The sequence below is a fragment of the Streptomyces sp. NPDC037301 genome (genome assembly GCF_055602785.1).
On the sequence record NZ_JBVJWD010000003.1, the window covers coordinates 25,173 to 81,676 of the forward strand.

Annotated in this window: 53 protein-coding genes and 1 pseudogene (1 of these 54 only partly in view); 29 read left to right on the forward strand and 25 right to left on the reverse strand. The window is 68.8% G+C overall.

Annotation, left to right across the window (positions count from 1 at the left end):
- Positions 1-116: 116 nt before the first annotated feature.
- Complete coding sequence (locus ACZ7IB_RS06090) at positions 117-290, reverse strand: hypothetical protein (protein ID WP_470909598.1); 174 nt, start codon at positions 288-290, stop codon at positions 117-119.
- A gap of 203 nt (positions 291-493) precedes the next feature.
- Positions 494-3,463 carry an SARP-family global regulator AfsR gene (gene afsR, locus ACZ7IB_RS06095; protein ID WP_470909600.1) on the reverse strand — a complete coding sequence of 990 codons (2,970 nt, stop codon included), beginning with the start codon at positions 3,461-3,463 and terminating at the stop codon, positions 494-496.
- Between the two features lie 266 nt (positions 3,464-3,729).
- Here afsR and ACZ7IB_RS06100 point away from each other — a divergent pair, with 266 nt between their 5' ends.
- Complete coding sequence (locus ACZ7IB_RS06100; protein WP_470909602.1) at positions 3,730-4,959, forward strand: amidohydrolase family protein; 1,230 nt, start codon at positions 3,730-3,732, stop codon at positions 4,957-4,959.
- A gap of 69 nt (positions 4,960-5,028) precedes the next feature.
- Here the strand turns inward: ACZ7IB_RS06100 and ACZ7IB_RS06105 are convergent, their stop codons facing one another.
- Both ACZ7IB_RS06105 and ACZ7IB_RS06110 read right to left on the reverse strand, forming a co-directional pair.
- A complete protein-coding gene (locus tag ACZ7IB_RS06105; protein ID WP_470909604.1) occupies positions 5,029-5,856 on the reverse strand; it encodes a MerR family transcriptional regulator in 828 nt (275 codons plus the stop codon).
- A gap of 174 nt (positions 5,857-6,030) precedes the next feature.
- On the reverse strand, positions 6,031-6,234 hold the full coding sequence (locus ACZ7IB_RS06110; RefSeq protein ID WP_003967102.1) for a cold-shock protein: 204 nt from the start codon (positions 6,232-6,234) through the stop codon (positions 6,031-6,033).
- A gap of 378 nt (positions 6,235-6,612) precedes the next feature.
- Here ACZ7IB_RS06110 and ACZ7IB_RS06115 point away from each other — a divergent pair, with 378 nt between their 5' ends.
- Both ACZ7IB_RS06115 and ACZ7IB_RS06120 read left to right on the forward strand, forming a co-directional pair.
- Positions 6,613-7,491, forward strand: coding sequence for a menaquinone biosynthetic enzyme MqnA/MqnD family protein (locus tag ACZ7IB_RS06115; protein WP_266358853.1), 879 nt, complete (start codon positions 6,613-6,615; stop codon positions 7,489-7,491).
- 1,016 nt (positions 7,492-8,507) lie between these two features.
- Positions 8,508-8,792, forward strand: a complete 285-nt coding sequence (locus ACZ7IB_RS06120) for a WXG100 family type VII secretion target (RefSeq protein WP_266747845.1) — start codon at positions 8,508-8,510, stop codon at positions 8,790-8,792.
- Between the two features lie 82 nt (positions 8,793-8,874).
- Here ACZ7IB_RS06120 and ACZ7IB_RS06125 read toward each other — a convergent pair whose 3' ends face one another.
- The 13 genes from ACZ7IB_RS06125 to ACZ7IB_RS06185 all read right to left on the reverse strand — a co-directional run bounded on the left by ACZ7IB_RS06125 (position 8,875) and on the right by ACZ7IB_RS06185 (position 21,994).
- On the reverse strand, positions 8,875-13,341 hold the full coding sequence (locus tag ACZ7IB_RS06125; RefSeq protein WP_470909606.1) for an FtsK/SpoIIIE domain-containing protein: 4,467 nt from the start codon (positions 13,339-13,341) through the stop codon (positions 8,875-8,877).
- 50 nt (positions 13,342-13,391) lie between these two features.
- Positions 13,392-13,652 carry a hypothetical protein gene (locus ACZ7IB_RS06130; protein ID WP_470909607.1) on the reverse strand — a complete coding sequence of 87 codons (261 nt, stop codon included), beginning with the start codon at positions 13,650-13,652 and terminating at the stop codon, positions 13,392-13,394.
- Between the two features lie 45 nt (positions 13,653-13,697).
- Positions 13,698-14,285, reverse strand: a complete 588-nt coding sequence (locus ACZ7IB_RS06135) for a hypothetical protein (protein WP_470909608.1) — start codon at positions 14,283-14,285, stop codon at positions 13,698-13,700.
- A 42-nt stretch (positions 14,286-14,327) separates the two neighbouring features.
- Complete coding sequence (locus tag ACZ7IB_RS06140; RefSeq protein WP_470909609.1) at positions 14,328-14,930, reverse strand: hypothetical protein; 603 nt, start codon at positions 14,928-14,930, stop codon at positions 14,328-14,330.
- Positions 14,931-14,952: 22 nt separating this feature from the next.
- Entirely contained in the window at positions 14,953-16,230 is a 1,278-nt protein-coding gene (locus tag ACZ7IB_RS06145) for a PE-PGRS family protein (RefSeq protein WP_470909610.1), read from the reverse strand.
- Between the two features lie 27 nt (positions 16,231-16,257).
- Positions 16,258-17,088 carry a hypothetical protein gene (locus ACZ7IB_RS06150; protein ID WP_470909612.1) on the reverse strand — a complete coding sequence of 277 codons (831 nt, stop codon included), beginning with the start codon at positions 17,086-17,088 and terminating at the stop codon, positions 16,258-16,260.
- 24 nt (positions 17,089-17,112) lie between these two features.
- Positions 17,113-17,643: a hypothetical protein gene (locus ACZ7IB_RS06155; RefSeq protein ID WP_470909613.1), complete on the reverse strand. Its 531-nt coding sequence runs from the start codon at positions 17,641-17,643 to the stop codon at positions 17,113-17,115.
- A 10-nt stretch (positions 17,644-17,653) separates the two neighbouring features.
- Entirely contained in the window at positions 17,654-18,613 is a 960-nt protein-coding gene (locus ACZ7IB_RS06160) for a hypothetical protein (RefSeq protein WP_470909614.1), read from the reverse strand.
- A gap of 68 nt (positions 18,614-18,681) precedes the next feature.
- Positions 18,682-19,335 (reverse strand): hypothetical protein, encoded by a 654-nt coding sequence (locus ACZ7IB_RS06165; protein WP_470909616.1) that lies wholly within the window; start codon positions 19,333-19,335, stop codon positions 18,682-18,684.
- A 125-nt stretch (positions 19,336-19,460) separates the two neighbouring features.
- Entirely contained in the window at positions 19,461-19,742 is a 282-nt protein-coding gene (locus ACZ7IB_RS06170) for a hypothetical protein (RefSeq protein WP_470909618.1), read from the reverse strand.
- Between the two features lie 129 nt (positions 19,743-19,871).
- Positions 19,872-20,315, reverse strand: coding sequence for an RDD family protein (locus ACZ7IB_RS06175; protein WP_470909620.1), 444 nt, complete (start codon positions 20,313-20,315; stop codon positions 19,872-19,874).
- A 30-nt stretch (positions 20,316-20,345) separates the two neighbouring features.
- Positions 20,346-20,750: a hypothetical protein gene (locus tag ACZ7IB_RS06180; protein WP_470909622.1), complete on the reverse strand. Its 405-nt coding sequence runs from the start codon at positions 20,748-20,750 to the stop codon at positions 20,346-20,348.
- A 593-nt stretch (positions 20,751-21,343) separates the two neighbouring features.
- A complete protein-coding gene (locus tag ACZ7IB_RS06185; RefSeq protein WP_470909624.1) occupies positions 21,344-21,994 on the reverse strand; it encodes a hypothetical protein in 651 nt (216 codons plus the stop codon).
- A gap of 406 nt (positions 21,995-22,400) precedes the next feature.
- Between ACZ7IB_RS06185 and ACZ7IB_RS06190 the strand changes: the two genes are divergently transcribed.
- The 14 genes from ACZ7IB_RS06190 to ACZ7IB_RS06255 all read left to right on the forward strand — a co-directional run bounded on the left by ACZ7IB_RS06190 (position 22,401) and on the right by ACZ7IB_RS06255 (position 36,880).
- Positions 22,401-23,099 carry a hypothetical protein gene (locus ACZ7IB_RS06190; RefSeq protein ID WP_470909626.1) on the forward strand — a complete coding sequence of 233 codons (699 nt, stop codon included), beginning with the start codon at positions 22,401-22,403 and terminating at the stop codon, positions 23,097-23,099.
- Positions 23,100-23,127: 28 nt separating this feature from the next.
- Positions 23,128-24,027, forward strand: a complete 900-nt coding sequence (locus ACZ7IB_RS06195) for a hypothetical protein (protein ID WP_470909629.1) — start codon at positions 23,128-23,130, stop codon at positions 24,025-24,027.
- Positions 24,024-25,331, forward strand: a complete 1,308-nt coding sequence (locus ACZ7IB_RS06200; RefSeq protein ID WP_470909631.1) for a CpaF family protein — start codon at positions 24,024-24,026, stop codon at positions 25,329-25,331. The genes ACZ7IB_RS06195 and ACZ7IB_RS06200 overlap by 4 nt, the downstream gene beginning before the upstream one ends.
- 10 nt (positions 25,332-25,341) lie before the next feature.
- Positions 25,342-26,301 (forward strand): type II secretion system F family protein, encoded by a 960-nt coding sequence (locus ACZ7IB_RS06205; RefSeq protein ID WP_470909632.1) that lies wholly within the window; start codon positions 25,342-25,344, stop codon positions 26,299-26,301.
- The gene (locus tag ACZ7IB_RS06210) at positions 26,298-27,230 is read left to right on the forward strand and encodes a type II secretion system F family protein (RefSeq protein WP_470909634.1); all 933 of its coding nucleotides are present in this window, start codon (positions 26,298-26,300) and stop codon (positions 27,228-27,230) included. Before ACZ7IB_RS06205 ends, ACZ7IB_RS06210 begins: the two co-directional genes overlap by 4 nt.
- 44 nt (positions 27,231-27,274) lie before the next feature.
- On the forward strand, positions 27,275-27,520 hold the full coding sequence (locus tag ACZ7IB_RS06215; protein ID WP_406013683.1) for a hypothetical protein: 246 nt from the start codon (positions 27,275-27,277) through the stop codon (positions 27,518-27,520).
- Positions 27,521-27,561: 41 nt separating this feature from the next.
- Positions 27,562-28,017, forward strand: coding sequence for a TadE family protein (locus ACZ7IB_RS06220; RefSeq protein ID WP_470909636.1), 456 nt, complete (start codon positions 27,562-27,564; stop codon positions 28,015-28,017).
- 8 nt (positions 28,018-28,025) lie between these two features.
- Positions 28,026-28,454 (forward strand): TadE/TadG family type IV pilus assembly protein, encoded by a 429-nt coding sequence (locus tag ACZ7IB_RS06225; protein ID WP_470910427.1) that lies wholly within the window; start codon positions 28,026-28,028, stop codon positions 28,452-28,454.
- Entirely contained in the window at positions 28,451-28,918 is a 468-nt protein-coding gene (locus tag ACZ7IB_RS06230; protein ID WP_470909638.1) for a TadE/TadG family type IV pilus assembly protein, read from the forward strand. Before ACZ7IB_RS06225 ends, ACZ7IB_RS06230 begins: the two co-directional genes overlap by 4 nt.
- A 72-nt stretch (positions 28,919-28,990) precedes the next feature.
- Positions 28,991-31,924 (forward strand): BTAD domain-containing putative transcriptional regulator, encoded by a 2,934-nt coding sequence (locus ACZ7IB_RS06235; RefSeq protein ID WP_470909640.1) that lies wholly within the window; start codon positions 28,991-28,993, stop codon positions 31,922-31,924.
- A 3-nt stretch (positions 31,925-31,927) separates the two neighbouring features.
- Positions 31,928-32,914, forward strand: a complete 987-nt coding sequence (locus ACZ7IB_RS06240; protein WP_470909642.1) for a prepilin peptidase — start codon at positions 31,928-31,930, stop codon at positions 32,912-32,914.
- Between the two features lie 245 nt (positions 32,915-33,159).
- Complete coding sequence (locus tag ACZ7IB_RS06245; protein WP_470909645.1) at positions 33,160-34,947, forward strand: serine/threonine-protein kinase; 1,788 nt, start codon at positions 33,160-33,162, stop codon at positions 34,945-34,947.
- Positions 34,948-35,019: 72 nt separating this feature from the next.
- A complete protein-coding gene (gene mqnC, locus ACZ7IB_RS06250; protein WP_470909647.1) occupies positions 35,020-36,219 on the forward strand; it encodes a cyclic dehypoxanthinyl futalosine synthase in 1,200 nt (399 codons plus the stop codon).
- A 7-nt stretch (positions 36,220-36,226) separates the two neighbouring features.
- A complete protein-coding gene (locus tag ACZ7IB_RS06255; RefSeq protein ID WP_470909649.1) occupies positions 36,227-36,880 on the forward strand; it encodes an imidazolonepropionase-like domain-containing protein in 654 nt (217 codons plus the stop codon).
- Positions 36,881-37,038: 158 nt separating this feature from the next.
- On the opposite strand, the pseudogene ACZ7IB_RS06260 reads toward ACZ7IB_RS06255, so the two are convergent.
- A pseudogene (locus ACZ7IB_RS06260) lies at positions 37,039-37,137 on the reverse strand (IS5 family transposase); the annotation flags it as partial.
- 184 nt (positions 37,138-37,321) lie between these two features.
- Between ACZ7IB_RS06260 and ACZ7IB_RS06265 the strand changes: the two are divergent.
- The 3 genes from ACZ7IB_RS06265 to ACZ7IB_RS06275 all read left to right on the forward strand — a co-directional run bounded on the left by ACZ7IB_RS06265 (position 37,322) and on the right by ACZ7IB_RS06275 (position 38,670).
- Complete coding sequence (locus ACZ7IB_RS06265) at positions 37,322-37,639, forward strand: hypothetical protein (protein ID WP_470909651.1); 318 nt, start codon at positions 37,322-37,324, stop codon at positions 37,637-37,639.
- Positions 37,640-37,714: 75 nt separating this feature from the next.
- The gene (locus tag ACZ7IB_RS06270) at positions 37,715-38,329 is read left to right on the forward strand and encodes an RNA polymerase sigma factor (RefSeq protein ID WP_470909653.1); all 615 of its coding nucleotides are present in this window, start codon (positions 37,715-37,717) and stop codon (positions 38,327-38,329) included.
- A complete protein-coding gene (locus ACZ7IB_RS06275; RefSeq protein ID WP_470909655.1) occupies positions 38,326-38,670 on the forward strand; it encodes a hypothetical protein in 345 nt (114 codons plus the stop codon). The genes ACZ7IB_RS06270 and ACZ7IB_RS06275 overlap by 4 nt, the downstream gene beginning before the upstream one ends.
- 205 nt (positions 38,671-38,875) lie before the next feature.
- On the opposite strand, the gene ACZ7IB_RS06280 is transcribed toward ACZ7IB_RS06275, so the two are convergent.
- Positions 38,876-39,598: a DUF3152 domain-containing protein gene (locus tag ACZ7IB_RS06280; RefSeq protein ID WP_470909658.1), complete on the reverse strand. Its 723-nt coding sequence runs from the start codon at positions 39,596-39,598 to the stop codon at positions 38,876-38,878.
- Positions 39,599-39,743: 145 nt separating this feature from the next.
- Between ACZ7IB_RS06280 and ACZ7IB_RS06285 the strand changes: the two genes are divergently transcribed.
- On the forward strand, positions 39,744-40,436 hold the full coding sequence (locus ACZ7IB_RS06285; RefSeq protein ID WP_383073457.1) for a demethylmenaquinone methyltransferase: 693 nt from the start codon (positions 39,744-39,746) through the stop codon (positions 40,434-40,436).
- Between the two features lie 95 nt (positions 40,437-40,531).
- Here ACZ7IB_RS06285 and ACZ7IB_RS06290 read toward each other — a convergent pair whose 3' ends face one another.
- The gene (locus ACZ7IB_RS06290) at positions 40,532-41,056 is read right to left on the reverse strand and encodes a GNAT family N-acetyltransferase (RefSeq protein WP_470909660.1); all 525 of its coding nucleotides are present in this window, start codon (positions 41,054-41,056) and stop codon (positions 40,532-40,534) included.
- A 97-nt stretch (positions 41,057-41,153) separates the two neighbouring features.
- On the opposite strand from ACZ7IB_RS06290, the gene ACZ7IB_RS06295 reads away from it, so the two are divergent.
- Positions 41,154-42,440 (forward strand): geranylgeranyl reductase family protein, encoded by a 1,287-nt coding sequence (locus ACZ7IB_RS06295; RefSeq protein ID WP_470909662.1) that lies wholly within the window; start codon positions 41,154-41,156, stop codon positions 42,438-42,440.
- A gap of 39 nt (positions 42,441-42,479) precedes the next feature.
- On the opposite strand, the gene ACZ7IB_RS06300 is transcribed toward ACZ7IB_RS06295, so the two are convergent.
- From ACZ7IB_RS06300 to ACZ7IB_RS06320, 5 genes are all read right to left on the reverse strand, one after another.
- The gene (locus ACZ7IB_RS06300; RefSeq protein ID WP_470909664.1) at positions 42,480-43,697 is read right to left on the reverse strand and encodes an MraY family glycosyltransferase; all 1,218 of its coding nucleotides are present in this window, start codon (positions 43,695-43,697) and stop codon (positions 42,480-42,482) included.
- Between the two features lie 78 nt (positions 43,698-43,775).
- Positions 43,776-44,177: a hypothetical protein gene (locus ACZ7IB_RS06305; protein ID WP_470909666.1), complete on the reverse strand. Its 402-nt coding sequence runs from the start codon at positions 44,175-44,177 to the stop codon at positions 43,776-43,778.
- A gap of 191 nt (positions 44,178-44,368) precedes the next feature.
- A complete protein-coding gene (locus tag ACZ7IB_RS06310) occupies positions 44,369-45,730 on the reverse strand; it encodes an acyltransferase family protein (protein WP_470909668.1) in 1,362 nt (453 codons plus the stop codon).
- 152 nt (positions 45,731-45,882) lie between these two features.
- Positions 45,883-47,088, reverse strand: coding sequence for an MFS transporter (locus ACZ7IB_RS06315; protein WP_470909670.1), 1,206 nt, complete (start codon positions 47,086-47,088; stop codon positions 45,883-45,885).
- 258 nt (positions 47,089-47,346) lie between these two features.
- A complete protein-coding gene (locus tag ACZ7IB_RS06320) occupies positions 47,347-48,180 on the reverse strand; it encodes a C40 family peptidase (RefSeq protein WP_470909672.1) in 834 nt (277 codons plus the stop codon).
- 760 nt (positions 48,181-48,940) lie between these two features.
- On the opposite strand from ACZ7IB_RS06320, the gene ACZ7IB_RS06325 reads away from it, so the two are divergent.
- The 7 genes in view from ACZ7IB_RS06325 to ACZ7IB_RS06355 are tightly spaced (at most 29 nt apart) and all read left to right on the forward strand, a layout consistent with a single transcriptional unit that may run on beyond the window.
- The gene (locus ACZ7IB_RS06325) at positions 48,941-49,300 is read left to right on the forward strand and encodes an NADH-quinone oxidoreductase subunit A (protein ID WP_003992243.1); all 360 of its coding nucleotides are present in this window, start codon (positions 48,941-48,943) and stop codon (positions 49,298-49,300) included.
- Between the two features lie 18 nt (positions 49,301-49,318).
- Positions 49,319-49,873 carry a NuoB/complex I 20 kDa subunit family protein gene (locus ACZ7IB_RS06330; RefSeq protein ID WP_030975705.1) on the forward strand — a complete coding sequence of 185 codons (555 nt, stop codon included), beginning with the start codon at positions 49,319-49,321 and terminating at the stop codon, positions 49,871-49,873.
- Positions 49,870-50,595, forward strand: coding sequence for an NADH-quinone oxidoreductase subunit C (locus ACZ7IB_RS06335; protein ID WP_470909674.1), 726 nt, complete (start codon positions 49,870-49,872; stop codon positions 50,593-50,595). The genes ACZ7IB_RS06330 and ACZ7IB_RS06335 overlap by 4 nt, the downstream gene beginning before the upstream one ends.
- Entirely contained in the window at positions 50,595-51,917 is a 1,323-nt protein-coding gene (locus ACZ7IB_RS06340; RefSeq protein ID WP_114246031.1) for an NADH-quinone oxidoreductase subunit D, read from the forward strand. The genes ACZ7IB_RS06335 and ACZ7IB_RS06340 overlap by 1 nt, the downstream gene beginning before the upstream one ends.
- Positions 51,918-51,946: 29 nt before the next feature.
- Positions 51,947-52,717 (forward strand): NADH-quinone oxidoreductase subunit NuoE, encoded by a 771-nt coding sequence (gene nuoE / locus ACZ7IB_RS06345; RefSeq protein ID WP_470910429.1) that lies wholly within the window; start codon positions 51,947-51,949, stop codon positions 52,715-52,717.
- Complete coding sequence (gene nuoF, locus ACZ7IB_RS06350; RefSeq protein ID WP_470909677.1) at positions 52,717-54,087, forward strand: NADH-quinone oxidoreductase subunit NuoF; 1,371 nt, start codon at positions 52,717-52,719, stop codon at positions 54,085-54,087. Before nuoE ends, nuoF begins: the two co-directional genes overlap by 1 nt.
- Positions 54,084-56,504 carry the 5' portion of an NADH-quinone oxidoreductase subunit G gene (locus ACZ7IB_RS06355; protein ID WP_470909678.1) on the forward strand. 150 nt of this gene lie beyond the right edge of the window, so the window shows 2,421 of its 2,571 coding nt (coding positions 1-2,421); its start codon is at positions 54,084-54,086; its stop codon lies off the right edge, out of view. The genes nuoF and ACZ7IB_RS06355 overlap by 4 nt, the downstream gene beginning before the upstream one ends.

A 56,504-nucleotide genomic window follows, 5' to 3' on the forward strand; every position in this document is an offset into this window, starting at 1 on the left:
ACAAAAAAACGCGGGGGGACTGGAAGGACGGGAGACCCAACAAAACAAAAACCCCCCCCCCCCCCCCCCCCCCCCCCCCCCCCCCCCCCCCCCCGCTCCCCGTGAAGGTGAAGGTCTTAGTTGGGCTTCGGTGCCGACGCGTGGGCGTCCAGGGTGGTGATCTCCTCGCCAGATGCGTGGGCATCCGCCGGCTTGAGAGGCTCGCTCGACGCGTGAGCGTCCTGCGTGGTGATTTCCTCGCCGGATGCGTGCGCGTCGGTCGGCTTGAGGATGCGGTTGTTGTCGGCCATGAAGGTCAACTCCTGAAAGCGTGGACGTAGTGGTTGGTGTGCCCGTCCGGCGGTTCCCCCGTGGATCGCCGGACGGGCATTCCAGGGCCGTTCACCCTAGCGGTGAGGCCACACGCCGACCCGTCTGCCCCCCGACGCGACGGATCGATGAGTAAGAGAGTGCCGGGGAGCGATAAACGAATGATGAACGCGGTACACGAACCTCAGATCACTGTGGCCGGATGCAGAAGGGCGCGCACATGGTCGGCTTCGGCCGCCCCGAGGTCTTCGAAAACCGTGAGCGCCTCACGCCAACAGGCCTGCGCCCGATCGGTCTGACCGAGAGGGGTGAGACTGAGGCCGAGCACGGTGAGGATGTTGGCACGCCTCCACTCGCCGCCGATTCCGTGCAGTACGGCGAGGGCTTGCTCTGCCTGTGCGGCAGCTTGCGCAGGTTCGTGGTCGGCCAGCTCCGCCTCTGCCAGCCGAAACAGTGTCATGCCATGCCAGAACCGCTGCCTGCTGTCCCGAAAGACGTCCAGGGCCTCGGTGAGTACCTGCCGTGCCTGGGATGTCTGGCCCGCACCGGTGAAGGCCAGGCCGAGAGCGTATTTTCCGTTGGCCAGGCGGAGGGCCTGTTCTCTGCCGTCCGATTCGTAAAGAGCGATGCCTTGCTGGGCCAGGCCCACCGCGCTCATCTTCCGGTCCGTGGCCAGGTGAACCCTGGACATATTGCAGAGCGCCGATGCTTCACCCGACTTGTTGTTGTCCGCTCGGAAGGCAGTCAGAGCTTGGGTGAAATGGGCCTCTGCGTCGGTATGGCGGTTCTCGTAGAGGGCGATGATCCCGAGTTGGTTGGGTGCCTGACTGGATGAGACCGGGTCTCCGGCGGCCAGCCCCAATTCCAAGGCCCGCCGTGCATCGTTCTCCGCATCGGTGAACCGGCCCGAGATGCTGTGTACATGGGTCAGCATGGTGCGCGCGCGACCCTCCGCCTGAACGTCACCCGCAGTCCGGGCCGCCTCGGAGACCGCAGTCGCTGCCTGGGTGAACTGGTGCGAACTGGCTCCCGATTCGCCCAGATCCACGGCGGCCATAAGGAGATCAGCGGCTTTGCGGAGCATGCCCTGCGCCGCAGACTGTCGGGCGCATGCAAGCAGTCCGCTGGACTCGTTGAAAAGCCAGTCCAGCGCCGCTGCGGGGGTCGAGAACGACAGCCCCGGGCAGAGCGTTGGTTCGAAGTGGTCGAGCACGCGCTCCCCCGGCCGCTCCAGCGCATACACCCCCGCCGCCGTGGCCAGATAGAAGTCCAGCAGTCGCGACAGCGCCAACGCCCGCTCCTGTGGCCGCTCTTCGTCCCGTTCCGCGCAGGAACGCGCGTAGAGGCGCACCAGGTCGTGGTACCGGTACCGCCCCGGCGCCGCCGACTCCAGCAGCGACGTGTCGACCAGGGCCTCCAGCAGGTCTTCCGCCGCGTGGGCTTCCAGGTTGAGCAGGGCTGCCGCCGCCGCCAGGGAGATGTCGGGGCCGTCGGCCAGGCCCAGGAGGCGGAAGGCGCGGGCCTGGGCGGGCTCCAGTTGGCCGTAGCCGAGTTCGAAGGTGGCCTTCACCGCGAGGTCGCCGGCCTGGAGTTCGTCCAGGCGGCGGCGTTCGTCGGCGAGTTTGGCGGCCAGGACGGAGACCGTCCAGGTGCGGCGTGAGGCCAGGCGGGAGGCGGCGATGCGGATGGCCAGGGGGAGGAAGCCGCAGGCGGCGACCACGTCGAGGGCGGCCTCGCGCTCGGAGCTGATGCGCTCCTCGCCCACGATGCGGGTGAAGAGCTGGAGCGCCTCCTCCGGGGACATCACGTCCAGGTCGACCAGGTGCGCGCCGGCCAGGTCGACCATGCGGACGCGGCTGGTGACCAGGGCCGCGCAGCCCGCGGTGCCCGGGAGCAGGGGGCGGATCTGGGCCGCGTCATGGGCGTTGTCGAGGAGGACCAGGATGCGGCGGCCGTCGAGCGTGGAGCGGTAGAGCGCGGCGCGTTCGTCCAGGGAGTCGGGGATCACCGAGTCCGCCGTGCCCAGCGCGCGCAGGAAGGCGCCGAGGACCGTCTCCGGTTCGGCGGCGCGGGCGCCGGCGCCCTGGAGGTCCACGTACAGCTGACCGTCCGGGAAGTGCTGGCGTGCCTGGTGGGCGACGTGCACGGCGAGGGTCGTCTTGCCGACGCCGCCGATGCCGGCCAGTGCCGAGACGGCCATGACCGAACCCTCGGCGGTCGCCAGCCGGTCGCCCAGCTCCCGTACGAAGGAGGCGCGGCCCGTGAAGTCCGGGACGGTGGCCGGGAGCTGGGCGGGACGCAGCGGTGCGGCGGCCGGGGCCGGTTCGTCGGCCGGGCGGGCCAGTTCCTCGTCGGCCTGCAGGATGCGCTGCTGGAGCTGGGAGAGCTCGGGGCGCGGGTCGACGCCCAGTTCGTCGGCGAGCAGCCGCCGGGTGTCGGCGTACACCGCGAGCGCCTCGGCCTGCCGGCCGCTGCGGTACAGGGCGACCATGAGGAGTTCGCGCAGCCGTTCACGCAGCGGGTGCGCGGCGGTGAGCGCGGTCAGTTCGGAGACCGCCTCCGCGTGGCAGCCGACCTCCAGGTCCAGGTCGAGCCGGGTCTCGGTGAGCTGGAGCCGCCACTCCTCCAGCCGGGTGCGCTGGTTCTCGGCGTACGGGCCGGGCACGGAGGCCAGGGTCTCGCCGTCCCACAGACCGAGCGCCTTGCTGAAGAGACTGCGGGCCTGGGCGCGGTCGCCGCCCGCGCGGGCCTTCTCCGCCTCGGCCACCAACTCCTGGGCCATGGTCAGGTCGAAGGCGTCGTTCCTGGTCCGGATCGCGTAACCGCCGGCGTCGCTGACCAGCGTCTGCGGGTCGAGGACCTTACGGAGCCGAGAGGCGTACGTGCGTACGGCGGCGAGCGCCTGCGAGGGCGGTTCCTCACCCCAGATGGCGTCGATGAGTTCGGAGGCCGTGGCCGTGCGGCCGTCGCGCAGGAGCAGTGCGGTCAACAGAGCGCGCTGCTGAGGTGAACCGGACGGCAGCGCTTCTCCGTCCCGCCAGGCCCGTACCGGGCCGAGTACGGAAAAGCGCAGATAGGTGTCGTCGGCCGACTGCTGCTGCGGAGCCCGTTGCCCCGGAACACGCACGCGTGGCCCGTGGTCGTCACGGTCCATTGATGCCCCCTGTCCTGCTCGCCCCGCCGGTCCTGCCGATCGTGCTGGTGCTGTCTGTTCCGGATGGCCCGCCCATGTGCCGGTCCGGTACGGGGGGGGGATCCGGATTGCTCGGTACCGCTGGTATCGCGCTCAACAGTCTGCCTTGTTATGGGCGGACACGTCAGCAGTGGGTGGCTCTCTGCACAAGCCCTCGACAACGATTGTGGAACGGGGCTCGGTACAGATAGCTGACGGTTCGTCAGATCAACGCTACCGTGGTAGGCATGGAGACCTTCCCGAAGATCATCTCGGTGGACGACCACACGGTGGAGCCCGCTCATGTCTGGCGGGACCGGCTCCCGTCCAAGTACCTCGACCGCGGCCCGCGGATCGTCCGTGCACCGCTCAAGGAAATGACGTTCATGGGCGGCAAGTTCGCGCCCGTGATGGGTGCGAAGGGTGACGACGGGCCGATCGGCGACTGGTGGGTGTACGAGGATCTGCACCGCCCGCTCACCCGGCTCGACACCGCGGTCGGCTACGACCGGGACGAGATCAGGCTTGAGGTCATCACGTACGAGCAGATGCGCCCGGGTTCGTTCTCGGTCCCTGACCGGCTAGCCGACATGGACGTCAACCACGTCCAGTCCGCCCTCTGCTTCCCCACCTTCCCCCGCTTCTGCGGCCAGACCTTCACCGAAGCGAAGGACCGCGAGCTGGGGCTGCTCGGGGTCCGGGCATACAACGACTGGATGGTGGAGGAGTGGTGCGGGCCCGAGGCGCGGGGCCGGCTCATCCCGCTCACCCTGATCCCGCTCTGGGACGCGCAGTTGGCCGCGGACGAGGTCCGGCGGAACGCGGCGCGCGGTGTGCGCGCGGTGGCGTTCTCCGAAATACCTCCGCATCTCGGGCTGCCGTCCATTCATACGGACGAGTGGGATCCGTTCCTGCGGGCCTGTGACGAGACGGGGACGGTGATCGCGATGCACATCGGCTCGTCCTCGAAGATGCCGTCCACCTCGCCCGACGCCCCGCCCGCCGTCGGTTCCACCATCACCTTCGCCAACTGCTGCTTCTCGATGGTCGACTGGCTGATGAGCGGCAAGTTCGAACGGTTCCCGAACCTGCGGATCATGTACGCGGAGGGCCAGATCGGCTGGATTCCGTACATCCTGGAACGTGCCGACGTGGTCTGGGAGGAGAACCGGGCCTGGGGCGGCGTCGCCGACAAGGTCCACCGTCCGCCGTCGGAGCTGTTCGCCGAGCACGTCTACGGCTGCTTCTTCGACGATGCCTTCGGGCTGAAGAACCTCGACTCGATCGGCATCGGGAACGTTCTGTACGAGACGGACTACCCGCACTCCGACTCCACCTGGCCCGAGTCGCGCGAGGTCGGCGAGGCGCAGATGGGGCATCTGGACGCCGATGTCGTGGACCGGATCGTGCGCCGCAACGCGATCGACCTGCTGGGGCTGACGGACGACGGGCTGTGGGCGGGGCCCGGAGGACGGTAGGGGGCGCCGACGAACGTGACACCCGGGGGGATGTCACGTTCCTTTCGGCCTGCGGGTGTCCGGAGGGAGTCAGGCCCTGGTGACCGGCTCCTGGAGTTCCGTCACCCACTTGTCCTGGTCCTCGGGGCACTCCAGGCTGATCTCGCGGGCGTATCCCGCGGACCGGTAGCCGTTGGCGTCGATCCAGCGGGCCAGGGCCTGGGCCGTCGGCAGCACGCCGTCCATCGAACCCCGGTGGACAATGGTCGCCGCCTCGAACGGGGGCAGCTCGACAACCGTGATCCCGGTGTCGCCGAGCGGGCCCACCGGGGCGGAGACCGTCACCCCGGCGTGGACGACGACCGCGCCGCCACCCTCCGGGGCATCCTCGTAGTGTGCGATCCCGGGGCCGCTCGGGCTGACGCCCACCGTGCCCAGCAGCGGGAAGAGCCGGTCGTACAGCGGGCCGATCACTGGAGTGATGTCCTCCGGTTCGTAGCCTGCCGCGGTGCCGGTCAGCTCGGCCACCCGTACCGCGGCAACACTCTTGACCACCACATCGTCCGCAGACATGCGTCCCTCGCTCTCGATCGACCGGAGCCTCGCCTCGACCTGCGCCAGCCGTGCGGCCGCAGCCGCCATGGCCTCCTCCAGCTCCGCCCGCCGCAGCCGCAGCATCCCGCGCAGCTCCTTTGACCCCACCTGCTCGTCGAGGATGGCCTGCACCTGCTGGAGCGTGAAGCCGAGATCCTTGAGGGCGATGATGCGGTTGAGGCGTGCGAGCTGGGCGGCCCCGTAGAAGCGGTAGCCGGTGGCGGGATCGGTGCGGTCGGGGTGCAGGAGCCCGATGGCGTCGTAGTGGCGCAGCATCCGGGCCGACACCCGTCCGTACCGGGCGAAGTCTCCGATGGTGAACATGATGTCTCCCACTGCACTGCTTCACACGGTGTCAAGGTCAAGCATCGCAGTGCCCCGATGCCGCCGAGAGGGGAGAAGGCGGGAGAAAAGGCAGGAGCCCCGTTCCTCCGCCGAGGCGGAGGAACGGGGCTCCTTGGGTACTACTAGCCGGCCGCGATCGGCCGACCCGGGCAACTAGGCCGGGGTGACGTTCTCAGCCTGCGGACCCTTGGGTCCCTGAGTGACGTCGAAGTTCACGACCTGGTTCTCCTCGAGGGAGCGGAACCCGGACGCGTTGATCGCGGAGTAGTGGACGAAGACATCCGGGCCGCCGCCGTCCTGGGCGATGAAGCCGAAGCCCTTTTCAGCGTTGAACCACTTGACGGTTCCGGTAGCCATAAGCCCTCCTTGGGCCAAAGGGTTGCCCTGCTCCAGAACCTGCAAAGAAGTCTGAAAACTACAAAAGCCTGCGGGTTACATGCTCCGCAGGCTCTGTACTGCAAGGGAAACCAAACTGCAACTTGCGTCGAGCCTAGCACGCAGCGTGTACGGAAGGGTAGAGGGAAAGATCACTTCACTCGGATGTTTGATAGCCCTGCTGATGAGCTGACGAAGTGGGTGTCCTGGAGGGTGTTGTGGAGGTGCCTTCAGGGGGTACGGGGGAAGGCTTTGGCGCGCTCCTCCGGGGCGGCATCGGTGCGCCCCGGGAAGTGGGATCGGGCGACGCCCCGCACACCCGGTGCCGTCCGGAAGGCACCACGGGTCTAGCCTCACGATGTGGACAATTCAACCGTCTCAACTGTCGCAGGCGACGACCGTCGCAGCCGGCCGCGCGTCGGCCACATCCAGTTCCTGAACTGCCTCCCCCTGTACTGGGGACTGGCGAGAACCGGAACCCTGCTCGACCTGGAGCTCTCGAAGGACACCCCGGAGAAGCTCAGTGAGCAGCTGATCAGGGGCGATCTGGACATCGGTCCCGTCACGCTGGTGGAGTTCCTCCGCAACGCCGACGACCTGGTCGCCTTCCCGGACATCGCGGTGGGCTGCGACGGGCCCGTCATGTCGTGCGTGATCGTGTCGCAGGTGCCGCTCGACCAGCTGGACCGGGCCCGGGTGGCGCTCGGTTCGACCTCGCGCACCTCCGTGCGTCTGGCCCAGCTGCTGCTCGCCGAGCGGTACGGGGTCAGCCCGGACTACTACACCTGCCCGCCGGACCTCGGCGTGATGATGCAGGAGGCGGACGCCGCCGTGCTGATCGGCGACGCCGCACTGCGCGCCAACCTGCACGACGCACCCCGGCTCGGTCTCCAGGTCCACGACCTGGGCCAGATGTGGAAGGACTGGACCGGGCTGCCGTTCGTCTTCGCGGTCTGGGCGGCCCGCAAGGACTATCTGGCGGCCGAGCCCCACCACGTGAGCAAGGTGCACGAGGCCTTCCTGGCCTCGCGGGACGTCTCCCTGGAGGAGGTCACCAAGGTCGCGGAGCAGGCGGCGCGCTGGGAGGCCTTCGACGCGGAGGTGCTGGAGCGGTACTTCACGACCCTGGACTTCCGCTTCGGCCCGGACCAGCTGGCGGGCGTACAGGAGTTCGCGCGCCGGGTCGGTCCGACGACCGGCTTCCCGGCGGACGTGAAGGTCGAGCTGCTCGGCGGCTGACCGGGCGGCGGGGCGGGGATGGGGCCCTGCATGTGCCGGCTGATCCACGCGATCTAGCCGTCCCCCATGCCCCGCACATAGCTCTTGGCGTTTGACCCGCCGCCCTGGGTGACCTGGAGGCGGGTCTTCACCGGGCCCTTGGTGCAGTTCTCGGGACGTGAAGGTATGGAAATTCGCCCGGACGAAATCCAGCACGTCCTCGGTCAGCCAGGTGTCCATTTTCAGTTGCCGGAATACCACTTCCATCCGAATAGTGCTTGTCGTCCGGGTTGAGAGCGGGCATCACGATGAACGGAAGACCTTTCCCTCTTCCGGCCACGTGCTGATGCTCGACTGGGGTATGAGGTCCCTACCCATCCAGTAATTCGTCGGATAGCCGATTCCATCAGGCAGTGCGACGAGGACCGGAAAGCCGATGTTCGCGTACTTCGGGTCGAAATACCGCCTTGGGGAAGCCGGTGACCGGAGCGGCTGCGGGGCCGAGGGCGAGGGCGGCGGCGAGGATCCTGGGCAGGCGTTTCATAGCGGGCTCCGGGTGCCTTTGGACGCGGCGGGTGATGACGGAAGAGAGGAGGGCCTGATGGGTGATCGGTTGGCTCCGTACGGTTCCGAGTCGTCGTGATGCGGCCCACGGAGGCTCAGCGGTCGGGGCCAGTGCGCTCACGATGATGATCCGCTGAGGGGCCCCGGACTCGGGCACGTGCCGGATGCTGCACATCACGGAACGTATGGACTTCTCGAGCAGTCGACCACCGGCTGTGCGGAAGCCACCGCGACGATGACGTGCACCTGGTGTCCGACGGCGATCCGACTCGAGCTGCAGGAGGCCTCGGCAGGGAAGCCCAGCAGACAGCAGAGGGGTGTGGGGCTGGTGGGGTGTGCCATGGCGGGTTCGGAAGCGGACGGTCACCTGACTCTTCCAACCATCTGCTTTTCTACCAAGCGTTGTGTGTGATGCGGTAGCGTCCCCTGGAACAGCTGAAGTTGTTTGCGTATGCGACACGGGGAGGTCTCAAGTGGCTGGTGGACCCGGCGGCATCGACCGCGGTGCAAGTCTCACAGAGCTCAAGAGCCTGTACGAAGCGTTCCAGAAGAAGGAGGGTGAGGTCCGCGACCTGATCACCCTGCTGGACAGCAAGTCCAAAGACAGCCACGGTTACTGGAAGGGTCCGGGCGCCGACCGGTTCCGTGACGACTGGACTGGATTCAAGCCGCACCTTGACAAGCTCGCCAACTCCCTCGGCGACGCGCACAAGTCTGCGAAGAGCAGTCACGACCGGATCGACGAGGCCACCAGGTAGTAGGCGGCCCGGACGGGTTGATGCCGGGATGGCCCGATGGGGCCACCCCGGCATTTCTCTTCCGCCGATGGGGGCTGGCCGGCTAGGCGTCGAGCAGTGCCTGGACCGGCATCGCCTGGCCATTGCGGATGAGCAGGCCGCGCCCCGTGGGGCCGCTGCCCGGGCTGGGCAGCCGCATGTTGAACAGCTCGCCGTCCGACGCACTCTGGGGCGAAAGGATCAGGCCCTGGCGCGACCGCCGGACCTCCACCGCGAACCCCCGGTACTGCGAGCTGAGTGTGTCCGTGGCGCCGGCCGCGATCACGGCGATCCCGCCGTCCCTCCCGCTCTGCGCAACCTCCTCCAGGGCGGTGTCGAGCTCGGTGTCGTAGAGCATCTCGGCATCGTCGACCAGGACGGCGTATGTGCCGTTCGCGCGGCCGGTCAGCTCGGCGAGATCTCTTGCCGAGCTCTCCGAGTCGAGTACACCGAGGACGCCTGCCTCGGTCTCCAGCACACGTAGCAGCGAGCGGCGAGGAGTGACGAGGATCAGTGGCACCTGCTGGTCCAGTAGGGTGCGCGCCGCCACGAGCAGGCTGGTTGACCGACCCGACTTGGGGGGCCCCGCGATCAGGAAGCCGGGACCCGACTCCTCCAAGTCGATGCCGATCGGCTCGAGTTCATCCCCACCCACGCAGAAGAGCGTCCAGAGCGGTGACGGAGCAGTGAGCGTCGGGTCGAGGGCCTTGGCTTCCTCGGCGGTGAATCGCATGGGCAGTTCGTCCACCCGCAGCGGACGTAGACCCCGAGGGGGAACGCCGTGAACCCGCAGCGCCTCCTGGCCGATATCGCGCAGGGCCGCGACTTGAGCCTGTCCGGCCGCGTCCGGGGCCAGGAGGGCGATCTGGCTCTCCTGGACTCCGTGGTCGGTCATGCGCAGTGCCCGGCCGGACGGCATGCTTTTGGGCGTCTCCCGGGTGGACAGACCTGCCAGCGAGTAGTCGCTGCTGTCGGTCATCCGCAGGATGAGCTTGTCACCGAACGACGGGGAGACCTGGCCGCTGAACCCGCTCCGGTCCGCCGTCATGACGACCTTCACCCCCACGGCCGCGCCCTCCCGGAAGATCTTGATGACCATCTCGATGAGCTGGCCGTAGTCGATGCCCTCCAGCGCCGAGGTGTACCCCTCCCAGCCGTCCAGGAGGAGCACCATCCAAGGCAGTCGGTCCTCGGGAGCCGCCGCCGCTCGCTGCTCGGCGGCACTCGAAAGCCCTTGCATGGCCAAGAGCTGTTGCCGACGGGAGATTTCGGCCTTCAGCCGGTCGAGCAGTCGCCGCACCCGGTCGGGTTGGTCACGGGTGACCACCGCCCCGCAGTGCGGAAGCCTTGTCAGCGGCAGCAGCGCGTTGGCTCCGCAGTCGATGCCGTAGAGGTGTACGTCCCTGGGCGAGGTGCTCGCGACCAGTGAACCCGCAAGGGTGCGCAGCGCGGTTGAACGACCCGACCGCGGGCCGCCGATCAGCATGATGTGCTCGCCATGTACGAGGTCCAGCGTCAGCGCGGTGCGGCTCTGCTCCGAGGGAAGGTCTGTGAGGCCCATCCGGATCGGCGCGACTTCGTCGGCGAGCTCCGGTGAAGCGCTGTTCTCCGGCAGATCGCCAAGCGCCAACTGCTCGGGCAGCGGCGGAAGCCAGGGGCTGCGCTGGGTGCCGAAGTCCATCAGCTCCGCACCGTCTCGTACTGCGTCGACCAGCACGCTGAGGTCGGTGACCATCGTCCCGTCGTCCTCGCTCTCGGCGGCGCGGGGGGCCGGGCGGCCGAAGGACCTCCAGTCCACGGGGGCCACGACGGCCTTGGGGCGATCCGTACCGATGCTCGGGCGCCGGCCACCGATGCGGGCCGACTGGACGGCCACGAGCGACTGCGCGCCGGAACGGACGTACGCCCGGCCCGGTGTGGACTTCGCGATGACCCCGGCGTCGGGGGCGTCGATGACGTCCGAGGACTCCGCGCCGTCCGTCACCCGGAGCGCGATCCGCAGGTTGGTGTTGGCCCGGATGTCCTGGCTGACCACACCGGCCGGACGCTGGGTCGCCAGAATGAGGTGTACTCCGAGGGAGCGGCCCCGCCTGGCGATGTCCACCAGGCCCGCGATGAAGTCCGGCAGTTCCGCGACAAGTGAGGCGAACTCGTCGATGATCAGGACGAGTCGGGCCATCGGCTCGAGTTCGGGGCGGAGCTTCCGGGTGTCGCCGTAGTCCTCGATGTCCTTGGTGCCCGTCTCGAACAGAATCTCCTCGCGCCGCTTGAGCTCGGCGGCCAGGGAGGCGAGGGCCCGCTCGGTCAGGTGCGCGTCGAGGTCGCTCACCATGCCGACGGTGTGCGGGAGCCGGGCGCAGTCCATGAAGGCACTGCCGCCCTTGTAGTCGATCAGGACGAAGTTCAGGGCGTCGGGTCGGTTGGCGACGGCCAGCGACGCGATGATCGTCTGGAGGAGCTCGGACTTACCGGCCCCGGTCGTACCCGCCACCAGGGCGTGCGGGCCGTCGCGCCTGATGTCGAGCATGAAGGCGCCGTCGGCCGCTATACCGATCGGCACCTCGGTCGTCGCCCCGCCCCGCTTCCAGATACCGGCGACATCCGCGCCGGTCGGGTCGGACATCCCGAGCAGCGACAGCAGGCGTGCCGCGGTGGGCAGCGCCGCGTTGGCGTCGTCCAGACTCACATCCCGTACGGGTGCCAGCGACCGGGCGACGAGTTCGCACCAGGCCGTCGACACCTGATCCGCCAGTACGTCGCCCACCGCCTCCAGTCCTCCGCCGTTGATGGCGACATGGTTCGGGACATCGGGCCGCCCGTTGATGGCCGCCTTGCATTCTTCGGGTAGCAGGCGCTCGTCGTCTTCGATGCAGAGAGCGAACATGGAGAAAAGAGGGCCCTCTTTGAGGAGTTGCGGCACCCCCGGCATGCGGCGCAGCAGGCGTGCGCCGTCCAGAACGATCAACGTGTACGGATCGGGGCTCAGCGGGTTGGCCGTGTTGAACTGATTGGATGCCGCCTTTCGACGCTCCAGTTCGGCGAGCAGTTCCTGGACGCGGCGCCCCATGACCTCGGGGTCGGAGCCGACCAGCGAAAGGCAGCTCTGACCTGTCTGGGGAGTGGTGTGGGGCAGCCAGTGCACCCAGTTCCAGACGGTCTGGGCATCCGGGGAGGAGGAGAGTACGACGAGCGCGAGATCCCGGGGGCTGTGCAGGATCGCGGCCTGCGCGACCAGCCAGTTCGCGACACCCAGGGCGGAGCTGCGGTCGCCCGCGATGCCGGCGACGCCCAGTTCGGCGAGCGGCAGTACCGCGGGGACGTCCGCGAGGACCGGCGGTTGCGCTGACTCGTCGAGAGCACCGCCATTGGCGGAGCGCAGCTCGATGTCCGAGGGGAGAGCGGCGAGGCCGACCCGCAGCTGCAGCGCGTCGGGATCCACGATCCTGCGTTCCCAGAGCCGGCGACGCGGGCCGGTGGCCCAGAGGAGCAGCTCCGCCGGATCGGGATGGGCTTCCCTGCGCGCACGCTGGTCCGCCTTGCCGAGCTCGGTCAGCTTCGTCTCGTACTCAGCGCTGTCAGCCTTGTATTTCTTGACCGCCTGCTTGTGCTTCTTGCGTTCGTGGCGGGCCTCGCCGGCCCAGTAGCCGATCATCATGAGCGGGCTCATGGCGCAGAAGAGCAGTGTGTAGATCTGCTTGGTCATGAAGTACATACCCACGCCGAAGAAGGCCGGGATCATCGAGGCGAGCAGCTGGAGGCGCGGCCCTTCGCCCTTCACAGGCTCGACGGGGACGAGGAGCCGGGGACGTCGGCGCAGTGGTGACAGCCGAGGGGGGCGGTTGTAGGCGTAGCCGCCGTCTTCCGTGGCGGACAAGTGGGCATCCGGTTCCTGCGGTTCCCGCAGGCCGATGACGGAGTCACCGACTCTGACGACCGCACCCACGGGCCAGTCGCAGTCCGCGTCGACCTCGTGGTCGTCGAGGATGGAGGACACGCCTTCCTGGGGGTGGAGCGTGACAGCCCCGTCCAGATTGACCGAGAGCTCGAGAGCGAGAGCCGGAAGTGAGAGGTCGGCGAGGGGCAGTGTGCAGGCCGGACCGGCACCGATGGTTGATCTGCCGACCTGGATCCGGGCGACAAGGCCGGCCCCGGGGCCGCCGCTGACATGGAGTTCGTAGCGTCCCGTCGGTTCCCCGGCCCGCATGAACGGGCCGATGGCGCCGTCGGTGGTGATGCGGACACCGTCGCGGAGCACGGCCGATGCGGGGAGCGTCGGCGCGCACCGGCGGCCGTCCACCCAGAGCTCGGGCGGAATCCCGGCGTCGTCGGCCCCCGGTACTTGTTCGCTCCACTGGGACCGAAGGGGAATGACGACGGGGGGTGGCACCTGCTCGTACCCCGCCCCGGACGCGGGCCTGCCGCCACCGGCCAGGCAAGCCGCCACGTCTGCGGCGGTCGCGGCTTCCTCCAGGGTGACCAAGAGGTCCTGCGGGGCAACTCCTTCCCGCACGACCGTCACCAGGACTCGCATCGTCTACTTCCTCCCGGTCCCCTGCGGACCACTGACTGTCCAAACACCGTTCAAGACTTGTGCTGCCGGGCGTCCTTGACGGACTTGTCGCAGGTGCGAGCTTCTTCGCGCAGCGCCTCCGCGACGGTGTCGCACTTGCTGCGCCAGGTCTTCAACTCGCCGCGCGTGCGCACGGCGTGGGGACCTTCCCACTTCTTCATGGTGGTGGTGGCATGGGTGTGGGGCGCGTCGACGATGCTCGCTATGTGGTCGGCGAGGCTGCGGAGCTGGGCTGCGCGCTTGGTGAGTTCCTGGAGTTCCGGGTCCGCCATCCTTCTTCTCCCCGTTCGGTTCGGTCGTGGGTTGTGTTGGACGATTCAGTCCGCGTAGTTTCCGTCGTTGGCACGTGGAAGGTTATAGATCTTGTTGAGTGCCGCGGCTGCTGCCCCGGACGACGTCAGGTCAATCGTGTCGACCTCTTCGAAGACGATGGCCATCGCGAGATCGATCGCATCAGCCTCCCCGGTCACGGTCCCAAAGCTGCTGAGTCCCTTTCCGGTGGGGTTTTTCTTGCGGGCGATAGTGATCTCTACATCAGGTCGGCGCAGGATGCCGCCTTTACCAACACCCGTTACGGTGTATTCGTATGCGCGCTCCTGATAGGTCAACTTCAGTGCGCGAGCCTTGTTCCGGAAGGCGCGTTTATTGAAGTTAAGTTCGACGGGGGTCCCATTGAGAAGAAGGTATGAATCTTTCAAGGTGGGTTGGTTCGTGCCGAGTGACCTGTATGTGGCCTCTGGCATCTGCTCGCCGTGAAGGCGCAGCTCGATTTTGCTCTCGGTGGTGTCTGACCACTTCTTGCGTACGTAGGCGACGGCGGCTTCACCGAATGGCCCCACGGTTCCTTTGCGGCCAACCTCTTGCTTGGTGGTGAATGGTTTGAGTTCGAATTGAAATTCATTCATGGTGCTTCCATATTCCGGTTGACGCTTCAGAATCGGTCGTATTTAGTCCCCTAGGGGAATGACCTCATTCACATCCCCGCGACGGGGTGTGAGAATCCTGTTGACCGCCGAGATGATCGCTCCTCCTGATGTCAATGAATAAGTTTGGATGTCCTCAAAAATGATGGCCAGGGCCAAGTCGACGGCGTCCGTATCTCTGGATGCCGTGCCGTAGCTGCTAGTGCCTCTCCCTTTGGAGCTTTTCTTTCGGTCAAGCGAGATCTGAACCCCTTCACGCGCTAGGGCTGAGTTTCGGTCGGGATGTACCACGGTGTATGTCCAGGTGCGGTCCTGGTGGGTCAGATGCAGTGCCCGGGTCTTATTCCGGAGGGCGAGTCTGTTGAAGTTGAGTTTTACAGGCATGTTGTTGATGAAGAGATGCGGATCCTCCAAGGTTGGGCGTCCCGGGCCGATCCCGCGGTAGAGGATCTCCGGCATCTGCTCGCCGCGCAACACGACTTCGCTGCAATTGCCCCTTTTTCTGCTCTCCTTGATCGAGATCTTCTGCCGTGCGGTAGACACCTCGCCAAATGGTCCGGCGATACCTTTGCGTCCGGTTTCTCGTCTATGGGAGAATTCTTGCAGTTCGAACGTGAATGTATCCAAGCGTTCCGCCTCTATGAAGATTTCAGAACCAGCTCATGGGATTTGCCTTCTTTGCGAGGCTCTTGGCGCCGTTGGCGATACCGGAGCCGACCTTTGAGGCCTTGTCTCCGACCCAGTCCGCCGCCTTGCCAGCCCCCGCCTTGATGCCGTCCCAGTTCTCTACGATCTTTGCTCCGGCGTACACCGCGCCGAAGCCGACTGTCAGACCGATCGTGACGGGGTTGGGGGCGATCATGGATGCGGTCAAGGATGCGTTGAAGCCGACTTCCGCCACGTCTGCGACGTATCCGGCACCCTTCTCTTTGAAGGCTTTACTCGGATTTCCCTGAGCCCAGACATTGGCGAAACTTACACCAGTGGAAATGGCGCTCATGCCGACGCCGGCCAATCGTATGACGCCAGCCGTTTTGCCTGCAGTCTTCAGGCCGGTGAGCCATGGGGAGGCGGTCCTCGCGGCGCCGGGGATGCTATTGGCGAACCGTTGAACTTTAGAGGCCTTGGAGAAGACTTTCCATAGGCTCGCATGTCCGGCCCGGGTGACAGTTGCACCGGAATGTGATACCCCGCCGAAGGCCTTGGCTAATTTGTCGGATCCAATCGCGGCATCGACGATTCCGTTAGAAAAGATACGACCTACTCCGGGGAGCCCTCGCAGCCGATTCCAGCCACTGCCGAGCAAATCCCCGCGGATGGTGGAGGTGCCGGGGATCCTGATGAGGTCTTGATAAAGGGAGCTCCTGCTGAACGCATTGCCGAGTTTTCCCGGGAGCCAACTTCCCGGGGCGGCGAGGGAGCGGAGCTTGCCGGCGGGGAGCATCCGCGCTGCGCTCGTGAGCCACCCCTTATTCACCGCTTTGCGCAGCAGGCCGTTGTGCCAGGAGTTCTGGAAGATGTTGGTCCCCAGAACGCTGGCGTACAGCAAACCACCCCCGCCGACTTTGATGAAGGTGCCGACGTCCGAGACTTTGTTCAGGACGTCTTCGATCCCCTTCTCGCCGATTTGGCTGAGGCCTGGCACCTTCGCGAGGTAGTGGGCCTCGATCCGCATCAGCCAGTCGCTGTATGTCTCCCGGTGGCCCCGCTCGAACAGGGTCTCTTCCCTGACTTTGGTCGCACGCGTGCGCATGTCCGGACCAGTGTCCGTGACCCACGTACGCATCGGCTTGATCGGCGCAAGCCTGTCCGAGACCCCGAGTGTGGACGCCCGGGTCATGGCTTCCGCGAGCTTGTCACCCACCCCGCCCTTGCCGTCGATGAGCTTCGCAAGCTGATCCAGGTCGTCTGCGTTGACGTTTCGCACGGTGCTCCCCCGGTGAGTTCCCTACGGCTACGCGTTGTTCCCGACGAGGTCTTCCTTGTCGGGAAGGAGGTCGGCGATCTGGTCCCAGAGGTCGCCGGCGCTGGTCCGGACGACCTGCAGCGTGCTGTCGGGACCAATCTCGCCCTCCTGGATGGGCTCCTGGGGCAGTACGCGCTGCCAGTAGCCGTGACGTCCGCAGCCCCATACCGCGATGCTCCGCATCGAGGCGGCTCCCGGCTTGCCCTCCCAGGCTGTGGTGATGCGCCAGGTGGAGTTGAGTGCCATGGTGAGCTCGACCAGGGTGGAAAGCTCGGGCTCGGTGAGGTCGCTTGCGCCGGAGAGGGCGTCGAGGGCAGCCGTCCTGGTGGCGTCCACGTCGTCCGAAGCCTGTTCCAGAGCGGCGAATGTCGCGTCCAGGGCACCCATCGTCGTCTTGATCTCGGAGACGTCGAGCAGCTCGGACTCCTCGATCTCGACGCGTTGCAACTTGACCTTGCGGGCCAGCTCCCACACCAGGGTGCTGGGCTCGATGGGGACGTACTCGGACTCCTCCTCGCCGGGCCAACCGTCGTGGGAGAAGACCGCGTCCTGGCCCACCACGACACCGTGGGTCAGCGGCCCGTGCTGACCGGTCACCTCCGCCTGGATCAGGACCAGCGGATTGGCCACGGCGGTCAACAGATCTCGCAGCAACGGCGAGAGTTCACCCTCCGGGCCGACGAGGCCGGTCTGCTGCAGTTCGCGCAGGGAGTGGAAGAGCTCCGCGGGCGGGGTCTCCTTGCCCAAAAGGTGTGCGAGCACGGCGATGTGGCGGTCAGCCAGCCGGAAACGGCCTCGGGAGCTGTCAAAAGAAGGCATGTTGGCCATCCTCTCCTATCGGTTTCAGCGTGTACCGGAGGTGGTGGCGTTGGCCAGCGCGGTGAGGAAGGCCATTCGGTTGTGGGTGGCGATGGAGAGGGGTTCGCCCTGCCGGGTGCGGATCACGACGCTGTCCATGCCCATGGGAACGCCCCAGCAGCCGCCGACGAGGCGGGGTGCGCCACGGTCGGCCGCCCGGAGGCCAGGGACGGGGGCATCGATGTTGCCCATCGAGGCGGCGTATCGCTGGGCGTGGCTCAGGGATTGCTGCTGGAGTTCCTGGTGGACGGATGCCGGGTCCACATTCGCGAGGGGGATCCGCTCGCGGCCGACGCGCAGGGTGCCCTGGACCGGGTCGATCTGGATGCGGTTGTAGATGGCCTTCGAGATCGGTACGGAGAGGCAGGGCAGCAGGATGAGGAGGAAGAGCGCCGAGACGGCGAGCCAGGGGCCCGTGTCCTGCGGGACCGAGTCGAACCCCATGTAGGCGACTCCGGCCAGGTAGATGCCGATGCAGATGGCGGACCAGGTCTTGGGGAGCTTTTCGATGTACATACGAGGTCTCTCAGCGGTTGATGGCCTGGATTTCCTGGACGGTGATGTTCTGGGTGGTGCCGAAGGTGCCGTCGGGGAGGTTGCCGCCGGGGGTGCCGGTGCCGGTCCAGGTGACCTTCCAGGTGAGGGTGGCCTGGAGTTGGTAGGTGCCGTTGCCGGAGGAGCGTAGGTAGGTGAGCCCGCAGGGTGGGGTCTTGTCGGCGTTGCCCTTCGTATATGGGGCGCCGATGCGGCCGTTCTGGATGGTGCATTCGCCGGAGCCTGGGTGGAGTTGTGCGTCTTTCGTGCCGGGCTCGATGCGGAGGGAGACCGGCGTGGCCGTGACGGTCGACTGAAGGTTGAGGCCGGCGGTGTTGAGGGACGCAGTGACGGAGACGGGCTTGAACTTCGCCTCGTCGAGCCAGGCCCAGGTCGGGAGGTTGACCTTGGTGTTGTTCGCGGGGGCCAGGCTGACCTTGGTCTCGGGGACCTGGACCTGGTTGTAGGCGAGTTGTGCGAGGACTTCGGGCGTGACGCTGTTCTTGACAGTGGGCGTGTCGCCGTTCTCGACCCAGAAGGGCAGTTCGCTGCAGGTCCACGCGTCGGGCTCGTCCCAGCGGTCCTTGTCCTGGACGGCTACCCAGAAGGCGCCCTCGTCGGCCTTGTCGAGGTTGTAGTTCTTGTACTCGCCGTCCTTGTACATGTTCCGGAACTGGCCGGCGGCTGTCTTGGCGTAGCTGTGCTGACCGGGGTAGTTCACGGTCGACTCGTAGAAGCCTTCCACGTACTTCTGGAACTCCGCCGGCGACCGCGGCTCGTACCAGCAGGCGGGCGGGCTCCAGTTACCGGCGGGAGTGAAGCTCCCGGCGCGTTCGCCGCCGCTCCCCTTCGTAGCCCCGTTGAAGGACACCCGTGAGGTGAGTTGCCTTCCGTTTGCACTCGCTCCGGTCTCGGTGGCACCGTCGGAACCACCACCGCCTCTTTCCGCCATGGCCGTACTGGGAATCAGCGCGCACGCTGTCGCCAGTACTCCGATGCTCAGCCAGCCTCTATGTGATCTCACAGCGTGCACGTCTTGTGCCCCCTCTGCGAGACGAGTTTCGTCGTTTGCCAGATGCCCTGTGCGTTCTTCTCCAGGCGAGTGCTGTACAGCAGGAATGACTTGTCGCTGGGTGGCGTCTTGTCGACTTTCCCGGTCTTCCTATCCTTGTTGTGGGCCGCGCTCTCATCAGCGCAGAAGACGAGACCTGCAGATTCTTCGTCAAAAACTGAGATCTTGGGCTTGAAGTAGCGCACCGTCCCGGTGTAGGAGATTCCTTCATCGACGAATGACTGAACCCACTTCATTCCGCTGATGAGGGCGTCGCCCTGCCGATAGAAGGCGAGGGCTGGCTCATCGACATCGCCTTGCGTGATCGCGTAGTTGGTCGCACTCTGTGCCTGGGCGGCGTCGCTCAGAATCGCGTCCTTGGTGGCGTCTCCGGTCTTCCAGCCTTCGAACACGTCCTTGACGTCGCTCGGCAGGGTGATCTCCGGCCGTCCCGGAGGCGCGGTGGGGGAAGCGCTCGGAGTCGTTGGCTTCGTCTCGCCCTCGTCGGCGCCCGCGATCTTGTCGTTGGCCTTGGGCTTGTCGTTGCCGCCGCCGCATGCGGTCAGGAGCAGGACTGCGGTGGCGGTGAGCGCGGTAGCAATGGGCAAAGAGCGGCGGTTCACTGGCGACTCCCCGTGGGACAACTGATGTCTGAAGCAACATGACGCTATCTGGGTGGCGCGTGGTTTCGCCACGGCGAACACCCCAAAGCCTCCTACCTGTTACCCGTCAAGCACGGATTCGGCCGCTACGCGAGCACCGCCCCGGCGGCGAGCAGCGTGGTGAACCCCACCACCGTGAGTGCAGCGCAGACGCCGGCAGTCACGAACGGCCAGAGCGGCCAGGCCGGGTCCTGGTAGCCCTGCTCGTACGGCGTCTTCGCGCAGTTGGTGGCGGTGTCGCACACGAGGCGCTTGCTTGCCGAGAGGAACAAGCCGAGGGCGACCCCCGGTGACCGCGAGCGCCAGGGCGGCGGCGAGGAGGACGGCTGGTGCCGTGTACCAGGCAGCGTGGGGACGAATCTGCGCAAGCGCATCCTCCTCAACCGCTGACCGCGTGCCGGAAACCCGTGACGGTAACCGCCTGTCAGTCCTGCATCAAAAGTGATCCAGAACCAGGATTCAGCCGCCGCCGACACACCTGATTGGGTTGATCTGGGTCAACTGATCGGCCGCATGACACGCAGTCCCACCGCGTCCTGCTGCTCGACATCGGAATCGGTCGCAACATGGATCGGCACGAACACCGCCATCCAGTAGAAGCCGAACAGCCAGCGTCCGACGAGCTGGCCGACGCGTGGGCGTTTGCCGTCGATGACGCGCACGACTCGCAGCCCGGTAATGGCCTTGCCGATACTGGCGCGAGCCACAAGGGTGATCAGCACGTGGTTGAAGAAGGAGAAGGCGACGGAAGTTGCGACGGCCACCGTCCAAAACCTTGGTGACTGCGGATGGAGGACCGCCACTCCGTCGGTGAACGTGCTACCCATGGCTACGCCAGCCGAAAAGCCGGACAGTATAGCGAGCGCCGCATCGACGGTGATCGCCGTGAGCCGCCGCCCCTGTGCACGGCGGATCGGCTTTGAGCCCGGTGCTGCATTCATTGAGCGTCCTAATTCTCGGTGCGGTACGCATCACGCCAGTTCACCCTCGTCCCGCTGACGGCCGAAGAGGAAGTTCATCGGGATGGCGAACAGAGCACTGGTGGTCGTCAGGGCTGACTTGTCCACCTTCTCCAGCACGAGCACGAGCACGAGCACGAGCACGAGCACGAGCACGAGCACGAGCACGAGCACGAGCACGAGCACGAGCACGAGATCCGTGGCGTCCACGTCCCCTTCGGCCTTCCCGATCCGCGTTCCGCCGGTCCTGGGTACGTGTCGGCCGCGGCACATGGTGACGGTGGCCCCCTCACGATGCAGTCGAGCTTCCTTGAAGTTCCCTGCGGAGACATACGTGTAGTGACGTTCGCGGTAGGCCAACTCCAGCCAGCGGGAGCCCTTCCGGACCCCCTTGACCCTCAAATCGATGTCGACCACGGTGCCTTCCGCCTTCAGCCAGCCCCCGTCCAAGGGAGGGCAGCACTCCGGCACCCCCGCTGAAGAGGGTTTCTGGGAATTGGGAACCCTCCAGGGCTGCCTGCCGACTGGGCTCCTCCCCGGGCTTGTTGATCCTGGAAAACACGTTGACATTGCCGAACGGCCCTACCGTGCCGCAATATCCACTGACCCACTCGTCGCGCAGCGGCTCCATCTCGAACTCGAAGTCGCTCATTTCGACACCCTTTCTCCTCAAAGCCTCTGGCCTGTTACCCGTCACGTACGGATCCGGTCTTTACGCGTGCGCCACCGGGCGACGAGCAGCGTGACGAACCCCGCCACCGCGAGTGCGGTGCAGACGCCGGCGGTCACGAACGGCAGGAGCGGTCAGGCAGGTTACCGGTAGCCCGGTTCGTACGGTGTCTTCACGCAGCTGGTGGTGGTGTCGCACACGAGGTGCTTGCTCGCCGAGAGGAACAACGCGAAGAGCAAAGGCGGTCAGGGGTAGCTGCTCGCAGCCGTGCGGGTGGGCGCCAGGAAGCGCACGCGCATCGTGGTGCGCAGCGCGGGTCCCGTGGCGAACGACGCGGGTGCTACCAGTTCCGGCGGCGCTGCCCCCCGTAGAAGACGGTGACAGCGGTCAGCAGGAGGAGACCCGCGGTGATGTCGACGGTGCTATCCGTGGTGTTCCGCTGGTCCGGGCTGTCGGGCAGCCGTGGGGCGAGCAGGCCGAGTGGGTCCTTGCGGATCTCGACGTGGTCGCCCTCTTTGGCCTGACCGAAGCAGTTCTGCTGCTCGGACACCTCGTATTCCTTGTGGTCGCCGCCGACCTCCTCGACGGTGCAGAACCACTCTGCGCCCCGCCGGTTGTCCTCGTTGGTCACCTCGGTCACCACGGCCGCGACCGGATCACCCGCGGTCTTCATATAGACCTCGTACATCGCGGGCCCCGCGAAGAGCGTCAACGCGAAGCCACTGACCGCGGCCAGCGTCGCGGCGCCGGCGCGGTGCCAGGCGCCACCGATCAGGCAGACGGCGACCGCGATGGCCACCAGCATGACGACCACGCCGATCCAGAGCACCCACTGGCCGATTCCGGCACCCAGGATCATCAGGCAGGGAAGGAGCACGGCCCACATCAGGGAGCTGAAGAGCTTCCGGGTCCCGGATATCGGCGACTGCGGGTGGTATGCGGGAGCCTCGAATGTGCTGCCGGGCACCCCGGTTGTCCGATTGTCGCTCATGGCCCCCGCCTCTGCCGTCTTCGTCTTTGCTCGCCGCCGTCAGCGTAGCGTTTTCGAATACGGCTCGAAGATGGCCAGTTTTGTTACCTGTTCGCAGCTGCTTGTGATTCCGGGCTTGCGTCGGTGCTGCCGCGCCGATCGGCATCGAAGGTGTCCGGGCGTGGGGGAGAGCCGGGTTCACGAGTGCGTAGTCGACATCCGTGGAGCCGTATGCATCACGGAATGGGTGGAAGGTGAAGGGCCTTGTGGGCTTCGTGGGGACCCTGGTCTGCCTTGAGGTACTTGTGTGCGACTGCTACGGTGCGATGGCCTTAGGCATCTCATGAGTTCCGGTCAACTCGCCTGTCCGTGGTGACGTGTTGGTAAATGGCCGAATCGTCTGTGGCGATAAACGGGGAGCGTTTGCGTGAAGGTGCAGGAGCGTACGGGGGCGGGTATCCACAGGGGTTCCGGGTCCGCCCAGCACGTCGGTGAGAGGCTTCCCACGCCCGCGCGCGAACGCAAGCCTGCGCTTGCCGCGCTCGCGGTGCTGCTCATCCTCGTCGGGGCCCTCGGTGCCACCGTGCTCGTGCTGCGGGCCGGTGAGCGGATCGAGGTCGTGCGGATTTCCGCGGATGTACCGGCCGGGAAGGCCGTGACCGACGACTCCATCGCCCCCGTGATGGTCGCGGACGATCCGAGCGTCAACTACGTCCGGTGGGAGCAGCGGAACGCCCTGAAGAAGCTCCAGGCCAAGAACACACTGGTGAAAGGCACCATCGCCATCGGGCAGATGTTCTCGGACAAGGCGGGGCTGCCGGACGGAAAGGCCTTCGTGGGGCTCGCCCTCAAGGAGGGTCAGTACCCAGCGGGGATCAAGGTGGGCGACCGGGTCTCCGCGTACCGCGTCGGCGCCGACGCGGACAAGAGCGGCGGCAGCAACGCCAACGCGTTGATCGTCCAGGACGCCAAGGTCAACGACATCGTCAAGGGCGACGACTCGACCATCGGCAGTGGCAGCCTGCCCGTCACCGTCATGGTCAGCAGCTCCGACGTCGCGGCGCTGACCCAGGCCGCCGCGGCCGGGCAGGTCGCCCTGGTGCTGGTTCCGTCGACCAGCAGCTGATTCACGAGCGCACAGGAAAGCAGAAGACATGGCGCTCATCGCACTCGCCGCCGACAAGGGATCGCCCGGTGTCACCACCGCGGCCGTCGCGCTCTCCGCCGTCTGGCCGCGCCGCGTGCTGCTTGCCGAGGCGGACCCCGCCGGCGGCGACCTCGTCTACCGCAGCCAGGCCGCCCACGGCGGCCCGCTGAACCCCAACACCGGCATGCTCTCGATCGCCGCGACCGCGCGCCGAGGGCTCGCCCCCGACCAGCTCTGGGACCATTCCCAGACGCTGTCCGGCGGCCTCGACGTCCTCGTCGGTATCGGTTCGTCCGAGCAGGCCGCGGGCCTGGTCGGTCAGTGGGCCCTGCTCGGCCGCGCCTTCGCCGCGCTCGCGGAGTCCCCGCAGGCCCCGGCCGACGTCATCGCCGACTGCGGCCGGATCAGCGGGGAGACCCCTGCCACCGAGCTGTTCGCGCACGCCAGTCTGGTGCTGCTCATCGCGCGTACGCAGCCGGAGAGCATCGCCCGCGTACGGGACCGGGCGCTTGCGCTCTCCGCCCGGCTGCACGGTTCGACGCGCGGAGCCGCCCAGCTCGCCACGCCGCTCATCGGCGTCCTGCTGGTTGCCGATCCCGGCGACTCGGCGAAGGTCGCCAACCAGGTCAACAGCATGCTGATTGCCGCGCAGTCCGTCGCTCGCGTGCTCGGCACGCTGGCCCACGACCCCGTCGGCGCCGAGCAGTTGGCAGGGCGCAGGCGCGGTCGGCTCGACAAGTCGCTGTTGATCCGGTCCGCCCGGCAGATCACCCGTGACGTCCACCAGCAGTTCGGCGCCGCCTGGGCGTCCCCCGTTCAGGGTTCGGCTCCCGGGCACATGCCAGGGCAGATACCCGGTCAGGCTCAGGGCCGGATGCCGGGTCCGATGCCGGGTGCGCGTCGATGAGCGCCATCGACCACCAGCTGGTCAAGCGGTTCCGTCAGGACGCCGGAGACCGGATCGCCGAGCAGCGCCGACTGGACCAGGTGTCCGGCGTCCCCCAGATGTCCGGCGAGGACGAGCGCCAGTACGCGCGGGCCGTCATCGCTCAGATACTGGAGGAGTACGCGCGGGCCGAGATCAACGCCGGCCGTACTCCGCTCGACGCCGAGACCGAGGAGCAGTTCGCGGCCGCCGTGCACGCCGCGCTCTTCGGGGTGGGGCGGCTGCAGCCGCTGCTCGACGACCCCGAGGTCGAGAACATCGACATCAACGGCTGCGATCAGGTCTTCGTCGGGTACGCGGACGGCAAGGAGGTCCGCAGGGAGCCGGTGGCCGAGACCGACGAGGAGCTCATCGAGCTGATCCAGGTCCTCGGCGCGTACTCGGGCCTGTCCTCGCGGCCCTTCGACTCCGCCAACCCCCAGCTCGACCTTCGGCTGCCCGACGGCTCCCGGCTGTCGGCGGTCATGGACGTGACCCGAAGGCCCGCGCTCTCCATCCGGCGCGCCCGGATGGGCAAGGTCTTCATGTCCGACATGGTCGGGAACGGAACGGTCACCCCGGAGGTGGGACACTTCCTGGCCTGTGCGGTCCGGGCCCGTAAGAACATCATGATCGCGGGCGCGACCAATGCGGGAAAGACCACGTTGCTGCGCGCGCTCGCCAACGAGATTCCTCCGCAGGAGCGACTGATCACCGTAGAGCGGGCCTTGGAGCTGGGCCTCGACCAGTTCCCCGAGCTGCACCCCAACGTCGTGGCCTTCGAGGAGCGGCTGCCCAACTCCGAGGGGCACGGCGCCATCATGATGTCCGAGCTCGTGCGTCGTTCCCTGCGTATGAACCCGTCCCGCGTGATCGTGGGCGAGGTGCTCGGCGACGAGATCGTCACCATGCTCAACGCGATGTCGCAAGGCAACGACGGCTCCCTCTCCACGATCCACGCCAACAGCTCCAGCGAGGTCTTCAGCCGTATCTCCACCTACGCGCTGCAGGCCACCGAGCGGCTGCCCATCGAAGCGAGCCAGATGCTGGTGGCCGGCGCCATCAACTTCGTGGTCTTCGTCGAGCGCCGCAACAACTTCCAGAACGGCGGCACACTGCGCCGCGTGGTCACCTCCGTACGCGAAGTGAACGGTGTCGACGGCCGCGTGCTGTCCAGCGAGGTGTTCGCCGAGACCCCCGACGGCAGGGTCGTCCCGCACGCACCCCTCGCCTGCGTCGAGGAGCTGGCCGCGTACGGCTACCGCCCCAGCGGATCCTGGGGGTGAGCGGAGAGATATGAACGGCATCTCCTCCATGGGGGGCGTCTTCTCGCTGCCCGTGCTGTACGGCCTGGTATGCGGGGTCGTCGTCGGAGGCGGCATCGCCCTCCTCGTCCTCGCCCTCCGTGGCGTACCCGCCAAGGCGGCCCACGAGAAGGCCAGATCGAGTGAACGCCTCGCCGAATTGGTCCGGTTCGCCGGGCGCCGAGGCTCGATCGCAATCGGGGCCGGCCTTGTCATCCTGCTGCTGACCCGCTGGGCCGTGGCGGGCATCGCCGCCGGCGTGCTCGTCTTCTTCTGGGACCGCCTCTTCGGCGGCGCCGCCGAAGAGCGGGCCGCGATGCGTCGGGTCGAGGCCCTCGCGGCGTGGACCGAGTCGCTGCGCGACACCATCGCCGGCGCGGTCGGCCTCGAACAGGCCATCCCCGCCTCGGCGCGGGCCGCCGCGCCCGCGCTGCGTTCTCATCTGGACGCACTCGTGGACCGGCTGAGGGCGCGTACGCCGCTGCCCGACGCACTGCAGACGCTCGCCGACGAGATCGACGACGCCTCCGCGGACATCATCGTCGCGGCCCTGATCCTCAACGCACGGTTGCGTGGTCCCGGCCTGCGCCAGGTCCTCGGTGCCCTGGCCAAGTCCGCCCGCGAGGAGGTCGACATGCGGCAGCGTGTGATGGCCCAACGGTCCAGCACCCGGCGCAGTGTGCAGATCGTCGTCGGCGTCAGCGTCGCCTTCGTCCTCGGACTCGCGGTCTTCAACCGGGACTTCGTGTCCCCGTACGGCACGCCGCTCGGACAGCTCGTCCTCATGTGTGTGTGCGGTCTGTTCGCCCTGGGCTTCTGGTGGCTGCGCAAGCTTTCCACCATCGAGACCCCCGAGCGCTTTCTGGTCCGTGACGACGTGGCAGTGCGCTTCGTACACCCCCGGTCGCCCCGGTCGCCGGAGTCCGGGCGAGAGGAGGTCTCCCCGCGATGAACCTCACCCTGCCAGTGGTGATCGGGGCCGTCCTCGGTCTCGGCATCTACGCACTCGTACGGGCGCTGATGCCGTCCAAGCGGGGCGCGGTCGCGACCGTGGCCCGTATCGACGCCATGCGGGCGCGTGGCACGGCGTACGAGACGGACCTCCGCGGCGCCGCGGAGGTGACTCCCGGGCGGCTGGATTCGCTGCGCGCCCGCGTGGGCGGGCGCGTCGCCGACTTCTATGTACAGCAAGGCTGGGAACAGCACTCGCTACGAGCCGATCTGTCGGTTCTCGAACGCAGCTGGGAGAATTTCCTGGCGACCAAGATCCTGCTGAGCGCGGCCGGCCTCTTCTTCGGGCCGTTCCTCTTCGCGATCGTCTGGACTCTCGGCTTCGGCAGCGGTCCGGTCATCCCGATCTGGATGGCCCTGGCCTGCGCGGGCGTGTTCTTCTTCCTGCCGGACCTCGAAGTGCGCCGGGACGCGGCCGACAAGCGCCGTGACCTGCGGCGTGTCATCGGGGCCTATCTCGACCTGGTCGCCATGAACCTGGCCGGCGGCCGTGGTCTGCCCGAAGCGCTGATGGCCGCGGCAGAGGTGAGCGACGGCTGGGCGCTGCGGCGGATCCGCAACACTCTGGCGGACGCCCGGATCACCGGTACCAGCCAGTGGCAGGCGCTCGGCCGGCTCGGTGAACAGCTGGGCGTTGACGAGCTGAAGGACCTTTCGGCCTCCCTGGCGCTCGTCGCCGACGACGGAGCGAAGGTGCGCGAGTCCCTGGCCTCCCGGGCCGAGACGATGCGGCACCGGGAGATGGCCCAGATCGAGGGCAGTGCGGGCGAGAAGTCGCAGTCGATGCTCGTCGCCCAGCTGCTGCTCTGCGCCGGCTTCCTCGTCTTCCTGATCTTCCCGGCTGCCGTACGCGTCTTCCAGGTCAGCTGATCTCCGTAACCCGCCTGCCCCTTCTTCGAGAGGATCCGAAAACCATGAACGGACCCCGCATCAGCCATCCGGCCGTCGACTTCCTGCTCACCTTCCTGCGGGGCAGGGTGCAGCGTGCCCGCTCGGGCGAGCTCGACCGCGGCGCGTCCGCCGTCGAGTGGGTGATCATCTCGGCGGTCGTGGTCGCGATCGTCGGCGTGGTCGCCGCGATCATCAATCTCGCACTGAAGGACGGTGCCACCAAGGTCGGCGAGTGCATCACGGGCGCCGACGCCGGCAAGACCTGCTGACCAGAGGGATGTTGACGGTCGAACTTCCCCTTTCCGATGCCATGAACCGTTTCGCAGACTGGTTGCGCACCGCCGTACGCCGCCGGGTGGAGGTCGCCTCCACCCGCGGTGACTCCGGCGCGACCGCGATCGAGTTCGTCCTGCTGACCCCCATCCTGTTCTTCATGATCTTCGCGACGGTGCAGTTCGCGCTGTACTCCTTCGCGGACCATGTGGCGCAGGCCGCCGCCCAGGCGGGCGCGCGCGAGGCGCGGGCCGAGGCGGACGAGAACCCGGGCGGGTGGCGGGGCAAGGCGCGGGTGGTCGCCGACAGCTACATCCAGCAGTTGGGCCCGCAGTTGGTCCTCTTGCCCAAGGTGCGGACGTACCGGCCCGAGCCGGACATGGTGGGCGTGGAGATCACCGCGAGGGTGCCGAGCGTCTTCCCAGGGCTCGACCTGACGGTCCACGCACAGTCACAGGGGCCGGTGGAGCGATTCGTACCGGAAGGGGGCTGACTCACTTGATGGTCCGCGCGCGCGAGCGGATAAGGGTCCGGGCCGCCGACGACCGTGGCCTGTCCACGATCGAGGTGGTCATCCTCGCGCCTGTTGTGATCCTCTTCCTTCTGGTCCTCGTCGCCTTCGGGCAACTCGTCGACGGCCGGGGCGCGGTCGACGGCGCTGCACGGGACGCGGCCCGTGCCGGTTCGATCCAGAAGGACCGCGGCATCGCGATGGCAGAGGCGAGGAAGGCGGCGGCAGCCGATCTCGCCGATGTGTGCGCGGGACCGGTGACGGTGAACAAGATCAGCGATGGCTTCGAGCCCGGCGGGTTCTTCACCGTCGAGGTCAGCTGCGAGATCCGCGGCCTGGGGATGCTCGGTCTCGACATCCCGACCACCCTCACCGGCCGGTCCACCTCGCCGCTCGACCCCTTCCGGAGGGCCGCATGACGGCGCAGGAGCTGGTGCGCTCTCGGTGGGCGGCACGGCGCGAACACCTGGACGACAGGGGCTCGGGCGCCGGCGCCGTCATCATCTTCGCGCTGCTCTTCATGGCACTGGCCGCGTTCGTGATCGACGGCGGGCTGGCGATCTCCCAGCGCGAACGGGCCGCGGACATCGCCGAACAGGCCGCCCGATACGCGGCGCAGGACATCGACCGGGACGCCCTGTACGACGGCTCCGGTGGTTCGGCTCCCATCAACTCCGGCAACTGCGCCGCCCGGGTACGCGCCTTCGCCCGGGAGGAGGGAATGACGGGAGAGGATGTCGCGGCCTCGCGCTGTGTGGCGGCCGACGCCCGACGGGTCGAGGTCGAGATCCAGCTCACCTACCGGCCTGTGCTGACCGGAATCCTCTTCGGCGGCTCGCTGACTGTGCACGGCAGATCGGCCGCCGAGTCCGTCGCCGGGTAGCCCGGAAGCCGGAAAGCGACCGCCCCGACCCACCGCCGCTACTCCACCGTCGTCCTCCACAGGAAGCCTGTTATGGCACGCACCACCTCCCGTACGAGCAGCCGCCCGAGACCGCCCCGGCGGACCCTCGGCGACTTCGTCAAGGCATTCCTCGCGTTCGTCGCGCTGGCCTCCCTCGTCGTCGGCGTGCCCGGGGCGCTGGCGTACTTCGTGGGCTGGCCGCTGCCGGACGAGATGCCTTCGCTGGACATGTTCCAGCGGCAGATCACGGTCGACACGTTCATCAGCGTGCTGACGGTGGTGGTCTGGCTGGCGTGGGCGCAGTTCACCGCCTGCGTCCTCGTCGAGGTGAAGGCGGCCGTCTCCGGGGTCGGCATGCCGACCCGGGTCCCCGGCGCCGGGGCGAGCCAGGCCCTCGCCCGGCAACTGGTGGCGGCCCTGTTGCTGGTGACGGCGGGAGCGGCGAGCTTCACCCCCGGTCTCTCGCAGCTCGGCCAGACTCTGGAAGGACAGAGCCGCCCGGCGGTGGCGTCGGCTGCACAGCAGACTCCCGGCGAGCAAGCGCAGGGGCCGGCGCGGGAGAAGGCGGCCGAGCGCGCCGAAGGCGTGAAGCGAGCGGCGGAGAGTGCCAAGGAGCAGGGGACCAAGTTCTACCGGATCCAGCCTCCGGAAGGCCGGCACCACGACTCGCTCTGGGAGGTCGCCGAACGTCACCTGGGGGACGGGCGCCGATACAAGGAGATCTACCAGCTCAACAAGGATCGTGTGCAGCCGGACGGTTCGAAGCTGTCGCAGGCGAGCCTCATCCGGCCGGGCTGGATCATGGAGATGCCCGCAGACGCCCACGGCGGTGACGTCGTCGAGATGCCGGACGAGGCGCCAAAGGTCTCCGAGGAAGTACGGCAGCAGATCCAGGAGTACGCCGATGCCGGAGATCAGGCACAGGGCGGCGGCGCACAGCAGGGCGATGACCGGCACGAGGGCGGTCGTCGTGGTGTCGACACCGACACCGCACAGATCGCCCTGCCCGCACAGCGGCCAGCCGCCCCGGACACCGGCTCGGAGTCCGGTACCGAGGTCGCGACGCCGGTCGCAGGCGACTCCTCCTTCGGTCTCCCCGAGGCCCTCATCGCTTCCCCGCTGCTCGCCGCAGGACTGCTCGCAGCCCTGGGCCGCCGGCGCCGTACCGCGCTGTGGCAGTCCGCGATGAGCACTGTCACAGGCCGGGGCGGCATGGAGCCGCCCGTGCCCACCGGTGCCGCCGCCGATGTCCAGGACGCACTGCTGGTCGGGGCCGACCCCGAGGCCGTGCGTCTCCTGGACCGGTCCCTGCGTGGTCTGTCCGCGGCGCTCACCGCGGAGTCCCGCCCGCTGCCGGTCGTGTACGCGGCCTGGCTGGCCGACGGCGAACTGCACCTTCAGCTCGGCCGCCGGGAGGGCCGGCCACCCGCTCCGTGGCAGGAGGGCCAGGACGGTACCTTCTGGCACTTGGAGAAATCCGCCGCCGGAGTGTACGGGGACAGTGACACCGCGTCCCCGTACCCCGGCCTTGTCAGCCTGGGCACCCACGACGACTCCCGTCTGCTGCTGAACCTGGAGTCCGTACCGGGTGTCGTCTCGCTGACCGGAGCCGCACAGGACCGCGCCGCCGTGATGGCCTCGATCGCCGCGGAACTGGCCACCAGCGGCTGGTCGGACCGGATGACGGTCACGCTGGTGGGCTTCGGCGAGGAGCTCGGCGCACTTGCCCCCACCCGACTGCGTCATCTCGAAGGGGTCGAGGACCTGTTGGAGGTCATGGAGGCCGAGACCCGGCAGCGCCGCGGCGCGCTGGGCGCAGCCGGGCACGACTCCGTCCTCATCGGTCGTACCGGCCACGTCCAGCACAATCGTTGGGCGCCGCACCTCGTCCTGCTCGCCGCCGAACCGACCGGGACGCAGGCCGCGCGGCTCACCGAACTCGCCTCCGACGCGGGCCGACTGGGCATCGGCTATCTCGTCGGCACGGGCTCGGCCGATCTGCCCGGAGCGGTCTGGCAGCTGGAGGTCACCTCCGACGGCCGGCTGCTCGCCCCACTGCTCGGTCTCGAACTCAAGGCTCAGATGCTGCCCCGAGCACAGCACGACGCGGTGGTCCAGCTCTTCAAGGACGCCGAGCCCGACCACGATCCGAACCCCGACCCGTCCACCAGCCGGTTCCTCGTCGACATCACAGAGCGTGGCCGGCCGGCGGTCTATGCCCGGCTCGTCGGAACGTACGAGCTCATCGGCATCGACGCCCCCGACAGCGAGCGCAGTGTGCTCCTGCACGAGGCGCTGGCGCTGCTCCTGCTGCACCGCGAGGGTGTGCATCCGCAGGTGCTCGCCGCGTCGCTGTGGCCACGCGGGGTGACCGAGGACGTAAGGGACGCGCTCGTCGAGCGGATGCGTGAGTGGCTCGGTGCCGACCCGGACGGTACTCCTCGCCTGCGCCTGGACCCGGCGGGCCGCCTCACGCTCGCTGTCTCCGTCGTCTCCGACCTCGACGTGCTGCGCTCGCTTCACCATGAAGCGACGCAGGGCAGGGGGGCCCGGAACGCGGCCGTGCGGGAGCGGCTGCTCACCGACGCGCTCGAGCTCGTCCGCGGCCCGCTGCTGGTGGACCGGCCGGCGGGACGGTACGGCTGGCTCTCCCACGAGATCGTCGACGCCCAGCTGCCCCTGCTCGTCGCGGACGTGGCCCTCGCCCTGTCGGAACACCACCTCGAACAGGGCCGACCCGAGCAGGCCGTCGCCGCACTCACCGTCGCACTGTCCTCGTCGCCGACCGACGAGCGGCTGTGGAACGAGCTGCTGCGCGCGACCCACGCCACGGGCGATACCGAGCGCCTGGCGGTGCTCGCCGCGTCCCTCGTCGCCCGGGCCAACCAGCCGGCCGCCGCCGGCCGGGGGCTGCCGCCGCGTACGGAAGCGCTGCTGGACGAGCTGCTGCCGACCTGGCGTGACGCCGATGCGGCGGCCGGCTGACCTATGAGCGTGCCGACGATCGTTGCGGCCGCGCTGTGGGGCGCCGGCACGGGGCTCCTCGTGCCGCGCGCCGCGTACCGTCTCGCCGTCGAGCTGGGCACCCCTTGGCGCACGGCCTGCCCTTCCGGCCACCCTTTGACGGGCCCGGCCCGTGGCTGGCTCGGCCCTCCGGCATGCGCGCGGTGCGCGAGGCGTCAGCCGGTCGGTGCGGGTGCGGGGGCGGCGGTCAGCCGCGGGCCGGGGAAGGTGCCGGACGGTGTCGGCGGTACGGTTCTCGGCCCGGGCGCCGACATGTCGGCCGGCGGCTTGGGCGGCTCCTCGGGCGTCGGCAGGGCCGATGGCTGTGGGCCGGGTCCCGGTACGGCTGACGGGGACTCGGGTCTCGTCACGGATGGCGGCGACCCGGGCGTCCCCACAGCCGGCCGCGACGGGGTGCGACCCGGTGCGGCCCTGCGGCCCGCCCCTTATATGCCTGCTGTCGCCACCGCGCTGGTCTGCGGGAGCCTCGCCGCGGCCGTCGGCGCCCGGCCGGAGCTGGTGGTCTGGTTGCTGCTCGCGCCGTTCGGCACCCTGCTGAGTCTCGTCGACCGAGCCGTGCACCGGCTGCCCGACACCCTCACGCTTCCGCTTGCGGCGGGGACGCCCGTCCTGCTCGGCGCCACCGCATCACTGCCTGCCGCCGCCGGGTCGTGGCCGACGGCGCTGCTCGGCGGGCTCGCCCTCGGCGGCTGTTACTTCCTGCTCTTCCTGATCAACCCCGGCGGAATGGGTTTCGGCGACGTCAAGCTGGCCCTCACCCTGGGGCAGGTTCTCGGCTGGTACGGCTGGCCGGTGCTCTTCGCCGGCACCGCCGTGGCTTTCGTCGTCGGCGCGGGCTGGGGCCTCGGCCTGATCCTGCTGCGCCGGGCGAGCCGGAAGGCCGCGTTCCCGTTCGGCCCCTTCATGATCTGTGGGGCCCTGGCCGGCGTGCTGTACGGCGGGCTGGTGTGAGCGGTGCGGCTCCCGGCCCGGCTATCGATTCGGGTTAATACGCGTCGAATAGCCATTCCCGGATGATGTCCGGGGAGAGTACCGGAATTGCTCGGGTGAACGACGCATTCACGCCTTTTGTTGTGTCGAAAGCCGTTGTTCGTTCCCTTAGGGGTGAAATCGGCGGATGGTTTCCTCTGTGACCCGATGACCTTCGCCCCCTAGGCTTCGGTCGGAGGTCCGGCCGGTCCACAGGGGGAGTCCATATGCAGCCGCTGGAAGCCGGCGAACCGCTGACCATCGGTGCCTACCGACTGCTCGGCAGGCTCGGTGCGGGCGGCATGGGCCGGGTCTATCTGGGGCGCAGCGCGGGCGGACGTACCGTCGCGGTCAAGGTCGTGCACCCCCACTTCGCTCTCGACGAGCAGTTCCGGGCCCGCTTCCGGCGGGAGGTGGACGCGGCGCGGCGGATCGGTGCGCAGTGGACGGCGCCCGTCCTGGACGCCGACCCGGACGCCCCCATTCCGTGGGTCGCCACCGGCTATGTGGCCGGCCCCCCGCTGTCCACCGCGGTCGCCGAGCACGGGCCGCTGCCCGAGCACGCGGTGCGGACGCTGGGTGCCGGACTCGGGGAGGCGCTGGCCGCGGTGCACGAGCAGGGCCTCATCCACCGCGATGTGAAGCCGTCCAACGTGCTGCTCGCCCTCGACGGCCCCCGGCTGATCGACTTCGGGATCGCCCACGCCATCGGTGCCACCGCCTCGCTCACCTCCACCGGGGTCTCGGTCGGCTCGCCGGGCTACATGGCACCGGAGCAGATCCGGGGCGTGGACATCTCGGGCGCGGCCGATGTCTTCTCGCTCGGCGCGGTGCTCGCGTACGCGGCGACCGGTACCGCCCCCTTCCTCGGCGACTCCTCGGCCGTACTGCTCTACAAGGTGGTGCACGAGGAGCCCGAGCTGGGGGAGCTGGAGGGGGAGCTGCGGGACGTCGTCGCCGGGTGTCTGGAGAAGGACCCGGAGGACCGGCCGACCCCTACGGAGCTGGCCCGGCAGCTGGCGCCGGGCGGGGCGGCGGCGCTGGTGGCGGCGGGCTGGCTGCCGGGTCCTCTGGTGCGCGAGGTCAGCCGGGCGGCGGTCGCACTGCTGGACCTGGAACCGCAGGAGGCGCCGGTGCAGTCGGGGCCGGTGCCGTTCAGCAGTGCGGCGTGGGGCGCGGGCGGCGCAGGTGGTGCGGGCGGTGGGTTCGGTCCGCCGATCGAGCCGTTCCCGTCGCATGAACCGACCCGGCCGCCCCGGCCGAACGGGCCGCCCTCGTGGCCGGCGACCGCCGGTATGGCCGAGTCGGCCGGGACGTCGCGGCCGACCGGGTCGTCCGGGCTGCCCGGGCAACGTACGCCCGACCCCCGTTTCTCCGTCACCGTCAGCGCGGACTCCGCCCCGGCCCGCCCCGATGCGAACCGCGGCCGGAGGCTGAGCTGCACCGTCGCCCTCGCCGTGGCGGGCGCCCTCGCCGCCGTGACCGTGGGCAGTGCGTACATCTTCGATCTGATGCCGGGCGGCGGCGGCCGGGACACCGCCGAACACGGCGGTGTCGGCCACACCCCGCCGGCCGCCACGCCCTCCGGGCGGCCGTCGCAGCCCTCGGACTCGGGTACGGGTGGCCCGGAGCAGATCAGCGAACTCCCGAAGGCGTTCATCGGCACGTGGAAGGGCCCGATCACCGAGAAGACCTCCGGGCAGTCGCACGGCACGCTCACCGCCGTGTTCACCGAGGGGAAGAAAGGCGCGGACGTGGTCCGTATGACCACGGAGGTCAGCGCTCTCGGACTGACCGTCCGCTGCAACAGCGTCGCCAGCCTCTCGTCCGGCACCGACAAGGAACTGACGCTCCGGGAGCGCGCCGATCCGCAGCGCCCCGGCGACCCGACCCTCTGCACCTCCCCCACCACCGACGTCCACTTCACACGCGCCGCCGACGGCACCCTCCGCTTCCGGTCCGAGGAGAGCGGCGCGGGACGTCCGTACGGCACGCTCACCCGGTCCGGCAGCTGACCCCGACAGGGGCTGGCGTAGGCTGAACCGGTCCGTAGATCCGTTGAAAAACCGCCGAAAGGTGACAGCCCGGTGACCGAGAAGGCCGACCTTCAGCCCATCCTCGACCGAGCCGCCGAGGGCGGTCGGATCACTCCGGAGGAGGCCCTCGACCTCTACCGGTCGGCGCCGCTGCACGCACTGGGCTCGGCCGCCGATGCCGTACGCCGACGCCGTTACGCCGGTACGGAGCACATCGCGACGTACATCATCGAGCGCAACATCAACTACACGAACGTGTGCGTCACGGCCTGCAAGTTCTGCGCCTTCTACGCCGCGCCCAAGGACACTGCCAAAGGCTGGTCCCGCGACCTCGACGACATCCTGCGCCGCTGCGCGGAGACCGTCGAACTCGGCGGCACGCAGATCATGTTCCAGGGCGGGCACCACCCGGACTACGGCGTCGAGTACTACGAGGAGCACTTCTCCGCCATCAAGAAGGCGTTCCCGCAGCTCGTCATCCACTCGCTCGGCGCCTCCGAGGTCGAGCACATGGCCCGGATCTCCAAGGTCTCCGTCGAGGAGGCCATCCAGCGCATCCACGCCGCCGGTCTCGACTCCTTCGCGGGAGCGGGCGCCGAGCTGTTGCCGGCCCGGCCGCGCAAGGCGATCGCCCCGCTCAAGGAGTCCGGTGAGCGCTGGCTGGAGATCATGGAGGCCGCGCACCGCCTCGGTGTCGAGTCCACCTCCACCATGCTGATGGGCACCGGCGAGACCAACGCCGAGCGCATCGAACACCTGCGGATGATCCGCGACGTACAGGACCGGACGGGTGGCTTCCGCGCGTTCATCCCGTACACGTACCAGCCGGAGAACAACCACCTGAAGGGCCGGACGCAGGCGACGCTCTTCGAGTACCTGCGGATGATCGCCATCGCCCGGATCTTCCTCGACAACGTCGCGCACATCCAGGGCTCCTGGCTGACCACCGGCAAGGAGGTCGGCCAGCTGTCGCTGCACTACGGCGCCGACGACCTCGGCTCGATCATGCTGGAGGAGAACGTCGTCTCCTCGGCCGGTGCCAAGCACCGCTCCAACCGCCTGGAGATCATCGACCTGATCCGCAAGGCGGGCCGCGTACCGGCGCAGCGCGCCACGACGTACGAGCACCTCGTCGTCCACGACGACCCGGCGAACGACCCGGTCGACGAGCGCGTCGTCTCGCACATCTCGTCCACTGCGATCGAGGGCGGCACGGCCCATCCGGAGCTGAAGCTCCTGAACGCCAACTGAGGCAGTTTTGCTGACCGTTCATGCCGCGCCGCTGGTGCTTCCGGTCGGCGCGGCTGCCGTTGCGCAGGGTGCGGTGGCCGTGGAGGGCGACCGCATCGTCGCCCTCGGACCGTACGACGAGGTCGTGGCCGCCCACCCCGCGGCCCGGGTCCGTACATGGCCGGGCGTCATCACGCCGGGACTGCGGCAGTGGCACGGGCTGTGGCTGCTCACCCGCTGCTACCACCCCGACCCGCGCGAGGCGGACGCGCTCGGCGACCAGCCGCTGTGGGGCGAGGCGTTCGAGCGGCTGGTCGGTGAGATGGACGCGATGCGGCGGGCGGGCAGCGTACGGCGCGGACTGCAGCAGATGCTGCGGTACGGCACGACGCACCTCGCGGGCCGCTTCCACGACCCGGCCGTCCGCACCGCCGTTGCCCGCTCGGGTCTGACGGAGGTCTCGGTCGTCGGCGCCCCCGGCATACTGGTCGGCGAACCGAGCCTGGACCCGTTCGTGGAGGGGTACGACCTGCCCGGTTCCGTGCACGGCCCGCTCACCGTCGGCGGCCGTGCCGACCTCGCCGTCTTCGACGTACCCGATGAGGCGGCGCTGTGCGCGGCGGGGGCGGGGCGGTGCGTGGCCACGGTGCTGGGCGGGCGGCTGGTGTACCGGCGGCGCTAGTGCCCCTCCGGAGCCGGACGGTCCCGGAATTTTCCGGCGCCGGCGCACGACCGGCGCGAGGCGGCGCCGACCGGGCAGCGGTGTCGGTGTACGGGACCTGGCGGCGCTGCGTACTGCGGGCGCCGTGAGTTGTACGGCGACGGTGCTCGGCGGACGGCTGGTCTTCCGCCGCAGCCAGCCGCCTGGTCGGCCTTCTCCGGGATCACATGCCGAAGGCCCCGGCGCCGCAGGTACGCCCGTGTGCGCCGGTTGCTGTACTGCGCGGCAGATCAGGGCCGGCCTGCGGGCACTGGGCACGCTCTCTCTCCCTGAAGAGCAGGCCGTGGTGAAGTTTCTCGGATGTGGTCGCAACCTCGGGTGGTGTCGCACGTCTGGTGGGTTGAAGGTGCCCTTCAGCTGTTGTTCCAGACCGTTTTTCCGTCACTTCCTCGGGAGAGTCCCATGTCTTCGCACGCCAAGTGGAACCACCGTCTCCGCCCCCGGGCCCTGGGTGCCGTCACCGGTGTCGCGCTGCTGCTGGGCGGCGGCTTCGCCGTGCAGGCCGTTGCCGACTCCGGCGTGAAGCCGGCCGCGCCGAAGGTCACCACGACCGGGGACGCAGCCCCGCAGACCGCGTCGAAGCCCGTCGACTCGAAGCCCGCCGGTACTCCGAAGGTCGTCGACGCGGGCAAGCCGGCCGACGCGGGCAAGCCCGGCACCGTGCCCGTCCCGGCCGATGCGCCCCGGGTGATCCAGCCGGGCAGCGGGGTCCAGAAGTAGCAGCAGCGGCAGCACCACGGGGCGGGCCGGCCTTTCCGTAGGCCCGCCCGCCCCTCCCGCGACGGATCGAGGTCCATGCAGTACGCCATTCCCGCAGCGCCGCCCTGGTGGTCCCGTCTGTTCTCCCGCATGCCCCGGACCGAGGATGTGCCGGAACAGAGACATCGTCCGCGGGCACTCGGTACGCCGTACGACGACGAGCCGCCGCCCACGCTGACCGAGCTGTACCAGGCACGGCGACTCGACATGGTGCGGCTCGCGCTCTTCCTGGTGGACGATCTGCACACCGCCGAGGACGTCGTCCAGGACGCCTTCGCCGCCGTCTGCCGCACGCACGGCACCTCGCTGGACGGGCTCCAGGACCCCGGGGCCTACCTGTACACCGCTGTGGTCAACGCTGCCCGCTCCGTGCTGCGCAGACGTCGCACCGCCCGTGCCTACAGCCCACCCCACCAGGGTTACGGGCCGCCCGTCGACGAGGGGCTGCTGCTCGCCGAGGAACACCGTCAAGTGCTCGACGCAATAGGGCAACTGACGCAGCGCCAGCGCGAGGTGTTGGTGCTGCGCTACTGGTCGGAGCTGACCGAGGCACAGATCGCGCAGACGCTCGGGCTGTCCCGCGGCACGGTGAAGTCCACCGCGAGCCGCGCGTTGGATGCCATGGAGAAGGAGCTGGGGGCGGGCCGATGAGGCCGAATGCCGAAGACCGCCGACTTGCGACCGAGGACCGGCTGCGCGCCGCGCTGGCCGCCCGCGCCGCGCTCGTCACGCACCGCGACCTGTGCCGCTACGCACCCCCGCAGGGGCGCAGTTGGGGAGTGCGCCGGGCGCGCAGGGTTGCCTTCGCCGCGCTCGGTGTGGCTGCTGCCGTGGTGGCCGTGTGCCTGCTGGTGCTGCTGCCCGGCAGCCCCCTGGACCCGGCTCCGGCGCCGCCCGCCCACACCCCGGGCATCAATGAACCAGTGCCGGCCATACCTCCGCGCCCGGTCGGCCCGTCCGGTGCGGACCCCCATGCGAACAGCCGGCCATAGAGCATGTCCCGATCGCGGCCGGGACGGCATACTCGCCCGCTCGTCGGAGCCTTGGACGCTGCACCCCGGAGCAGCTCCCACGGACCGCCCGCGACCTGCTGCTTTACGCTCCATGTGGCGAGGGCGACGAACCTGAATATCGCTCTTCGTCTGCCGGGACATGGGCACCCGCTGCGACAAGCGCGGCCATGTACGGACGGGCCCGTCACGGTACCGACGGGCCGCCCAGGTAATGCCCGTTGGTGTCGTACGGCCAAGGGTTGGAGACGCACCCCTTCAGTCCGTAGATCTGCTGCATCATCGCGGGGGCGGGGCGGCCCTTGCCCGGGCAGGTCTCGTGGCCGTGGCCCAGCCAGTGCCCGACCTCGTGGTTGATGATGAGGGCCCGGTAGTCGGCGAGCGGGCCGTGGAATTCGGGTGATCCCTGCTGCCAGCGCTTGAGGTTGACCATGACGTCGGTGCCGACCCGGCAGTTGACCTCGCCGTGGGTGTCCAGGCCGCTCCGCCCGCAGATGGCGTCGGTGGTCCCGGGGGTGGCGATACGGATGACCAGTCCCGCCGGACCGCCGGTCACCTGGCGGAAGGTGTGCTCGCCGTGGTGCGACCAGCCCCGTGGCGCGGCCAGGATGCGGGCGATCTCGGCGGCGGCACGGTCGGGGTCGACGCCCGAACCGTCCTCCACCTCGACCCGGTAGGCGTTGCCCTTGCCGGTGTCCGAGGCGCCCGCACGGGCGACGGTGAACGTGCCGATGTCCGACGAGGACCCGGACGCGGACGGTACGGCCGTCTTCCCCTCGGCGTCGGTGCTCCACCGGGGCCCCACCACAGCGGCGGCGCAGATCAGCGCCGCCGGGACGACAGCAGCGACGAACAGCCGTTTCCGGCCGCGTTCCGGCCGTAGCCGCCGGCGTGCCCCCTGTACGGACATCTGGGCTCCCCCCTGGTTCCCGGTGGCTCTATTGTTCTGTGTTCCCTTCCCTACTGACTGCCGATGGACCCAATTGGTTCAGTCCATCCGGGGCCGACTCGCGACCGGCGCGAAGCACCGCAGACCGGGCTGCTTGAATGGGTGCGTGACCCGAGCTTCCCTGGACAAGCAGCCGCACGAAGTCGCCACGATGTTCGACGACGTGGCGGCGAACTACGACCTCACCAACGATGTGCTGTCGCTCGGCCAGGCCCGGCTGTGGCGCAAGGAGGTCGCGAAGGCGGTGCACGCCCGGCCCGCGGAGAAGGTCCTCGACCTGGCAGCGGGCACGGCGACGTCCTCGCTGCCGTTCGCCGCGACGGGCGCGTACGTCGTGCCGTGCGACTTCTCCCTCGGCATGCTGCAGGAGGGCAAGAAGCGCAACTCGTGGCTGCCCTTCACCGCGGGTGACGCCACCAGGCTGCCGTTCCGCGACGAGACCTTCGACGCGGTGACGATCTCCTTCGGGCTGCGCAACGTCCAGGACACGGATGCGGCGCTGCGCGAGCTGTACCGGGTGACGAAGCCGGGCGGCCGGGTGGTGATCTGCGAGTTCTCGCAGCCGACCTGGACGCCGTTCCGCACGGTGTACACCGAGTACCTGATGCGGGCGCTGCCGCCGGTCGCGCGCGCGGTGTCGTCCAACCCCGACGCGTACGTCTATCTCGCCGAGTCCATCCGAGCCTGGCCCGACCAGGCCGGGCTCGCGGCCAAGCTCCAGCGGGCCGGCTGGTCGAAGGTCGCCTGGCGCAACCTCACCGGCGGTGTGGTTGCTCTGCACCGGGGCGTACGCCCCTGAAGCAACGCTCCGGTGACTCCCGTTGACGGGAACCGGGCGGTTTCGGCATCGCCCCGTCCGTCCGGTCCCTCAACGACATCGACCGGCCGCCGCCGTCACGGAGTCAGCCCCAGCCGGAAGCAGAACACTTCCTGGCCCTGCCGCGGAGTCGTGAAGCTCTCCGCCCGCTCCATCCCCAGCCGCCGGGCCACGGCGATCGACCGCTCGTTGCGCGCGTCGATCGTCGCCACCACCCGCTCCACCCCGGCGGCGCGCAGCCGTTCCAGGGTGAGGCGCGCGGCGGCGGTGGCGTAACCCCGGCCCCAGGCCGAGCGGGCCAGCCGCCAGCCGATCTCGATCTCGCCCACCGGGCCGTACTCGGTCTGCGGCCAGGGCTGGGCGCCGGTGAAACCGGCCACGTCGCCGTCCTCGCCGAGCACCGTCCACAGGCAGTAGCCCAGCTCGGCGTCGAGCCGGCGCTGGCGAGCGGTCCACTCCTCGTACATCGAAATCTCCTCCGACGTCCCGCCGAAGAACTTCATCACCTCGGGGTCGTCGAACGCGCGGTGCCAGGACAGCGCGTCCTCGTCGGTGGGGACGCGCAACTGTACGGAGGGAGCGGCGGAAGGCGCGGTCGACATCGGGGAGCCCTTCGGAAGGTCGATCAGCAGGCCCCCATAGACTGCACGGGACAGGTGCCGCGCGGCACGCGATTTCGAGTCTTCGGGAGATCCGACCGTGACCGAGCAGCCCCTCTCCGAACACAGCGCGGATGTGATCGTCGTCGGGGCAGGCCCGGCCGGCTCCACGACCGCGTACTACCTCGCCAAGGCCGGACTGGACGTTCTGCTCCTGGAGAAGACGGCCTTCCCCCGCGAGAAGGTCTGCGGCGACGGACTCACCCCGCGCGCCACCAAGCAGCTCGTCTCCATGGGCATCGACATCTCCGAAGAGGCCGGCTGGCTGCGCAACAAGGGCCTGCGCATCATCGGCGGCGGCGTCCGCCTCCAGCTGGACTGGCCGGATCTCGCCTCGTACCCGGACTACGGACTGGTCCGAAAGCGCGACGACTTCGACGAGCAACTGGCCCGCCAGGCGCAGAAGGCGGGCGCGCGGCTTCACGAGCGCTGCAATGTCGGCGCCCCGATCGTCGACGACCGCACCGGCCGCATCACCGGCGTCAACGCGAAGCTCGGCGAGGAGAAGACCCCGGTCACCTTCCACGCCCCGCTCGTCGTCGCCGCCGACGGCAACTCCACCCGGCTGTCGCTCGCCATGGGCCTGCACCGCCGCGAGGACCGCCCGATGGGCGTGGCCGTGCGTACGTACTTCACCTCGCCCCGCCACGACGACGACTACCTGGAGTCCTGGCTGGAGCTGTGGGACCGCCGAGGCCCCCAGGACCGGCTCCTGCCCGGCTACGGCTGGATCTTCGGCATGGGCGACGGCACGTCCAACGTCGGCCTCGGCATCCTCAACTCCTCCTCCGCCTTCAAGGAGCTGGACTGGCGCGAGGTCCTCAAGGCGTGGTGCGCGTCCATGCCGGAGGACTGGGGCTACACCCCTCAGAACATGACGACGCCGATCCGCGGCGCCGCCCTCCCGATGGCCTTCAACCGCCAGCCGCACTACACCAAGGGCCTGCTGCTCGTCGGTGACGCGGGCGGCATGGTCAACCCGTTCAACGGCGAAGGCATCGCGTACGCCATGGAGTCGGGCCAGATCGCCGCGGACGTCATCGTCCAGGCCCACGCCCGCGCAACCCCGGCCCAGCGCGAACTGGCGCTGAACAGCTACCCGAAGGTGCTCAAGGAGACCTACGGGGGCTACTACACGATGGGCCGCGCCTTCGTGAAGCTGATCGGCAACCCCAAGGTCATGAAGATCGCCACCCAGCGCGGCCTGACGCACCCCCTGCTGATGAAGTTCACCCTGAAGATGCTCGCCAACCTCACCGACCCCACGGGCGGCGACGCGATGGACCGCATTATCAACGGCCTCTCGAAGGTGGCCCCGAAGGCCTGAGCCACCCCGTCGCGACCCCCGGCGAGCGGAGCACCGCGGTCACCTGGACGGGACCCGGCGTTCCTCGCCGGCCTCGGTCCGCTTTCCGCCGGTGGCGACCACGCGGCCCCCGGGCCTGCGCGGCAGCAGGCGGCGGGTGAGGCCGGATTCGTAGCGGGGCTGGAGCAGCAGGAACAGGCCCACCGCGCAGACGAACGTGACCCCGAAGAGCATCCAGGACTTGGCGCCCCGCGCCGAGTAGGCCACGATCCCGAACGAGAACAGTGCCGACCAGAAGTACATGAGCAGCACGGCCCGGCGGTGCGAGTGGCCGAGCTGGAGCAGGCGGTGGTGGAGGTGGCCCTTGTCGGCGGCGAAGGGGGACATTCCGTTCCACGTACGCCTGATGACGGCGAGCACGAGGTCCGCGACGGGCAGTGCGATGACGGACAGCGGCAGCATCAGCGGAATGTAGACCGGCACCATCGCGGTCGACCCGGACCTGCCGTCCACCGACTGGTTGAGGAGGCTCGGGTCGACCTCGCCCGTCACCGAGACCGCGCACCCGGCGATGAGCAGGCCGAGCAGCATCGAGCCCGAGTCGCCCATGAAGATCCGGGCCGGATGCGAGTTGTGGACCAGGAACCCGAGGCACATGCCCGCCAGGATCGCGGAGATCAGCGTGGTGGACGCGGCGGCCTCGATCCCGTAGCCGTACCAGAGCCGGTACGCGTACAGGAAGAACGCCGTCGCCGCGATGCCCACCGTGCCCGCGGCCAGCCCGTCGAGCCCGTCGACGAAGTTGACCGCGTTGATGGAGACGACGATCAGCCCCACGGTCAGCAGCGTGCCCTGCCAGTCGGAGAGGTAGATCCCGTCGGTGCCAGGCACCGGGATCCAGAGGATCGTCAGTCCCTGGAAGACCATCACCCCGGCGGCGAGCACCTGGCCGCCGAGCTTGACCAGCGAGTCGACGCCCCATTTGTCGTCCAGGACGCCCAGGAGCCAGATGAGCGCGGCGCCGGACAGCAGTGCCCGCGGCGTCGAGCTCTGGGTGAAGATGTCTTCCAGATGCGGCAGGTGGGAAGCAACCAGCAGCCCGGCCACCAGCCCGCCGAACATGGCCACGCCGCCCAGGCGCGGGGTGGGTTCGCGATGGACGTCGCGTGCCCGGATCTCGGGCATCGCGCCGACGGAGATCGCGAACTTCCGTACGGGGCCGGTCAGGAGATGGGTCACGGCCGCCGTGATGAACAGCATGAGCAAGTAGTCCCGCACGGGCGGCCTCACATTCCGGCCCAGCGGGCCGATACCTGAGCCCGATCGATGCCCTCGCTGCGCCCCGGCGAGCCTAACTCATACGGATTTCTGTGCGACGGGGAGCGGGGCGGGACGGTGGTGGGTGTGGGCGTCGAGTGATACGTACGTCAGCGGGCGGACGTGCCATTCGATGTGCCGGCCACCCCGCAGCATGAGCGTGAACCCGCAGGGTTCGCCGCGGTGGAGCGCCCCCAGGGCCTGCACCCAGCCGCCCTGGTCCGACCAGTAGTGGGCGCGGATCAGTTCGCGCGGTGTGAGGCCGTAGAGATGGTTCGCCCGGAGCTGGACGCGGATGGCGCGGACGGCCTCCTGGGGCGTGGCCAGGATGCGCAGGCCGATCGGCTCGGGGACGAAGCCGGTGGCAGGGCCGTAGCGGAGGGCCTCGAACCGGTAGCCGCGTTCGACGACCGGCTGTAAGGGGGTGAGGGACGTACGCATCGTCGACCGTCCGAATCCGCACCCGACCGCCGCTGCCTGGCGGCCGGGGACTCGTTCTCGTGGACGGGATCGCCGCCCGGTGGGGGACCACCGTGCACGGGGCGCGGCCGCCGCACTCGAAGACGGTGCGGTTCACCCTCGCCGCCCCCGGACGCTGAGGCGCCCCGCCCCACACGCAGGGTGCGAGGCCCTCATCCGCCGCCCTGCCGGGAGAGAACCCGGGCACCTTCATGGCGCACAGCCGGCTGAACGGGCACGGCGCGAGAGCCTTGCGCGACAACGGCCTTCGGGGCGTTTTTCTCCTGTACGACGAGCAGCCCTGCCAGCACCAGCAGTACCCAGAGCACCGGGCCGAGCGGGTTTCCGGGGGAAATGAACCCCTGCGCGGCAAGTCCGAGGAGGCCGCCGGCGGAAAGCATGGTCGCGAGAACGACCTTGCCGACGCTTATGTCCGATGCCGCACCGGAACGGCGACGGAATTCGAACCGGCCGAAAATTCTGGTGAAGCACAGCAGGAAGATTCCCGAAACGCCGACCCACAGCGGTGCCACCGCGAACCACATCGGGCTGCCGGGCGTCGGTGTCGCGAAGCCGAGTCCGACAATTGCGATTCCCGCCGTCATCACGAGCGCGGGCATGTGCCAGAGGTACAGGGTCATGAAGCGGGTTCCGCACCATTGCAGGAAGGCGGTGGCCAGTGGACGTTCGGCGAACCGCGTCATGGCCGGCTTGAGCGTCAGCCAGAGCCCGAGCTGGCCGATCGTCAGCGACATCATCACCGCGGTGGGAGGGCTCATGTTGGAGACCGGGGCCCCGGGCATTCCGATCATGGATGCCGGGTAGGGCCCGAAGAACACAGCGGCTGCGGTGAGTCCGAAGCCGACGGCGGCCAGACCCGCCGATGTCCACCTGCTCCGCATGCGCAGGCCGCCATCGGCGTAGTGGAAGCCGAACTGGTGGGCTGCCGGCCAGACGAAGAGGGCGTTCAGGAAACCGATCGCGGGGCTGACCTCGAAGCGCAGCACATCGACGACCAGGGCACACACGGCGAGTACGCCGATCACGCGCCATCCGTATCGGCGGTACCACCTGAACATCACCGGCGTGAGCGCGACCACGAGCACGTAGACGGCGAGGAACCAGAGCAGCTGCCCGGCTATCCTCCCCGCCAACAGCACCGGTTGCTGAGGCACCCCCGCGCCGATCAACGCGTGCGGCAGCAGCAGCCACACGGCTGCCAGGGGTATGACCGGCACCAGGAGACGCGCAATTCTGCTCCGGAGCCAGGTGCGCACCGATTTCGCCGTTCGGAACGAGAAGAAATTCGCGGCTCCGCCGGCGAAGAACACCATGGGCATGACCTGCGTCAGCCATGTGACAATCCACCAGCCGGGACTTGCGAGAGCATTCCCGGTGCTCAAATGCCCATTCTCATAGGCCAGTACGGGCATGAGCCAGTGCTGGGAAATCACGGCCAGCACGCATAGTGCTCTGATGACGTCTATGAAAGGATCGCGACCGCGACCGGGCGAATGAGTGTGCGTTTGCTGCATGCAATCATCGTGCAGTCAGCAGACGATACGGACAGTGAAGCGGCCCCCCGAATTCATTGGGGTGCCAGCACTGCGCGCCATGGTGGGGTTCTCCCCACCGGGCCCCGTCCACCCGAGCGGGCCATGCCGCCCGGCGCACGGCGAAGGGGCGTTCACGGCGTAGGGTCGTCGCTCCCGAGCCGGGGAGCCACGACCACCACGAGGGCCGCTGTCGCGCCGCCGAGCAGCATGACCGCCGAGACGGACATGTGGTCGAGGACGGCCCCGCCTGCCAGGGCGCCGAGGGCGAAGGTCGCCTGGAAGGACGCGGTGAACAGGACGGACGCCGCTTCGGGCGCATCGGGCGCGGCCTTGGCGAACCACGCCTGCGAGCAGACCGGTACCGCACCGTAGGCGACCCCCCAGACGACCAGCAGAGCGACGGCTCCGGCCTCCCACCTGCCCAGGACCGGGAGCAGCGTGGTCGCGGCGGCGATCATTCCCGCGGCGAGGCAGATCGCGGTGCGCGGACGGCGCGACACAAGTGAGCCGCCGACGAAGTTGCCGACGATGCCGGCGGTGCCGTAGACGAGCAGGAACACCGTGATCAGCGCCGGGTCGGCGCGGGTGACCTGTTCCAGAAAGGGGGTTACGTAGGTATACGTGGAGAAGTGGGACAGGACGATGAGGAAGGTGAGGAGCAGTGCGAACCGGGTGCCGGTCCGGCCGAGCACGGTACGGAGCACGCTCACGCGGGTGACCTGCGTCGGGGGCAGGGCCGGAATCACCAGGAGCATCAGGGCCAGTACGCCCACGGTCAGCACCCCCATGACCACGAATGCCGTCCGCCAGCCGGCCAGGCCGCCGATGAACGTACCGGCGGGGACACCGAGCACGGAGCCCAGCGGGACCGCCGAGAAGATCACCGCTGTTGCCCGGCCGGCCGATGCCGGGGGGACCAGCCGCCCGGCCAGTCCGGCCCCGATGGACCAGAAGCCGCCGATGGTGATCCCAACCATCACCCGGGAGACCAGGACGAGGCGGTAGTCCGTCGCGGCGGCGGTGAGGAAGTCGGCCAGGGCCAGCAGGAGCATGAAGGCGCAGAGCATCACACGCCGGTCGACGCGGGCCGTCGCCACGGTGACCAAGGGGGCCGAGACCGCTGCGAGGAGTCCGGGCATGGTCATCATCAGGCCCGCCGTGCCGTCCGAGACGGCGAAGTCGGACCCGATCGACGTCAGCAGACCGATGGGCAGGATCTCGGTGGTGACGATCGAGAAGATGCCCAGCGTCACGGAGACGACGGCGAGCCGGCCGCGCAAGGGGGTGCGGGGCCGGGTGGCGGTTCGTTCGGTGGGGGTGGTGGCCGCGGAGGTCATGGCAGTGCCGTCCTGTGCTCGGTGACGCGAGGGCTGTTCGCCCCAGTTCACAAGCGCCGGCAGACGGTGTCCGGCAGGTTCGCGACGTCAACGATGCCGGCCCGGGGTGATGTCGCGTTTCCGCTGGAAGAGGCAACGGAAACGGCGAAGGGCCGTCACTCCCGAGCGGGGGAGTGACAGCCCTTCGCCGCGCGCCGAGAAGGCGCTTGTGAATCCGAGAACTCGCCGGACCCGGTGGACTTGGCGGATTCCGCGGTATCAGAGAACGCGGACCGCGCCCGACGGCGGGTCGTAGGAGAGCGGACGCTGCACCACACCGGTGCCGGAGTTCTGCGCGCCGACGAACTGGCCGCCGCCCACGTAGATCCCGACGTGGTACGCGCTGCCCGCGCCGCCCCAGTACAGGATGTCGCCCGGCTGGAGGTTGCTCAGGGAGACCTGGGTGCCCGCGGTGGACTGAGCCTGCGAGACGCGCGGCAGGTCGACGTTGATCGAACGGAACGCGGCCTGGACGAGACCGGAGCAGTCCCACGAGTTGGGGCCGGTACCGCCGGGCACGTACGCGTCGCCGACCTGGGCCTTCGCGAAGGCGATGACGGCCGCGGCGGAGCCGGTCGCGCTCGACGAGGAGGAAGAGGAGGACGTGGACACGGCCGTGCCGGCGTTGGAGCCGGAGGACGCGCTGAGGGCCGTACGGGCGGCGGTGCGGGAAGCGCGCTCGGCGGCCTCCGCCTTGGCCTTGGCGGCCGCCTCCGCCTTCTTCTTGGCCTCCGCCTTGCGGACTGCCTCGGCCTTGGCCTTCTTGGCGGTCTTGGCCGCGGTGGCGGCTGCGGCGTCCTCCTGGGCCTGCGTCTGCAGGTCCTGGGCGACCTGCTGCGTGGCCTGAGCGGACGCGGCGACGGCGGTGGAGAGCCCGGCGGTGATGGTGGGCATCTCGATGGTCTGGGTCACCGGCTCGGCCTGGGCCGGACCGGCAGCGCCTGCGACCGCGATGGTGCTGAGGACGCCACCGGCAACTCCGGCCCGCAGCGCCGTCTTCGGCGCGTTTCGGCGGGGCTTCCGGTGGCTGGGTATGTGAGCGGTGTGGGACATGAGTACTAGCGCTATCAGGGCCCCGGGGCTCCCATCAAGAAACGTGTGTTGCGACACAGTTACGTCCGGAATCTGTGAATCCGCTTTCTGGCGACCCTTATTGACGCCGTAACGGGCAAACCGGGCATGCTTGATTACCGCTGTGATCACGGACTTTCGGTAATACGTCCGAATTGCCCATCACTTACCATCCGTTCACACCGATGGCCAAGCCCGCTTTTGTTGAAGCCTGGATGGAGTGACGCAGGTCACAGCATGGCTGCGGTGTGGGGATGGGGGCGCGCCCGGCATCTGGAGCGGCATCGGATCTCGGGGGGCCGTCCATTCATCCGGAAGATCGTGAATGTGTGCACGCGTCCACTTCGGTCCCCGGGGGCCCCTCGCGCGGGTGAGTCCAGAGTGGGGCAGACCCCCATATCACTCTCGGGCCGTCCATTGCCAATTTGCCTGAGCGGGTATCTGATTGTTAGTGCAACACCTTCCTGACCAGCACAGACAACATCAGATGTCACGTCTCGTGATCGCTCGGCCGCTTTGCGTACGAAGATCACCGCTCAGGCGGCTTCGTGACCCTTCGCCGGGTGGTGGAGATCACAAACTCGTTGTCGCACCCCGTGTCGCAGATCACAGGACGGCGGGCATAGGATGCGGGGCAGTCGGGCTTGTGAACTGCCTCACATGTGCACGATCTTGGTGGGGTGGCGAGCCGAATCGCCCGATGCGGTCCAACGGTCAAGGACGACTGGAAGGAGCGAGGAGCGTGAATGCCTACGCGCCCATCCTCGTGCTCGGCGCCCTCGGGGCAGGGTTTGCGATCTTCTCCGTGGTCATGGCCACGCTTATCGGCCCAAAGCGGTACAACCGAGCAAAGCTCGAAGCGTACGAGTGCGGTATCGAACCCACCCCCACTCCAGCCGGAGGCGGCCGCTTCCCCATCAAGTACTACCTGACGGCGATGCTCTTCATCGTCTTCGACATCGAGATCGTCTTCCTCTATCCCTGGGCGGTCACCTTCGACGCCCTGGGGATCTTCGGGCTCGTGGAGATGCTGCTCTTCGTGCTCACCGTCTTCGTCGCTTATGCGTATGTATGGCGTCGCGGCGGCCTGGAATGGGACTGAGGGGCTGAGGGGCACACCATGGGACTCGAAGAGAAGCTGCCCAGCGGCTTCGTGCTGACCACTGTCGAGCAGGCCGCCGGCTGGGTACGGAAGTCCTCCGTCTTCCCCGCCACCTTCGGCCTCGCCTGCTGCGCCATCGAGATGATGACGACCGGAGCCGGGCGTTACGACCTGGCCCGTTTCGGGATGGAGGTCTTCCGCGGATCGCCGCGACAGGCGGATCTGATGATCGTGGCAGGGCGGGTCAGCCAGAAGATGGCGCCCGTCCTGCGGCAGGTCTACGACCAGATGCCGAACCCCAAGTGGGTCATCTCCATGGGGGTTTGTGCATCATCGGGCGGGATGTTCAACAATTACGCCATTGTTCAGGGTGTTGATCATATTGTCCCGGTTGATATCTATTTGCCGGGCTGCCCGCCGCGGCCCGAGATGCTGATGGACGCGATCCTCAAGCTCCACCAGAAGATCCAGAGCTCCAAGCTCGGGGTCAACGCGGAGGAGGCCGCCCGCGAGGCGGAGGACGCGGCGCTCAAGGCACTGCCCCTGATCGAGATGAAGGGGCTCCTGCGGTGAGTGAGAACCAGAACCACGACGAGCAGAACAACAACGGTGTACCCGCACCGCGCGACGAGACCGGCGAGGTCATCGGCGTACGCAAGGGCATGTTCGGCGCCAACAACGGCGGCGACACCTCCGGCTACGGCGGCCTCGTCCGCACGGTGGCGCTGCCGGGCGCCACGTCCCGCCCGTACGGCGGCTGGTTCGACGAGCTGGCCGACGAGCTCGAAGGGGCCCTGGAGGAACAGGACCTGCTTCCCGGGAACGCCATCGAGAAGACCGTCGTCGACCGCGGCGAGCTCACCTTCCACATCGTCCGGGAGCACCTCGTCCGGGTCGCCCGGACCCTGCGCGACGACCCGGCGCTGCGCTTCGAGCTCTGTACGGGGGTGAGCGGCGTCCACTTCCTCGGCGACAAGGGCCGGGAACTGCACGCCGTCTACCACCTGCGCTCGATCACGCACGGCCGGCTGATCCGCCTGGAGGTGTCGGCCCCGGACAACGATCCGCACATTCCGTCCCTCGTCGAGGTCTACCCGACCAACGACTGGCACGAGCGTGAGGCATACGACTTCTTCGGGCTCATCTTCGACGGGCACCCCGCCCTCACCCGGATCATGATGCCGGACGACTGGCAGGGCTTCCCGCAGCGCAAGGACTACCCGCTCGGTGGCATCGCCGTCGAGTACAAGGGCGCCCAGATCCCGGCTCCGGACCAGCGGAGGTCGTACTCCTGATGTCTACTCCCCACGCAACACCTCGGGCGACGACCGAGGGGACTGTATATACAGTCACCGGCGGCGACTGGGACGAGGTCGTCGAGTCGGCGGTCAAGTCCGACGACGAGCGCATCATCGTGAACATGGGCCCCCAGCACCCGTCCACGCACGGGGTGCTGCGGCTGATCCTGGAGATCGACGGCGAGACCGTCACCGAGGCCCGCTGCGGCATCGGCTACCTCCACACCGGCATCGAGAAGAACCTCGAATTCCGGAACTGGACCCAGGGCACCACCTTCGTGACGCGCATGGATTACCTGACGCCGTTCTTCAACGAGGCGGCGTACTGCCTGGGCGTCGAGAAGCTCCTCGGTATCGAGGACCAGATCCCCGACCGGGCCAGCATCCTGCGCGTGCTCCTGATGGAGCTCAACCGGATCTCCTCGCACCTGGTGTGCATCGCCACCGGCGGCATGGAGCTCGGCGCCACCACGATCATGATCTACGGCTTCCGTGATCGTGAACTCGTTCTCGACCTCTTCGAGCTGATCACCGGCCTGCGGATGAACCACGCGTTCATCCGGCCCGGCGGACTCGCCCAGGACCTGCCGCCCGGCGCGATCGACCAGCTCCGCGAGTTCGTGAAGACCATGAAGAAGAACCTGCCGGAGTACGACAAGCTCGCCACCGGCAACCCGATCTTCAAGGCCCGTATGCAGGACGTCGGCTATCTCGACCTGACCGGCTGCATGGCACTCGGCGCCACCGGACCGATCCTGCGCTCCGCCGGACTCCCGCACGACCTGCGCAAGACGGACCCCTACTGCGGATACGAGAACTACGAGTTCGACGTCCCCACCGCCGACAGCTGCGACGCCTACGGCCGCTTCCTCATCCGGCTCGAGGAGATGCGCCAGTCGCTGCGGATCGTCGAGCAGTGCATCGACCGGCTCGCCCCCGGACCGGTGATGGTCGCCGACAAGAAGATCGCCTGGCCGGCGCAGCTCGCGCTCGGTCCGGACGGGCTCGGCAACTCGCTCGACCACATCAAGAAGATCATGGGCACCTCCATGGAGGCCCTGATCCACCACTTCAAGCTGGTGACCGAGGGCTTCCGCGTCCCGGCCGGACAGACGTACACCGCCGTCGAGTCGCCCAAGGGCGAGCTCGGCGTCCATGTCGTCTCGGACGGCGGCACCCGCCCCTACCGGGTCCACTTCCGCGACCCGTCCTTCACCAATCTGCAGGCCATGGCGGCGATGTGCGAGGGCGGCCAGGTCGCCGACGTCATCGTCGCCGTCGCGTCCATCGACCCCGTGATGGGAGGCGTCGACCGGTGACCGAAACACGTCAGGAAGTCAGTCTGGGGATGCCGCAGCTCCCCGCCCCCGCCTACCCGGCCGAGGTGCGCGCCAGGCTCGAAGCGGACGCGAAGGAGGTGATCGCCCGCTACCCCGGCAGCCGCTCCGCGCTGCTTCCGCTGCTGCACCTGGTGCAGTCCGAGGAGGGCTACGTCTCCCGTACGGGCATGGCGTTCTGCGCCGAGCTGCTCGGCCTCACCACCGCCGAGGTCACCGCGGTCGCCACCTTCTACACGATGTACCGGCGCAAGCCGAGCGGTGACTACCAGGTCGGTGTCTGCACCAACACGCTGTGCGCGGTGATGGGCGGCGACGCCATCTTCGACCGGCTCAAGGAGCACCTCGGCGTCGGCAACGACGGGCCCGATATGACAACCGAGGACGGCAAGGTCACCCTCGAACACATCGAGTGCAACGCGGCCTGCGACTTCGCTCCCGTGGTGATGGTCAACTGGGAGTTCTTCGACAACCAGACGCCCGAGAGCGCGACGCGCCTGGTCGACGACCTGATTGCCGGGCGCACCGTCGAACCCACCCGTGGCGCGCCCCTTTGCTCGTACAAGGAGACGTCCCGGATTCTCGCCGGCTTCCCCGACGAACGCCCCGGCGCCGTCGAGGCGTCCGGGGGCGCGGGCCCCGCCTCGCTGATCGGTCTCCGGCTCGCCAGGGGCGAGGACCCGCACCCGAGGGTCGTCGCCCCGCGGGGCGAGTCCGGGCACGCCGATGCCCCGCAGGACCCGGAGCACCCGTCCGGCCCGACAGGCGAGGAGGGAGAGTGATGACGTTGGCAACCGAAATCAACGACAACGGCAGTGGGGGCAGCCCCGAGAAGCTGCTCACCCCCGTCCTCTCCGCCTTCTGGGACCAGCCGGAATCCTGGACCCTGGAGACCTACCGGCGTCACGACGGGTACGAGGGTCTGCGCAAGGCCCTCGCCATGTCGCCGGACGACCTCATCGCGTACGTCAAGGATTCCGGTCTGCGCGGCCGCGGCGGCGCGGGCTTCCCCACCGGCATGAAGTGGCAGTTCATCCCGCAGGGCGACGGCAAACCGCACTATCTGGTGGTCAACGCCGACGAGTCGGAGCCCGGGACCTGCAAGGACATCCCGCTCCTCTTCGCCAACCCGCACAGCCTCATCGAGGGGATCGTGATCGCCTGCTACGCGATCCGTTCCTCGCATGCGTTCATCTATCTGCGTGGTGAAGTCGTCCCCGTACTACGGCGGTTGCACGAGGCCGTGCGCGAGGCGTACGAGGCGGGCTTCCTCGGGACGAACATCCTGGGCTCGGGGCTCGACCTGGAACTCACCGTGCACGCGGGCGCGGGCGCGTACATCTGCGGTGAGGAGACCGCACTGCTCGACTCGCTCGAAGGGCGACGCGGCCAGCCCCGGCTGCGACCTCCCTTCCCCGCGGTCGCCGGTCTGTACGCCTGCCCCACTGTGGTGAACAACGTCGAGTCCATCGCCTCGGTTCCCGCGATCCTGAACCGGGGCAAGGACTGGTTCAAGTCGATGGGCAGCGAGAAGTCCCCGGGCTTCACGCTGTATTCGCTCAGTGGGCATGTCGCGAGCCCCGGCCAGTACGAGGCCCCGCTCGGCATCACGCTGCGGCAGCTGCTCGACATGAGCGGCGGCATGCGCACCGGCCACCGGCTGAAGTTCTGGACCCCGGGCGGCTCCTCGACCCCGATGTTCACCGACGAGCACCTCGATGTGCCGCTCGACTACGAGGGTGTCGGCGCCGCCGGTTCCATGCTCGGCACCAAGGCGCTCCAGTGCTTCGACGAGACGACCTGCGTGGTGCGGGCCGTCACCCGCTGGACCGAGTTCTACGCCCATGAGTCCTGCGGAAAGTGCACACCGTGCCGCGAGGGCACCTACTGGCTCGTCCAGTTGCTCCGCGACATCGAGGCCGGCAAGGGAGAGATGGCCGACCTCGACAAGCTGAACGACATCGCCGACAACATCAACGGCAAGTCCTTCTGCGCCCTCGGCGACGGCGCCGCCTCGCCGATCTTCTCCTCGCTGAAGTACTTCCGCGAGGAGTACGAGCAGCACATCACGGGCAGGGGCTGCCCCTTCGATCCCGCCAGGTCGACCGCCTGGGCCGACGACAAGAACGCTCACCAGGGGGTGAACGCATGACAGTCACCACGAGTGCGCCCTCCGGGGGCGGCGAGGCGGCCCTTCCGCCCGAGGACCTCGTCACGCTGACGATCGACGGCATCGAGATCAGCGTGCCCAAGGGCACCCTGGTCATCCGGGCCGCCGAACTCCTCGGCATCGAGATCCCGCGCTTCTGCGACCACCCGCTCCTCGACCCGGTCGGCGCCTGCCGCCAGTGCATCGTCGAGGTCGAGGGCCAGCGCAAGCCGATGGCGTCCTGCACCATCACCTGCACCGACGGCATGGTGGTGAGGTCGCAGCTCACCTCGCCCGTCGCCGAGAAGGCGCAGAAGGGTGTGATGGAGCTGCTGCTCATCAACCACCCGCTGGACTGCCCGGTCTGCGACAAGGGCGGTGAGTGCCCGCTGCAGAACCAGGCGATGTCGCACGGCGGCGCCGACTCCCGCTTCGACGGCAAGAAGCGCACGTTCGAGAAGCCCGTCCCGATCTCCACCCAGGTGCTGCTGGACCGTGAGCGGTGTGTGCTCTGCGCGCGCTGCACCCGGTTCTCCAACCAGGTGGCGGGCGACCCGATGATCGAGCTCCTGGAGCGCGGTGCGCTCCAGCAGGTCGGCACGGGCGAGGGCGACCCCTTCGAGTCGTACTTCTCCGGGAACACCATCCAGATCTGCCCGGTCGGAGCGCTGACCTCGGCGGCGTACCGGTTCCGCTCCCGGCCCTTCGACCTGGTGTCGTCGCCGTCGGTGTGCGAGCACTGCGCGGGCGGCTGCGCGACCCGTACCGACCACCGGCGCGGCAAGGTCATGCGGCGGCTCGCCGCCAACGACCCCGAGGTCAACGAGGAGTGGGTCTGCGACAAGGGCCGCTTCGGCTTCCGTTACGCGCAACAGCCAGGCCGGCTCACCACTCCGCTGGTACGCAACGCGGACGGTGTCCTGGAACCGGCGAGCTGGCCCGAGGCGCTGGACGCCGCGGCCGCCGGACTCGCCGCCGCACGCGGCAGGACGGGTGTCCTCACGGGTGGCCGGCTGACCGTCGAGGACGCGTACGCGTACAGCAAGTTCGCCCGGATCGCGCTGGACACGAACGACGTCGACTTCCGGGCCCGGGTGCACAGCAGCGAGGAGGCCGACTTCCTGGCCGCCCGCGTGGCCGGGCGAGGCCGGGACCTAGGGGGTACCTCCCTGTTCGAGCGAAGCCGAGAACTTGGGGGAGGCACGGGTGTCACGTACACCTCGCTGGAGAAGGCCCCGACGGTGCTGCTGGTCGGGTTCGAGTCGGAGGAGGAGGCGCCCGGCGTCTTCCTGCGGCTGCGCAAGGCGAACCGTAAGCACGGACAGCGCACGTTCGCCGTCGCCTCGCACGCGACGCGCGGCCTCACGAAGGCGGGCGGCACGCTGCTTCCCGCCGCCCCCGGCACCGAGACCGAGTGGCTGGACGCGATCGCGGGCGGCGTCGGACTCGACGGCGACGGAGCCGCGGTGGCCGAGGCGCTGCGCGGCGGGGGCGCCGTGATCGTGGTCGGTGAGCGGCTGGCGGCCGTGCCGGGCGGGCTTACCGCCGCGGTACGGACAGCTACCGCGACCGGGGCCACGCTGGTGTGGATTCCGCGCCGGGCCGGCGAGCGCGGTGCGGTGGAGGCGGGCGCGCTTCCGTCGCTGCTGCCCGGCGGCCGTCCGGCGACCGACCCGAGGGCCAGGGACGAGGTGGCGGCCGTCTGGGGCGTCGCCGAGCTCCCGTCCCGCTTCGGCCGTGACACCGGCCAGATCGTGGAGGCCGCGGCCACCGGCGAACTGGGCGCGCTGGTCGTCGCCGGGGTCGAGACCGTGGACCTGCCGGACCCGGCACGGGCCCTGGAGGCTCTGGACCAGGTCGGCTTCCTGGTCTCCCTGGAACTGCGGCCCAGCGAGGTGACCGAGCGGGCCGATGTGGTCTTCCCGGTCGCCGCGGTGGCCGAGAAGTCCGGCACCTTCCTCAACTGGGAGGGCAGGGCGCGGATGTTCGAGGCGGCGCTGAAGCCCGAGCAGATGACGCGGACGCTCGCGCCGACCGATGCGCGGGTGCTGCACATGCTGGCCGACGCGCTGGCCCGCGCCTCAGGCGCTGATGGAGTCAGTCACTTCGCGCTGCCGGATCTGAAGTCCGTACGCCGTGAGCTGGACCGGCTCGGCGGCTGGACCGGTACGCACGCCACCGACCCGAACGAGCCGGCGCGGCCGCTGCCCAGGCCCGGCGACGGCGAGGCGGTCCTCGCGGGCCACCGGATGCTGCTCGACCTGGGCCGGCTCCAGGAGGGCGACGACGCACTGGCCGGCACCCGGCACGCCTCGGTCGCCCGGCTCTCCGCCGTCACCGCGGCCGAGACGGGCGTGAAGGACGGCGATCTGCTGGCCGTCACCGGCCCGGCGGGCAGCGTCGAACTCCCGTTGAAGGTC

Bases quoted from the DNA above. Each gene is read 5' to 3' on its own strand.
- ACZ7IB_RS06090 (WP_470909598.1), bottom strand. From the start codon at position 290: ATGGCCGACAACAACCGCATCCTCAAGCCGACCGACGCGCACGCATCC.
- afsR (WP_470909600.1), bottom strand. From the start codon at position 3,463: ATGGACCGTGACGACCACGGGCCACGCGTGCGTGTTCCGGGGCAACGG.
- ACZ7IB_RS06100 (WP_470909602.1), top strand. From the start codon at position 3,730: ATGGAGACCTTCCCGAAGATCATCTCGGTGGACGACCACACGGTGGAG.
- ACZ7IB_RS06105 (WP_470909604.1), bottom strand. From the start codon at position 5,856: ATGTTCACCATCGGAGACTTCGCCCGGTACGGACGGGTGTCGGCCCGG.
- ACZ7IB_RS06110 (WP_003967102.1), bottom strand. From the start codon at position 6,234: ATGGCTACCGGAACCGTCAAGTGGTTCAACGCTGAAAAGGGCTTCGGC.
- ACZ7IB_RS06125 (WP_470909606.1), bottom strand. From the start codon at position 13,341: ATGCGAGTCCTGGTGACGGTCGTGCGGGAAGGAGTTGCCCCGCAGGAC.
- ACZ7IB_RS06130 (WP_470909607.1), bottom strand. From the start codon at position 13,652: ATGGCGGACCCGGAACTCCAGGAACTCACCAAGCGCGCAGCCCAGCTC.
- ACZ7IB_RS06135 (WP_470909608.1), bottom strand. From the start codon at position 14,285: ATGAATGAATTTCAATTCGAACTCAAACCATTCACCACCAAGCAAGAG.
- ACZ7IB_RS06150 (WP_470909612.1), bottom strand. From the start codon at position 17,088: ATGCCTTCTTTTGACAGCTCCCGAGGCCGTTTCCGGCTGGCTGACCGC.
- ACZ7IB_RS06155 (WP_470909613.1), bottom strand. From the start codon at position 17,643: ATGTACATCGAAAAGCTCCCCAAGACCTGGTCCGCCATCTGCATCGGC.
- ACZ7IB_RS06160 (WP_470909614.1), bottom strand. From the start codon at position 18,613: ATGGCGGAAAGAGGCGGTGGTGGTTCCGACGGTGCCACCGAGACCGGA.
- ACZ7IB_RS06175 (WP_470909620.1), bottom strand. From the start codon at position 20,315: ATGAATGCAGCACCGGGCTCAAAGCCGATCCGCCGTGCACAGGGGCGG.
- ACZ7IB_RS06185 (WP_470909624.1), bottom strand. From the start codon at position 21,994: ATGAGCGACAATCGGACAACCGGGGTGCCCGGCAGCACATTCGAGGCT.
- ACZ7IB_RS06195 (WP_470909629.1), top strand. From the start codon at position 23,128: ATGGCGCTCATCGCACTCGCCGCCGACAAGGGATCGCCCGGTGTCACC.
- ACZ7IB_RS06200 (WP_470909631.1), top strand. From the start codon at position 24,024: ATGAGCGCCATCGACCACCAGCTGGTCAAGCGGTTCCGTCAGGACGCC.
- ACZ7IB_RS06205 (WP_470909632.1), top strand. From the start codon at position 25,342: ATGAACGGCATCTCCTCCATGGGGGGCGTCTTCTCGCTGCCCGTGCTG.
- ACZ7IB_RS06210 (WP_470909634.1), top strand. From the start codon at position 26,298: ATGAACCTCACCCTGCCAGTGGTGATCGGGGCCGTCCTCGGTCTCGGC.
- ACZ7IB_RS06215 (WP_406013683.1), top strand. From the start codon at position 27,275: ATGAACGGACCCCGCATCAGCCATCCGGCCGTCGACTTCCTGCTCACC.
- ACZ7IB_RS06220 (WP_470909636.1), top strand. From the start codon at position 27,562: ATGAACCGTTTCGCAGACTGGTTGCGCACCGCCGTACGCCGCCGGGTG.
- ACZ7IB_RS06225 (WP_470910427.1), top strand. From the start codon at position 28,026: ATGGTCCGCGCGCGCGAGCGGATAAGGGTCCGGGCCGCCGACGACCGT.
- ACZ7IB_RS06230 (WP_470909638.1), top strand. From the start codon at position 28,451: ATGACGGCGCAGGAGCTGGTGCGCTCTCGGTGGGCGGCACGGCGCGAA.
- ACZ7IB_RS06235 (WP_470909640.1), top strand. From the start codon at position 28,991: ATGGCACGCACCACCTCCCGTACGAGCAGCCGCCCGAGACCGCCCCGG.
- ACZ7IB_RS06240 (WP_470909642.1), top strand. From the start codon at position 31,928: ATGAGCGTGCCGACGATCGTTGCGGCCGCGCTGTGGGGCGCCGGCACG.
- ACZ7IB_RS06245 (WP_470909645.1), top strand. From the start codon at position 33,160: ATGCAGCCGCTGGAAGCCGGCGAACCGCTGACCATCGGTGCCTACCGA.
- ACZ7IB_RS06265 (WP_470909651.1), top strand. From the start codon at position 37,322: ATGTCTTCGCACGCCAAGTGGAACCACCGTCTCCGCCCCCGGGCCCTG.
- ACZ7IB_RS06270 (WP_470909653.1), top strand. From the start codon at position 37,715: ATGCAGTACGCCATTCCCGCAGCGCCGCCCTGGTGGTCCCGTCTGTTC.
- ACZ7IB_RS06275 (WP_470909655.1), top strand. From the start codon at position 38,326: ATGAGGCCGAATGCCGAAGACCGCCGACTTGCGACCGAGGACCGGCTG.
- ACZ7IB_RS06280 (WP_470909658.1), bottom strand. From the start codon at position 39,598: ATGTCCGTACAGGGGGCACGCCGGCGGCTACGGCCGGAACGCGGCCGG.
- ACZ7IB_RS06290 (WP_470909660.1), bottom strand. From the start codon at position 41,056: ATGTCGACCGCGCCTTCCGCCGCTCCCTCCGTACAGTTGCGCGTCCCC.
- ACZ7IB_RS06305 (WP_470909666.1), bottom strand. From the start codon at position 44,177: ATGCGTACGTCCCTCACCCCCTTACAGCCGGTCGTCGAACGCGGCTAC.
- ACZ7IB_RS06310 (WP_470909668.1), bottom strand. From the start codon at position 45,730: ATGCAGCAAACGCACACTCATTCGCCCGGTCGCGGTCGCGATCCTTTC.
- ACZ7IB_RS06315 (WP_470909670.1), bottom strand. From the start codon at position 47,088: ATGACCTCCGCGGCCACCACCCCCACCGAACGAACCGCCACCCGGCCC.
- ACZ7IB_RS06320 (WP_470909672.1), bottom strand. From the start codon at position 48,180: ATGTCCCACACCGCTCACATACCCAGCCACCGGAAGCCCCGCCGAAAC.
- ACZ7IB_RS06330 (WP_030975705.1), top strand. From the start codon at position 49,319: ATGGGACTCGAAGAGAAGCTGCCCAGCGGCTTCGTGCTGACCACTGTC.
- ACZ7IB_RS06340 (WP_114246031.1), top strand. From the start codon at position 50,595: ATGTCTACTCCCCACGCAACACCTCGGGCGACGACCGAGGGGACTGTA.
- nuoE (WP_470910429.1), top strand. From the start codon at position 51,947: ATGCCGCAGCTCCCCGCCCCCGCCTACCCGGCCGAGGTGCGCGCCAGG.
- nuoF (WP_470909677.1), top strand. From the start codon at position 52,717: ATGACGTTGGCAACCGAAATCAACGACAACGGCAGTGGGGGCAGCCCC.